Source organism: Kitasatospora sp. NPDC058170 (assembly GCF_042883905.1).
Classification (GTDB): Bacteria; Actinomycetota; Actinomycetes; order Streptomycetales; family Streptomycetaceae; genus Kitasatospora.
The window spans coordinates 1-49,430 of sequence record NZ_JBHVUV010000044.1 but is presented as its reverse complement, the minus strand read 5'-3'; the positions used below and the strand labels follow the sequence as shown (position 1 = coordinate 49,430).

Below are 49,430 nucleotides of genomic sequence, written 5' to 3'. Positions count from 1 at the left end.
CCCATGGAGACCGCCCCTGACGGGCACCAGCCCACTACACTCGCTGCGCAGCCCTCTGATCAGGCAAAACGTCGAAGTCCTGCTGGAGTACTAGGCGATCTGAAACAGGGCGGCTGCTCTGAACCCTTTGGCCATCCGACCGAATGAGGCCGGCCAACCCGACGGGCTGTCAAGGTTGACCGGCCTCATCGTTGAGTCAGCCGGTCACGCCAGTCGTGACTCGGCCACCGCGAGGCCGGCGATGGCCCCGAGCATCAGCACCGTGCCGATGACGGTGGCGGCGGTGAGCTGCTCGCCGAGGAACAGCACAGCGAGCGCCGCCGCGCTGACCGGTTCGATGAGCATCACCACCGATGCCGTGGCCGCCCGAACGGCGCCCGCTCCGGCGAAGTAGAGCGGGTAGGCGAGTGCCGTGGTGACGGTGGCAACGTAGAGCATCAGCAGCACGACGTGGCCCAGGTGGGCGGTGTGCGGCACGACGCCCTCGCCCCAGGCGAAGGGCAGCATGACGGCCGCGCCGACGGCGAACGACCCCACCGTGAGGGTGTAGGGGTCCTCGCCGGCGCCGTGCCGTCCGGTCCACCGGCCCAGGATGTTGGAGACGGCGTACCCGGCGGCGGACAGCAGCGCCATCCCCACGCCGACAGGGTGGACGACGCCCGCCTGGTTGCCCAGGACCAGGATCGCGAGGCCGGCCAGCGCGCCGGCGACTGCGAGAAGCCCGGCGCGTCCGATGCGCTCGCCCAGGAACAGGCGCCCGCCGGCGGCGGTGAAGACCGGGGCGGCCCCCAGCGTGACGATGGTGCCCACCGCCAGACCCGTGTCCTGCACGGCGGCGAAGTAGGCGGTCTGGAAGACCGCCAGGCCGACGCCGGTGCCCCCGAACAGCAGGGCCCGGCGGCCCAGCGGCTGCGGCGTCCGCGACGTCTTGCGGGCAGGACGGAACGCCCGGGCCGCCAGCAGCAGCGCCACGCCGGCCAGGAAGCGCCAGAACGAGACGGCCATGGGCCCGAAGTCGCTGGACCGGTAGATGATGTCCACGGCGGCCCCGGTGGTGCCCCAGGTGATGCCGGCGAATGCCAGGTAGGCAAGGCCCCGGCGCACGGATCGGGGCGCCGCCACAGAGGCAGGGATCATTGCAACAGCAGTTTTCGACACGAAGGAATCTCCAGACGGAGCAGGTGGTCGTGGTCTCGCGTCTGCGGGCACAACCAATCAGCGCGTCGCGGCCGTTGGCCTACTTACGCGCTGGTGTCGATGGCGACCCGCCTCAGAGGACGGGCGGCGACAGAACTGCTGCGAAAGACATGCCTTGCACTGTAAAGCACCGCAGGTTGAGGGCCCATCACCTCTGAGCGCACGAGAGCCACCAGTCGCCCTGACAGCAGTCGCTGACGTGAAGCCGCTTCCCGCTGACACCGCACCTGAACACCACAGCGGGCAAGGACAGGCCCGGGCCGGGCCCGGGCGACGGTGTGCCGGGCGAGGCGGTCGGCTGGTCCGGAACCCGGGTACCGGCGCGGCGATGAGTTTTCCGGCCCCGGCAGGTCTACATCTCGACTGGGACGACCAACTCATCGGGAGTACAGATATGGGCCTCATCCACATCGAAATGTTCACGACCCTCGACCTCGTCGGGCAGGCGCCCGGCGGACCCGACGAGGACCCGGTGGGGTTCCCGTTCGGCGGCTGGCAGGCACCCCTGCTGGACGAGGTCACCGGGGCACAGATCCTGGCCGCGTACGAGGGCACGGACGCCCTCCTGCTCGGCCGGCGCACGTACGACATCTTCGCCGCCTACTGGCCGCACCAGAAGGACGGCGAGATCGCCGAACTGTTCAACAGCGTCCCGAAGTACGTGGCCTCCCGCGGCACGCCCGACCTCCCGTGGGCCGGCTCCACCCGGCTCGGCCCGGATCTGGTCGGCGCGGTGCGCGAGATCCGTGACCGGCACGAGCACGTGAAGGTCGTCGGAAGCCTGAACCTGGTCCAGACCCTCCTGCGCGAGAAGCTCTTCGACCGTCTCGACCTCTGGGTGCACCCGATCGTGCTCGGCGTCGGGAAAAAGGTGTTCGACGATGGCGCGGTACCCACGAACGTCACACTCCTCGAACCGCCGACAACCGGCTCGAACGGCACCGTGTACCTGCGCTACGGACTCGCCGACGGCACACCCGCCACCGGGGACATGAGCGCCCCCGACCGCGGCCTCGGGCACGACGACGACCTCCGGTGATCCGGTGACCACAGTCCACGCCAATGGGATCGCCCTGGGCATCGAGTCGTTCGGTGACCGCGACGCACCACTCGTCCTGCTCGCGGGCGCCCCGACGATGCTCTCCTGGCCCGACTCGCTCTGCGAGCGCCTCGCCGCCGGCGGGCGCCGTGTGGTGCGCTACGACCTGCGTGACAGCGGGGAGTCCACGACGGCGGATCCGCAGGCACCCGCCTACACGCTGCGCGACCTCGCCGCCGACGCCGCGGCCCTCGCTGACGCGCTCGGCGGGGCGCCTGCGCACCTCGGGGGGATCGGCGTCGGTGGGATGGTCGCCCAGGTGGCCGTGCTCGACCATCCGGGCGCGTTCTCCGCACTCACCCTGGTCGGCACCCGCGCGGTCGCCCCCGGCCCGCCCGACGACGACCTCCCCGGCCATGACCAGGCGACGATGAGCCGGCTGTTCGCGCGTCCGGCGCCCGACTGGACCGACCGTGAGACTGTCGCGGAGTTCGCCGCCACCGGCGCGGAGATCCTCGGCGACGACCCCGCCGCCGCGCGCGCCACCGCCGCACGCATCTGGGACCGCACGCCCGGCACCGCACCCTGGGTCCAGATGGCCAACCAGATGGGCACGGTGTTCTCCAGGCTGGACTGCACACCCCGCTGGCGCGAGCGCCTGCCCGGGATCGAGGTCCCCACGCTCGTCGTCCACGGCCGCCGCAACCGGTTCTTCCCCGTCGGCAACGGCGAGGCGCTCGCGCGCGAGATCCCCGGGGCACGGCCGCTCGTCCTGGACGGGGCCGCCACCGCGATCCCCGACTCGGCGGCCGGCGAGGTCACCGAGGCGATGCTCATGCTCGGATAGCGGGCGGCGGGCGTCCGCGCGGGTCCGGCCTCCGCCTCCAGGCGGGCGGCAGGGTGGGCGACGGGGTGGGCGACGGGGGGTGGGGCGCCGCAGGGCTCAGCGCCACCACCACCCGGCGGTTCCCGAAGCGGGATTGTCCGCCAGCCAGAACCTGGGGATGTCTGTGAGGCAGGTGCCGGCGGTGGCGCCCCTCGGACCGCGAGGTGGCGCTCAGGAACTGCTCAGCGAGGAGGGAGCGTGCGAGGGGTCACCGGACTTGACGAAGCCGCGGGAGAGGCATCCGCCGCCCCACGCGCGATGCGGGCGCGGCCGACGGGCGGCAGGACGACGAGGTACTGCCGGTCGGCGTCCTCGACGCGGGCCAGCGTGATGGAGGCACCGGTTATCGCGAGCGCCTCGGCGGCCGGGCCGGTTTCCTCCGTCATCTCTTCGATTCGTGAGTGGAAGCGGGTGAGGTCCTTCGCCGGGCCGGTGATCCAGATCGCGATCCTCGCGCCGCGGCGCAGCGCGGCGAGCAGGTCCGTGCGCAGCGGCCCGTCGTCGGCCTCTTGGAGGAGCAGGTCGTGCAGGCGTTCCTGCCCGCACGGCTGGGACGGTGCCGCCTCGGCCAGTGCCCGGCACTTGCGGCACGAGGCAAGAGCCCGCGGTTGGAAGTCGTGCATGAAGAGCTTCAGGTACCGGGCGCGGATCCCGCACAGGGTACGGCCCTTGCCCCCGGCGTGCTCGACGCCGGGCACGCCTTCGACCGCGACTGCGGGGAACTCGGCCGGTTCGCGTGCGGTCGCGAACGACCACGTCCCGCCCGAGGCGTCGAAATCGGGAGTGTCGATCATGCCAGGCAGCATGCCACGCCGAGCGGCTCGGCTCCCGCGCGAGGGTGCGGGGCAGCCGCCCGCCCCACCCGCCGCGCGCTTCACCGGGCACAACCTCGCATGCAGCGCCCGCAGCCCTGCCACGAATCAGCCGGGGCGGACAGCAACGCGGCCACAAGCTCCCGCTGGTCGGCACGGGCGGCACGCCCGTCATCGTGGACGGCACCAAGCGCTGAGGCCCGCGTCCGTGCCGCGCGCCCGGGGCGGGCGGTGGACTCAGGCCTGCGGGGCCTGAGCCCGACCGCAGGTGGGCGGTGGTGGGCTGGGCGGTGGACTCAGGCCTGCGGGGCCTGAGCCGGGCCGTCAGCGGGCCCGGCACCCGGCCCGTCGGCCGGGTCGTCGTGGTCGGCGGCCGCGCGCACCAGCTCGGGCAGCAGGTCCGCCACCGCCGCGGTCAGCGCCCCCAGCGCCCGGCCGTCGGGGATCGGGTGCCACAGCAGGCACACCTCGGCGTCGAGGAAGGACACCGCCGGCGCCCCGACGGCCAGCAGCCGCTCCTCCAGCCCCCCGCGCAGCAGCGCCTCCTCCAGGCCCGCGGTGTCCTGGCCGCGCGGCCCGTAGACCAGGCCCTGCGGCCATCGGATCTGCTGCGCCGCGCTGCTCCAGTCGCGCTCCAGTGTGGCCCGCACCATCGGCTGGGCCAGCTTGGTGCAGACGGCCAGCCAGATGTCCACGTCGCGGTCCAGCTGCTTGATCAGGATCGAGACCGTCGTCTCCTTGCCCGTCAGCGGCCCGGTCGGCGTGAGCGGCCCGCTCGCCGTCTCGCTGGCGTGGGTCCGGGCGGTCAGCCAGGGGAAATGCGCCAGGTGGCCCTCCCAGCGCGGCGACTTCGGGGCGGCGTGCAGGCGCCAGCCCGGCTGCTGCGCCAGCCCCTTGATCCCCGTGCCCACCCGCGTGGCCCGGACGGCCTTGCGGGTGCCGCGCGCCGCCATGACGACCGACACGACGACGGTCAGCCCACAGCCCAGAAGGAACAGCATGCCACCGATCATCGGATCTCCTTCGCGGGTACCTCGGCTTCACCTCGCGGAGGAAGCGGGCTCCCTCCCGGCGAGGCGTGGTGTGTGATCGTCAGTCACATGACCACCGGTTGAGGAGACACCCGGAGCGCGCTCGCCGGTTCCGCTTCCCCCCGCCCGGCTGCGGCTGGTGAAGATCCGCAGGGGTGCGCGAGCGTCTCGTGCTCCACGGTGCACAGATCCGCTGGCTCGACACCGACGGCCCGCGCCAGCCGCGGCAGGATCTCCGGGCGCGGGGTACGGGTCCCCGCCGGATTTCGTTCAGGGCAGCGAGCACCGAACTTCGACAGAGCCGACGGTTCGCACTCCTGCGCGATCCCTGGCCCTCGGCCGTACCGCCCGCACCGGTCTCGGCCCCTCGGTTCGGGGACTCGGGCGCTTCGCCGGGTCAGGACGCGGCACGCAACGGCGCCGAGCGAGCCGGCCGGGTCCCGCGGACGCAAGGGGGGTAGTTCGCGGGGACTCGGCCGTAGGGCCAGCAGCGCGTGGGAAGGCGCGCCCGGCAAGCCCTGGGAGGGTGACGATCTGCCACCGCAGCCCATACAGCCACCGCGCCCGCGAGGCCACCCGCTCCGGCGGCGGCGGTGAGCGCCAGGCGCAGGTATGAGCGGCCGTCCCGGCCTCGGTGGGCCGGGACGGCGGGCGGTGGCGGTTCTTGGGCGGGTCAGCCGGTGACGGTCTGGGCGTGCCGGTGGAGCGCGTCCAGGAGCGCGGTCTGCTGCTGGGTCAACTTGCCGTCAGTGCGGCCGTCGCCTGCTTGCGCAGCCGGGTGCCGGGGCGGAACGTGAGGTCGTCGCCGAGGCCGGTGCGGTCGGCGGGGCCGTCGAGGGTGCCGCCGGCGGCGCGGGCGGGCGATCGGTCTTCCGTGGGGGCCGGGCGTGACGGGGCCGCCCGGCGACGTGCTGCCACGGGATGTGCGACGGCTGCGTGGTGGGGTTCCGCTCGCGCAGCCGCTCGAGGGTAGGCGAGGCCGGTGCCGACGGTCGCCGTGGTGGCCGGCCGTCCCCGGGACGGACGATGCGCTGCCTTCCGGGGGACAGGAAATCTTGCGGTCCGTGGACACAAAATGATCCCCGCGCGCCCCGGCCGCGCCGAAGAATGTTCTGTTCGGGGCGGCCAGCCGTCGGCCGGATGTCAGTGTGGTCCCGGTTTCGGGTCGAGTGCGTTGTTTACGGTGCAGCCGCCCTCTCCGGGCATCCGCTGTATCCCGGGCGGGGTCCAGACATCGGTGCGCCCCGGGCTGACGCGGGCGAGGAGGCAGTCCTGCGGGTCGAAGCCGTTGCTCTCCACCGCCAGGAGGACTCCGACCCGTGCGCCGTCCGCCTTCACCTCGGTTCGGACTGTCAGGGGCAGGTCCAGGGAGGCGAGCGCGCGGCGCACCTCGGCCTCCTCCACCCGGCCGCCCTCGGGCACCCGGGGAAGCTTCGCCTGCAGCTCCTCGTACGGCAGCCGGGGCGGTTCGGGAGGCGCAGCGAAGGCCAGCGCAGGCCCGTCCGGGCAGTCCACGTCGCGGGGCACCTCGCCCCACGCGGACTTCGGCGACACCCGGACCGTGAAACAGCGCCGCACGCTGACCTCCTCGTCCCCGGGCCACCCGCCGGCCGCCGCCCCGGACGTGCGCACGATCATGTCAATGCCGTCCCCGTCGTGGGTCGAGGTGCCCGTCAGGCGCAGTACTTCCACCCCGCGCATGCGGGCGGCGACACGGCCGACCTCCTCGGCCGTGCGCGGGCGCTGGCCGTAGAGCGCCAGGCCCACCTTCCCGGCCTCCTCCCGCGCGGTGTCCGTCGCCTTGTGCTCGGTGGACGGCACCACCCCGCAGGCGGAGGTGAGCAGGAACGGGGTGAGCAGGAGCGGGGTGAACAGGAGCGGTCGGCGCGTCATGCGCACAGCCTTCCGGCACCGCGCCCGACGGCCAACGGCTCACGTACTCAGGACGGCATGAGTATCCGGGTACTCGTACTCAGACCGTGTCCTATGTGGGCCAGTCGCCTGTAGCGGCACAGGGCGGCGGCGAGGCCGCGAAAGGCCAGGTAGTTACGAGGGCCGCGTTCCTAGCGGTGGTCGAGTCGGAGGTAGCCGGTCAGCCATGACTGGCCCGCGCCATGATCGAACGGTTCATGGATGCCGGACACCGCGTGGACCGGGTGACCGGGGAATTCGCGCCAGAGCCATCTCGGCGTGTCCGCTGACACCTGCCCGGGAGGGGCGTTACGTCAGCCACTCGCCGTCGACCATCAGATCCCTTCCTGCGATCTCGTTGGCCTCGCGCCAGGCCTGGATCAGTTCCGGCCGGATGCGGAAGTACGGGTAGTTGCGCTGCTTGCGGGGGTCGAACCCGGTCTTGGCCGCGAACGCGTCGGCGACCTCGTCGGTGATTCCGTCGGCGACGACCGCTGATCCTTCGATCAGGACCACGTCGCGGGTCGGCCCGATCGTGAGCCGGATCCGGCCGCCGGCACGGAGGTTGCGGGCCGTGGGGTTACCGGCCGCCGTCGAGATCAACAGCGTCTCGCCGTCCCAGAGGAACGACAGCGGTACCAGGTACGGCGTACCCGCCAGGTCAGCCGTGGCCACCCACGCGTCGACGTCCTCCTCGAGGCGGCACCGGGTGTCCTGCATGCGCTGCGCGAGCGATCGAGGCAAGGCGGTCATGGCGTCGGGTCTCCTGTTTTCGGGTACGGGTGGTGAGGAGGTTCGGTCGCTGCTACCCGGCAGTCACACCACCAGGTGATGGAGTTCGGCTCGCTGCCTGCTTGGCCAGCCTGGCGATCCGCTTCTCGCCGACGGGAGTCAGCGTTGTCGCGGCGAAGGCGGTCGGCCACGCGGTGCCGTCGTCGGGGTTGGCGGATTGTCACTTCGCCGGGTGTGGTGCTGCTGGCGACGGGGCGGGAGCCCGCAGAAGGTCTCGCCAGTCGGCGGGCCAGTTGGCCAGCGCGAGGACACCCATGATGACGAGGTGAGTCGGCGCGGCCCAACTCTCCACCGCCGGGTCGTGGTTGACCATGTGGGTGGTGACCGCGCCGGTGAGCACGAACATCAGGGTCGTGGCACCCAGGAAACGCGCTCGCTTGTCGGGGATCACCAGCAGGACGGCGGCCACGCCTTCCAGGGCACCGACCACGAAGCGCATCCAGGCCGGGTACCCCCAGTCGACGAACTTCGCGGAGTACGCCGAGCTGAGCACCGTGTCGCCCGGCCAGTACTTGGTCACGGCGCCCAGCGCGAACTCGAAGGCCAGGAACCAGTACAGACCGGCCATGAATCGCTTCGACATGCTTGTCCCTTCGGAGGAATCGGGCAGGGTCAGGCCTCCGCACGGCGATTGAGGTGCCGTCGGAGTCCGTGCCCTCGGGGGTCAGCCCCGCAGGGCGGCGATGGCCTTCTCGATACGCCGCCGGCGGGTCTCGGGCTTCTTCGCGCTCTCGACGGCGCGCACGTGCTCGCGCTTGTGGCCGTAGGCGAGTCGGTCGTAGGCGGCGCGGGCCGCCGGGTCGGCGTCCAAGGCCTGGGCGAAGTCCGGTGGCTCGACGACAACCCGCGGCTCGGTGTCGAGCTCCACCTCGACCTCGACCTCCTCGCCGATCGCGACGCCCGCGGCCCGCCGGTTGGCGTTGCTGAGGCCGAGCAGGTGACGGCCGCGCAGGATGGCCACCCGGCTCTGCCAGGAGTGCCCGTTGACCGTGATGGTCACCGCCGGCCGCGCGCCCCCGCCGAGCGCCGCCACCACCTCCAGCGGGACCTCCAGACCCCGCATGGGCTCGGGCGGCTCCACCTGGGCCCGAAACTTCATGATCCCTCCCTTTCGTCCTGCCGGCTCACCGCGGACCCCGCCCGCCCGGCTCCGATCGCCGCTCCCGCTTCCCATCCCCGGGTCCCGGCCGTCCGGGACGGCAGCGGCACGCGCCCCGCCGTCCCGGACGGCTGAGAGCCATCGCGGTTACTCCGCGTAGGGCTGGTCGGCCCCCTGGTCGCTGTAGCCCAGGCTCCAGACGTAGCCGTCCGGGTCGGCGAAGGTGCCGCCGTACCCGCCCCACGGCAGAGCACCGGCCGGCTTGAGGACCGTGGCACCGGCCTTCTGGGCCTCCGCCATGACCTCGTCGACCCGGGCCTCGCTGCGCACGACGTAGGTCAGCACCAGCCCGCTGAACCCGCTGCCCTCCGCCTCCGTGCCCACCAGGTCGGCCAGGCCCTCGCGGCCGTAGAAGCCGACCGGCGAAGCGCCGTCCGAATCGAAGAACACCGAGATCCCGAAGTCGTTCTTGATCTTCCAGCCGAGACCCTCGGTGTAGAACCGCTTGGCCCGCTCCATGTCGCGGACACCGAGGAGGATCGAGCTGACGTGCGCCTTCATGTCTTACCCCTTGTACATGAGCGGTTATGTGGTGCGTGGATGATCATGTGCCCAACCGGGCATCCGGGCAAGGCCCGGACACCGACCTGGCGCGTGTGTTCTGGATCTGCTGGAGGTTCTCGACCGTTCAGTAGCAGACCAGCCCCGCCCCACCTTGCCGATGTCCGCAGGTTTGGCGAGCCGCCGCACCCGCACATCCGGGAGCGGGGGCGGGAACGGGAGCCGGGAGTCAGGACGGGGTGGGGGCGGGCGACGCGGCGGCCTCCCAGGCGAACCCGTCCGGGTCGGTGAAGGCGTCGGCGGTGCCACCGAGGACGACGCGGTGCGAGCCGGTGCCGTCGACGGGGACACCGAGGTCCTTGGCGAGGGCCCGGCGCTTGTAGAGCGCCAGCGTGACGGGGCCGGCCTGGCCGGGGGCGGCCTGGCCGGGGGCGAACTCGGCGTACTTGCCGCCGAAGCTCTTGGCCACGGTCAGGCCCCGGTCGGTGTAGAGCTGCCTGGTGGCCTTCACGTCCTCGACGCCGATCAGCAGCACGACCCCGTCGATCTCGCGGGTGTCTGGACCGGTGTCCTTCTTCGCCGAGGTCGCGATCTTCCAGATCGTGCCGTCCGGGGCCTGGACCACGCCGCTGTAGCCCCACAGCGACTTCGCGGCGGGCTTGAGCACCGTGGCGCCGGCGTCCACGGCCGCGCCGAAGAAGCCGTCGACGGTGGCCGGCCCGGACACCGTGAGCGCCAGGGTGAACCCGCGGAACCCGGTGGACTGCGCCTCGGACGCCCGCAGACGGATGCGCGTGTCCACGCCGAAGGCGCGGTAGAAGCGGCGGGCGGCCTCAGGGTCGGACACCTCAAGGGTGACGGACGAGAGGGCCGTGCGGGCTGCGGTGGAAGCGGTGGTTGCCATGACCATCACGCTAGGGGCCGCACGGCGGCCGGGGCTTCTCGATTCCTGACCGGTCTTCAGGCCTGCTCCGGACCGCCTGACGCCCGGTCAACCGCGCGGGACGTTGTATACAGCGCAGAGGGTGGTGGGAGAAGAACGCCCGCCGCCACGGCCTGCGGTTCTCTCTCCCCCAGATCGACCGCTTCCACCACCGCACCTTCGAGTTCGCGGTGCGGGACCTGATGCGCCGGGACGGTGTGCCAGAAGACCAGCAACGGCCACCGAGACGGTCATCGTGGTCGGGACGTCACCAACCTCCCGGACGGATAGAACGTCCCCCTTGTCGCAGTCGGCCCGCCTCATTACGTAGTAGTCGTTTACACCGCGGCCAGCAGCACACAGGAAAGTTGCCCACGGCACCGCTGGGCCCGGCCGCACGCAAGCTGCTCTCCCAAGCACTTTCGCTGCTCACAGATGTGGCCACCGCCTCGGACCACTAGGCGGTGGCCGAGCTGCAGGCGCTGGCCTCAGTCGAGCAGGCCCCGTGCCGGAGCTGGAGCCGCTTGCCTAGGGCCTGAGCGGCGGCGCCCGCAAGGCCGCGGTGGGCGGCATCGCCGGTCTGGCGGGCCTGGTGGGCGGCCTCACCGGCACATTCGGCGACCAGACACAGCTTCCGAATCGTCCGTCCAGCCGAGGCCGCGTCGATACGCTGAGCAATCGATGTTTCTCTCTAAGTGAGGAGTGGGCATGCCGTACTCACCGATGCTGGTCAAGCCGATGCGCGAGGAGCTGACCGAGATCGGCTTCACCGACCTGCTGACCAGCGACGCCGTGGACAGCGCCATGGAGAAGGCCAAGTCCGGGGTCACCCTGGTGGCCATCAACTCCGTGAAGGGAATCGCGGCGGGCATGGCCCGGCCCGGCGTCCGCATCGCCCTGGAGAACACCTCCCACCGCCCCGATCGCGGTCTTCGCCGAGCAGGACCTGGACGCAACGGACCGGATGCGCTCCTACTTCGCGGACATCCCGCCCTCCGACCCCTCCTTCGCCCTCTTCAAGGACGGCGAACTCGTCTACTTCATCCCGCGCCACCGCATCGAGGGCCGCGACGCCAACGCCGTCGCCGCCGACCTCCAGAGCGCCTTCGACGAATTCGGCCAGTAGGACCCCCGGCCCAGGGAACCCGAAGAGGGCACCCTGGGCCGGAAGGGGAATCGGCCCAACCAACATGAGAGGTCACGCCCTCCGACCCGACCTGGTCACACCCCGCGGTCCTTCACCGGGCAGAGCCTCGCGTGCAGTACCCGAACCTCCCACCACGGATCGTCCGGGGCACAGACCAGGGCGGCCACCTGCTCGCGCCCGGAGCGGGCGGGCGTGCGGCTGGGCGGAACTGTAGGCCGCGACGAGGGCTACCGGGTGGCCCGGGCCCGGTGTCGTCCGGCCTGTCGGCCTTCTGCGGGGCTACGAGGGGCAACGGGCGGCGCTGCGGCCCTTGCTCTGGGCGGGGCGATGCCCGTCAATGCTGTGCCCCGCGGGCCGCGGCATGACCTTCAGGAGTCCGTACAACCCCCCTGATGAGCACGAGGTGACCGGTGCCGTTCCCGCGCGGCCCCGGGGATGCCCGTACAGCAGCCCGCTTGTATGCCGATCGGCGGGCTGCTGTACGGGTAGTGGAGCCCTGGGGTGTCAGCCCAGCGGCAGCTCCAGTCGGGCCTCGTTCCCGCTCACGGAGCTGACCGTGGTGGTGGTGAGGGCGGGGAGGTCGGAGCCCGCGTAGGAGTACAGCGGGTCACGGCTGTTGACCACCAGGGCGATGCGGTGGCCGGTCGGCAGGTCGTAGGAGGCGGCCTGGAGGGTCCAGCTGGCGGTGGTGCTGACGTTCGGGGTCAGGTCGGTGACCGTCAACGGCTCGTGGGTGATGATCCGGGCGGTGCCGTCCGGGGCGACGTCGTACAGGTAGGCGATCACGGTGGCGGCGTCGACGCTGCTGCGCACGGTGAGCCGCACGGTGGCGGCTCCCCGGATCCGGCGGGCCACCTTGTCGGAGCCGGTCAGCGGGTCGGTCGACCAGACCAGCAGCTGGCCGTGCTCGAACTTCGCCGGCTCGTAGGACTTGGGGTTGCCGAACCACTCCTGCTGCCCGGTCTTGAGCAGCTCGCCCGCGACGGAGGAGGTCAGGGCGCCGGCTTCGAAGTCCCGCGACCACCCGGCGGTCGGCTTGTCGGTGAGCGTGCCGTCACCGGTGTCGCCGGCACCGGTGAGGTACCAGGCCTCGCTGCCGGTGGTGACCTCGTCCCAGGACGCGTACGTCTCGCGGCGCGCCGGGACGGTGATCAGCTTGGTGCCGCCCGGGATGGTGACCGTCTGGTAGGTGAACATGCTCTGGCTGTTCACGGCCGGCCAGTTCGGCACGTCGTTGTCCGCGCCGAGCAGGTGGTGGTCCAGCCACTCGTAGGCCTCCCGCGTCGGCACCGCCAGCCCGGGGAACGGCAGGCCGGCGAGCACCAGCCCGGCCAGGCCGGGGCCCTCGGGGGCGCCGTGGTCGCCGATCCACAGGTTCAGCCGCTTCGGGACGGTGAGCCGCTCGAAGAGGTCGATCACCGGGTTGACCGGGAACAGCGTCTCGTGCCAGGTGTTCGAGACGAACGTCGGGATGCCCCGCGCGTTCGTCTGGTCGACGTAGGTCTGCGGGGAGCGTTCGGTGCCCCACTCGACCACCTCGTCGAGGTCTCGGCCGTTGAGGAAGTTCTTGAGGATCCCCTGGGTCGTTTCGTCGAACTTCTCCTCCAGCGGGCCGCCGGTGAAGTCGATGAGCGCCTGCACGGCCTCCAGGTGCCGGGTGCCGTTGTTGTACAGGCTGGTGGCGAGGTTCCCCCAGGTGCTCAGTGCGACCACCGCGGAGACGCGATTGGCCGGGTCGTTCGCGGCGACCAGCTGGCTGATCCCAGAGCCGTAGGACTCGCCGAGGAAGCCGATCCGGCTGGGGTCGAGGGCCTCCTGCGCGTAGTCGATCACGGACGAGCCGTCGGCCCAGTCGTCGGGCCCGGCCACGTTGACGAAGCCCTCGGAGGTCGACAACCAGCCCTTGATGCCGATGCCGCGCGGGGAGTAGGCCAGCACGTGGTAGCCGCGCTGCGCCAGCTTGAGGTAGGCGTAGAGGAACGGCAGCCAGCCGTACGGGTTCCACCCGGCGGGCACGATCACCACGGGGCGGGGGGTGCTGTCGTTCAGCTTGATGCTGAACGCCGACAGCCGGACACCGTCGTGCGCGGTGATGCGGGGCAGTGAGATCGTGGCGATCCGCTGGACATCGGCCACCAGCTCCGAAAGCTCCGGCGGGAGTTCGACGCCCTCCTCACCCTGAAGAGAGGCGAGCAGCGCCCGGGACACATCAATGACAGCCTGGCTGACGCTGTGGCCGGGGCCCCAGACGCCGTTGGTGGCGATGTCGGTGAGCGTCGCTTCGGTGACCGACGGAGTCGGGTCACTGGTCATTCGGAACCACCTTCTCTGTAATCGGATGCCGATCGGCATCATGATCAGAGCAGCGAGAAGCAAACTGATGCCTCGTCAACATTCACCAGAAATGGTGATGTTGATGCGATTCTCGCGCTTGCCCTCCTCGCATGAGCTAGGCGCTCCGGAAGGGTGGCCCTACTGCTCCGCCCGCGCGTTCCGGAGCGCATGCCCCATGAATGGCGTCCGCGCAGTCCGCTGTACCTCCTGCGTCGCCGCGCACAGCATGGTCGCCCGCCGGAGCGACGTGCCCGAAGAGAAGATCGGCCGGAAGACGCGCCACCGTCCGCGTCATCGGCGACCGGATGCCCGGTCCGATCGTGTCTCGGTCATGCTGATCTCCATCCTTGTCTCTCGGGTTGTCCGGGGTGGGTGCCTGATCGGGTACTCCGACCGGTGGGGCCGGCGTCAGCCGATCACCGGGTCGTGGAGGACCTCGGCGAGCACCCGGGTCTGGAAGCCCTCGGGGTCGGGGCCGGACAGGCCGCCCATGGTGGCGAGAGCCTTCCACAGCGCCCATCCGCGGGCCCGACGCCAGACTTCGTCCGACAGGCCGGCCGCCTTCCGGAAGACCTGCCGCTCCTCGCCCTCGAAGTACGTCCACGCCATGACGAGGTCGCAGGCCGGGTCCCCGACACCGCAGGTGCCGAAGTCGATGACGGCGCTGAGCCGGCCGCCGGTGACGAGCAGGTTGCCCGGGGCGACGTCGCCGTGGAACCAGACGGGTGCGTTGGGCCAGGCGGAGGTCAGCGCGTTCGCCCACACCGCCTCGCAGGCGACGGCGTCGACCGTGTCCCCGAGGGTGGCCAGCGCGGTCTCGACCTGGTCGCCGTAGACGCTAGGGTGGCAGCCCCGGAAATAGGAGTGCCGCCCCCCGGCGGGGCCGTGCTCGGTCGGCACTTCCCGCAGGGCGGTCAGAACGTCTCCGAGGTCGCGTGCCAGTACGGTCCGGTCGAGTTCAGTCGCGCCCGCCACGGTGTCGCCGGCCAGCCAGCGCCGCACGGACCACGGGAAGGGGTAGCGGCCGTTCGGACGTCCGGTCGCCACCACCTCGGGCACCGGTAGCGGAAGGAACCGGGCCAGCGCCGGCAGGGAGCGATCCTCCTTCTCGACGGCGGCCACATAGCCCTCCGCGCTGGGCAGGCGGACGGCGAGCTCCGCTCCCAGCCGGAAGGTGCGGTTGTCCCAGCCCTGCGGTTCGACGGGGCTGACGGGCAGGTCGCTCCATTGCGGGAACTGCTCCGCCACGAGCTCTCGTACGAGGTCGGCGGTGATGTCGGTCATCTGGCTCTCTGTCTTCTCGTGTCGCGGTCTGTTCACTGCGGGGCCGTTCCGCGCCCCCGGCCGGTCCGAGCGGACGGCGGAGGCGGGAATGCGGTGAAGCGGACCGGAAGGTGCGCCGGCCCACCCACCACGATGGACCGCACCGGACGGGTGTTCTCGGTGGGCTCGAACCAGCCTCCCAGGTCCAGGAGTTCGGCGAGCAGCACGGTACTCTGCACCCTGGCCAGCGCGGCCCCGACGCAGGCGTGCGGGCCGGCCCCGAGCTCGACCGCGTTCGTGGCGGTCCGCATGCTGTGGGTTGCACTGGATGTCCAGCGCAGTACTTCGTTGACGGCGTTCGGGAGCTGGTCCCGCTGCTCGACCAGCAGGACCCACTGCTCGGCGTGCCGGGCTGTGAAGTGCGGACGGGAAGTCACCGTCCGATGCGGTCGCACGTCAGTGGAAGCACGGGCCAACGTCAGCGTTCAATCCCAGCTACATCGCCCTACCTGCGGCTCCTCCTGACAGCAGTCGCTGACGTGAAGCCGCTTCCCGCTGCCCCGTCTCAAGTTGGTTTGACGCGTCTCACCGAAGTTTGACCGCATGGCTCCATCAGACAGTGAGCTGATGGACCTGTCCGGGGTCGAGGTGCAACTCGTACGGAGTCGAGCAATCGCTGATCTCCGTGCCCACCAGGGCACCACACGGGCACCGGCGGTTCATCCCGCCCTGGCCCGACAGACCGCAGCAGCCGACATCGTTGAAGCTCGGGGCGCGGGCCGGTTCAAGGCCCGGCGCGTCGCCAGGATGAAGAACCACCGTCCCTCGCGGCCCTGCGGACACCAGGAAGTCGTCCCCGTCCGGATCCCAGACACACGGGCCTCCCGGGAAGATCGCCACCGGCTCCTCGCACGGCACGAACGGTGCGCCCCAAGGCTCCGGTTCCACCGCGAAGCACCCCCGTGGCACGGTGGCGGACGCCGTCCGCGTCCCACCGTCTTTCGGATAGCTCTGGTCCATGGGACGGGCGGGGATCTCGGCCAACTCAGTCAACGGCCCCGTGATCGCAGAACCACAGGCCGCACACACAAACACTGTCACCCGCAGTTCCTAACACCCCCCGAGAAACCCGCCAACCCAATTAGCCTCCCACCAGGGCACTTAGGCCCAGCAGACCGGGCCCGAGCATCATCTCCGGACCTGGTGGTCAAACTTCGATGAGACAAACCCGCCCCGGTCAAACATCGGTGAGACGGGTCAAACTTCGATGAGACGGGTCACCCGCTGACACCGCACCTGAACACCACACCGTCCCAGGCCCGAGCTAGTGCCGCGTCAGGCAACTTTTGCCCGTCAAGGAGCGGCGTCCGGTGCGTGCTATCGGCGTGCCGGCCGGAAGCCCTCGTACTGGACGTACTTGGGCTTTCGGCCGGTGCGGCGAGAGTGCGTGCCGGGCGTCGCGACGGGGCGAAGGTTGCCTGACGCGGCACTAGAAACGCTCTCACCCAGGGATATGGCCTGAGACCGTCCTAGCGAAACGGACATAGCCAGCGTGCTGAGACACCGGTGGGACAGAGCTGGGACACCCCTGTCCCAGCCCGGGAAGGAGCCGGCCGCCGACTACACCGGCGCGCCGGACGTACTCGCTCAGCGGCCGTCCTCGGATTCCTCGACGCGGCGGACTTCACACTGGTCGAGGAGGCGGGCCAGGTAGCTGTACGCGGCCAGCCGCAGCACGGCGGGCGGAGCGGGGGCGGCCGTGCACCGCTGAGCACCAGCGTCAGAGCAGCCAACGGACCATCGTGACGACGCCAAGGACCGCGAAGCCCAGAACCGCGAGGACGACGACGGCGAACACGGTGAGGAACAGCCACTCGGAGTCGCCCAAGGACGCCTCCTGGTCGCCGGGTGGGGCCAGTTTCTCGATTGTGTGCCAGCAGACCGGGCGACCCGCGTGGGCCGAGGCCGCCTCCCGCAGCCCGGCCAGCCGGGCCCGGGCGGTCTCCGGCTCCACCAGCCGCTCGGAGCCGTACCAGCGCACCGCCCCCATCCGCACACGCGGATCGGGGTAGCGGGCCTCGAAGGCCGCTGTCTCCTCCGGGTCCCGGTCCTCCTCCAGGTAGGCCCAGCGGCCGGCCTCGACGGGCTCGCCGTAGAGGCGGTAGACCTCGGCCAGCCGCCGCCTGACCGTGAGGTCGGCCGGATACGAGGACGCCAGGCCCCGCAGACGCTGGCGGGCGACGGGTATCCGGCCGGCGCGAAGGTCCGCGTCGACCTTCAGGAGAGTGCTCTCGACTGACATCGGTGCATCGTGGCGGACTGAGAACCCCAGGTCAAAGCAGTTAATCCACCCCGGGCAAAGAACCCCGGCCACCACACCGGCCCGAGCGGGCCGTGCTCGGCCAGCAGCTCCAAGGTGGTGGTGATGACCGGAACCGCATCCTCGTACTCGCGCCAACCGTCCCCGCCCGCCTTGTCGGAGCGGATCGTCCACCAGCCGCCGCCCCGGCACCGCCATCGCCCGCACCGCCCTTGGGGAACTCACCCCCCACCGGCCTCCGCCTGATCGACAACGCCCATGGCTTCGGCCATCACGAACAGCGGCCCGCCTGACCCGATCCGGGCCTTTTCCCGCCACCCTGTCCCGGTGCTCCGTAGACTTGGTCTTGATCGCCCATATCCGGTGCGGTCAAGGGGAGTTGGGGATCATGGAACTCGATGCGTTCATGGCACTGGCCGGTCCGGCCATCACCTCCGCAGCGGCCGCCTACGGCGGTGCGGTCCTGACCCGGGCCGAGGAGGCCGCGGCCGACGCGACCGCGGGTCTGGGGCAGCGCATCATCAACTCGGTCTGGCGCCGCAGGGACACCCAGCAGCGAGCCGAGCTGGAGGCCTGCCTGGACGATGCCACCCGGCCGGGCGACGAGGACGCCATGGGCGCCCTGCGCCACCAGATCCGGCGTGCCCTGCGCTCCGATCCGGAACTGCTGGCCGAGTTGGCCGCCCTGCTGCCCGCCGGGGAACCCCGAGGCGCCACCAGGGTGGAGGCCAGTGGCACCGGCTCGGTCGCGGTCGGCGGCAGCATCCACGGTTCGGTGACCACCAACGTCACCACCACGCCCGCCTCACCCATCGCCGCCTCACCCATCGCCGCACCGGCCGGCGCCGAATGACGAACCCTCACCCGCCCGGCTCCGTCTCGGTCCACGCCGAGGGCATCGCGTCGGTAGCCGCCGGCGGCAGCATCCACGGCTCGGTGACCATCCGGACCACGGTGCTGCCCGCCAGTGCGGTGCGCGACGCCGCCGACACCGAGGCCCGTGGCGTGGTGTCCCTGCGCGCCCGGAAACACACCTTCACCGGCCGGACGGCCGAGCTGGCCGAGGTGCGGGCCGAGTTGACCCGGAGCACCGGCACGCCGGCCGTGGTCCTGCACGGTCTGGGCGGGGTCGGCAAGACCGAGCTGGCCCTGCAGTACGCCCACCTGCACAGTGAGTCGTACGACCTGATCTGGTGGATCGACTCCGCCGTCCCCGGGGCTACCGACGCGGCCCTCGCCGCGATCGCCGAGCAGCTGAGCCCGCACTGGACGGGCACAGAGCCGTCGCTCTCCGCCCGGGCCGCCTGGGCCAGGGCCTGGCTGCAACAGCACGACAGGTGGCTCCTGGTCCACAACAACGTGGAGGAACCAGCCCTGCTGGGGGACCTCCTGGGCAGGCTCCCGCGCGGACACCATCTGATCACCAGCCGGTACGCCACCGGCTGGCAGGCCCAGGTACGGCTCGTCGGCCTCGGTGTCCTCCCCCGCACCGACTCAGTGGCGCTGATCGGCTCCTGGGTACCGTTCGCCTCCCCGAAGGAGGAGTGGCACGCCGGCCAGCTCGCCGGGGAACTCGGCGACCTGCCACTCGCCCTGGAACAGGCCGGCGCCTACATGAACCAGACGATGACCGGCGTCGAGGAGTACCGAAGCAGCCTCCACGAGTTCCTGGACGAGGCCGCCCTTGACCACGCCGGCGACGAGCAGACCGTCGCCGGCGTCTGGGCCCTGACCCTGACCGCGCTGGCCGAGAGCAACCCGCTCTCCGTCGAGCTGCTCCACACCCTGGCCTGGCTCGACCCCGACGGCCTCCCTCGGGAGCTGCTGGCCGAACTCACCGCCGGTCCGGTCCGAATGAAGACGGCGCTCGGTCTGCTGCGCGCCTACAGCATGGTCACCCTCTCCCTGGAGGAGGTGACCGTCCACCGGCTGGTGCAGAAGGTGCTGCGCGACCGGGCCACCCGCGAAGCGGCCGCGCGGGCCACCGCAGACGGGCCGTCTCCCGCACCGCGCGGACGGGAGGCCGCCGAGCGCATCCTGCTCGCAGCCGTGTACCCCAACGGGCCGGAGGAGGATCCCGACACCGTCCAACTCGCCCGGCTCGCAGCACATGCGACCGCACTCTCCACCACCGACCCCGGCACCTACCACCTCGGGCCGTCCCGGCTCTTCGCCGACACCGCGCTGCACCTCCACGAGCGCGGCCAGACCGTCCAGGCCCTCCCGCTCTTCGAGGCCTACGCCCGGCAGACCGACGACCGCTTCGGCACCGACCATCCGTTCACCCTGAACGCCCGCGGCTCGGTCGTCACCTCGCTCATGGCGGCGGGCCGGCTCGAGCCCGCGGCCGAACTCCTGGAGGAGCTCGTGGAACGGGCCACCCGGGTGCTCGGCGGCGGAGACCTCATCACCCTGCACATCCGGGCGAGCCTCGCGGAGATCCAGCTGGTGCGCGGCCAACTGCAGCGCGCGGAAGACGAGTTCGCCGCGGCGGTGGCCGACAGCACCGCGCATCTCGGCCCCGATCACCCCCGGACGCTCACGCTGCGGAACAGATTGGCCACCACCTACGAGAACCGCCACCAGTTCGACCGGGCGATCGAGATCTACCAGGACCTGCTCCGCCACGAGCACGGCGGCCTGACCCACTGGGAGCAGCAGTACTCGACACCCCTGCGGCTCAACGCCGCCACCATCCGGAACAACTTGGCCGGGGCCTACGAGGGCGCGGGGCGGTCCGCAGAGGCCATCGCCACCTACCGCGAGGCGCTGGCCGACTTGGTCCACCGGGTGGGGGCGGACCACCCGAAGACGCTTGAGTGCCTCGGCAACCTCGGCTACGCCCTGGACGCCGCCGAACAACGGGAGGAGGCCTCCCGGATCTACCGGGAGGTCGCGGAGAAGCGCGTGCGGATCCTCGGCGAGAACCACCCCGACACCTTGCTGAGCCAGGGCAACCTCGCCTACATGCTCCTCAAGACGGGAGAGCCGGAGGCGGGCCTGGAGCTCTGCCGCAAGACCCTGGTCCAGCGCGAGCAGATCCTGGGCGTGCTGCACGCCGCCACCCTGGCGAACCGGAAGCTGCTGGCCTCCGCCTACGACTGGACCGGCGACCTCACGACCGCCGCCGATCTGTTCGAGACCACCCTCCAACAGCACCGGGAGGTCCTGGGCAGCCGGCACCCCGACACCCTGTCCACCCTCTCCGGCTACGCGACCTGCCTCATGCGGGCCGGTGACGCACCCGGCGCCGTGCCGCTGCTGGAGGAGGCCCTCGCCGCCCAGGAGGAACTCTCCGGGCCGGAGGGCACCGCGGCCATGACCTACCGTCACAACCTGGCCACGGCCCTGCGGGACACAGGCGCGTTCGACCGCTCCGAGGAACTGTTCACCACCGTCCTGGAGCAGCGCACCCGCCGACTGGGTGCCGGCCACCCCGACACTCTGATCAGCAGCGGAAGTCTGGCCCGGCTGTACCAGCTGGCCGGCGACCTCGACCGGGCCGTCCCGCTCTACGAGTCGGCGCTCACCGGCCTCACCGCCACCTTCGGCACCGACCACTGGAGCACCCGCGCCCTGGCCGGCTACCTCGCCGAGGCCCGCACGGCCTGAGACCCGCCCGCACCGGCACGACGCCAAGAAGCCGTTGTCGTACCGATCGTGGGACGTGTCGATCGAACGGGAGTCTCATTCGGGTGATCGCCGGTCGGCGGAGGCTCGGGCTGTCGAGCGGCGGCAGGTCCGGGCGTTCAGGCGTTGATGCAGGAGTTGCCGATGGCGGGATTCAGAATGGAGATGATGGCGATCGTGTTGCCGCAGACACCGGCCTCGATGTTGATGGGGATCTGAAGCTGCTGGCCGAAGGGCGTCGGGGAGTGGGAGAAGGTGACGGCGCCGTGGGTGGTGCCCGCTCTGCGTGAGGCGTCGGCCGTGGCGTGGGGCGCGGGAAGGTTCTCCGCGGTGTGGTGGTCCTCGTCGACGTTCAGATGGCCGGTGGCCTGGTCGTAGACGACGGTCTCTCCGTCGGACTCGTTGCTGACCGACTGGATGGCGACCCCGGAGCCCGCGGTGAATCCGATCCACGGGGCGATGCTGGTGCCCCGGATGAGGAGGTATCCGTCACCGGTCTGGTCCGGTCCGGTGAACATCGCCGTGGGGTTCTTGTCGGCGAACCTGGCTTCGGCCTGGTTGACGGTCACGGCCTGGCCCCAGGCGAGGATCAGGCCCTTGGCCGTGCGGACCTCCAGCCCCATGGCCCTCAGGTCGTCGGCGACGCCGCTCTCCTGGGCGCCGGTGAGCGCGCTGACGGTCGAGGCCTCCGGGTCCTGATCGGCCGCGCTGGCCGGGGCGAGGGCCGCGAGCGGCAACGCCGCCACGACGAACCCGGCGACACCCACACGGACACGGCGCCGCAGGGCCCTCCCGGCCGAGTTCCGGACCCGCACGTGCTCGGTCATCTTGATCTCCGTCCACCGGAAAGGGCGAGGTCTCGGGCGACGCGCCCGACACGACATGTAACCAGTCAGTGACTAAATGCACTCGCACCGCGAATGTAGCGCCCCTCGGCCCGACCCGCGCACGCGAACGCCGTCCTCCGGTCGAGTCGTGATCATTTCCACCGGTCAGCACACTGCGGCCGGCGCGCGTGGGCCGACGCGCGGCCGCGTCGGTCGGCCCGGTCCACCAGCGGGTGAGGTGCTCGCCCGGGGCCCGGCGCAGCAGGGCGAGGGCGCCTTCGGCGTCGGGGCAGCGCAGGGGCTCGCCGCTGGCGGCGTCGGAGACGAGGCTGCTGTCGATCAGGGCGGTCCAGGTGCCGCGCTGGACGTCACACTCCTCGATCCAGCCGACCGGGCTGCCACCTTGCGGAGCTCCTGGACGCCCGGGTGGTCGGGCCAGGTGAGGTGGACCAGGCCGTCGTCGAGCGCGGAGCGCGGTCGGGGTCGCCGAACCGCACCGTCGGAATCGTGCACGCGGCGCGGCGCAGCGCCTCGAAGGCCTCCGCCCGCTGCTCGGCCGTGGCGGCCGGGGCGGGCACGGCGGCGCCGGGGAGGATTTCGGCCCGGGCCGTAGTCGGGGGCACGCCGGGGCCGGGCGCGGGGGCGGCATTTGCGGCTCGGGCCGTTTCTCCGGGTTTCGGCGCGGCCACGGTCGCGGGCGCATTTACGGCCCGGGCCGCAGAGGCCAGAGTTTGCGGGGAGACGCGGGCCAGGACGTCCGGGCGCACCAGGTCCTCCTTGGCCCGGCGCAGCTCCAGATCGTCCCCGGTCAGGCCGGGCCAGCGGGACGACGAGGGCTGCCGGGACGGAAGGCGAAACACCTTCCGGGAAGCACCACCAAATTCCACCGCATCCGGGGCGAGGCGTTGTCCAGCATGGTCAGTCAACTCGGATCCAGCCGCGCGGGGACATGCTGATCCCGGCGATTCCGCGGTAGGCCTTCCGCTTCCAGAGAGTGCTGCCCGGTCCGTATTCAGGGAGCGCCTCACGAGCCTCCTGTTCGGTGTCGAAGGCGTATTCCTTGCCCTTCTCCGTACGGATCTTCCATTCATCCACAGGCATTCCGGCGAGTCCCGGTCCAATCGACATTCCATATCCTTCGTGGCGGACTATTCCATATTGAATTAGAAATCGGGCGGGCCCGGGAAAGCAAGGCGGAACGGGGTGCCTGGGCGATGCCCCCGGCCTTTGACGCTCCGCAGTTGACCTGTTACGATGAATTCGATTTTGGTTGACGGTTCGACCGAATCTCCACAGCCCGCCGACAGAATCCGGCGGGCGTCCCAGACACATCGACATGGCAACGCACCCCCTGGTCGCGCTCAGAGTCTCGACCGGCCTCTCGCAGGCCGCGTACGCCCGGCTGATCGCCCGAACGCACGCGGAACTCGGGCACGGACAGATGGCCGCGCGGCGGGAGAAGGTGTCCCGCTGGGAATCCGGGCGGATCGCCCCGGAGTTCACCGCCCAGCTCGCCATCGCCCGCATCCACCAGGTGGACGAGAGTGTCGTGCTGCACCTGGGCTGGCCGCAATGGCTCATGGCCGCCACCGGCGACCACGACCTCCTCCACCAGCCGTGGTCCCCACAGGGCGCCGTCGCCGTCTCCCGGCTCACCGCGGCCGCGGCGGGAAACCCCGGCTCCGCGCTGATCGCCACCGGGCCCTCCCTCACCGCCCAGATCCGCGGCGCCGTCGCGGCCCTCGACGGCAAAGCCCGCCCGCCCGAACGCGACGGCCCCCGCATCACACCCGAAACGCTCGCCTGGGCCGAGCACCGCATCCTCGCCCTCGAACGACTCGAAACCGGCAGCCCCGTCCCCCAGCACGCCCTCTACCTCGCCGCCCGCACCGAGCACCGGCTGATCAACGATCTGCTGACCGGCTTCGGATACGACCGCGCCACCGGCACCCGGCTGCTCCTGCTCTCCGCCCGCACCTCCGCCCTGTGCACCTGGACCAGTCACGTGGCGGGAGACGAAGCGTGGACCGAGCGCTACAACCTTTCGGCGATCCGGGCCGCCTCCGCCGCCGGGGCACCACGCCACACCGTCGCCTACCTCACCCAGCTCTGCTACCGGCACCTGCGCCGCGGCGACCCCCGCGACGCGCTCTCCCTGCTCCAGGCCGCCCGCGCCATCGTCCCCCGCCCCACGCCCCGCCTGGCCGTCAAGCTGCACGCCCGCCAGTCCGTCGTCTCCGCCCGGCTCGCCGAACCCACCGCCGGCCTGCGCGCCCTGGACCAGGCCGAACACGCCCTCGCCGCAGCCTCGCCGCGGTGGGACCCGGAAGCCGATCCCACCAACGGCAACATCAACGAGGAATACCTCGACTTCTCCCGCGGCCACACCTGGCTGCGCCTGGGGCAGCCCGCCCGCGCACTCTCCTGCTTCAGCGGGCTGCTCGGCGACGAGGCGTCCCCGGATCGGCCCCCGAGCCCCTATGACCCCGTCCAGCTGTGCCCGGCCATCGAGGCCCAGCTGGACGCCGGACGGATCGACGAAGCCGCGGCCACTATCCGCCGCGCCATCGACCGCACCGGTGGCTTCCTCCCCGGACTCGCCAACCGGTTCCGGCGCTACCTGACCCCCCACGCCGGCCACCCGGACGTGCGGGAACTCCTGGACCGACTCGCCGAACGGCCCACGCCGCACGGCGCCCCCGGCCGCGGGTGACAGCACCCGTGACGTGCCCGTCCGAGCACGTCAAAGCCGGCACAGCCACGTCGCGCCGCGCACCAGCGGCGAGTCGTGCGTCGAGCGACCCAAGTCCCGGTCCGCGGGCGCGGGCCGGCTGCTGCATGAGGCCGGCTGATGAGGCTCTGCAATCCTCAGCGAGCCTCATCACGGCTCCAGCACGTCGGGCGTGGCGGCGGGGTCGGGGCGAGTGGTGTCGGTCATCGCGCCGTTTCTCCGGAAGCCGGGAACGAGTACGGGCGGTCCGTCCCGGCCCGGGGTGGGCCGGGACGGCGTGGTCTTGCGGGGCGGGTCAGCCGGTGACGGTCTCGGTGTGCCGGGTGAGCGCGTCCAGGAGCGCGCTCTGGTGGTCGGTCAGCTTCCCTTCGGTGCGGGCCCTGCCCTGCTTGCGCAGCCAGGTGCCGGGGCGGAACACCGGGTCGTCGCCGAGGCCGGTGCGGTTTGCGGGGCCGGTCAGGGTGCCGCCGGCGGCGAGGTAGGCGAGCAGGCGGCGGTAGGAGCGGTTCCAGTCCGGTTCCAGGTGCCACAGCTCGTCCAGCGCGTCGAGCTTGGCCACCTGGTCGGGGGTGAGGTTGTCGGCCTTGCGCTGGCGGCGCATCCACGCGCCGACCGCGTAGTCGTCGAGCTTGGCGGTGGCGGGGACCGCGAGGTGGCCGTGCTGGTGGTGGAACGCGGCGGCGTAGGCGGCCCCGCGTTCCCAGGCGTTGGCGCTCTTCGACCAGATCATGCCGAGCGCGTCCAACTCGCTGACGCGGGCGGGGTCGAGCAGGCCCTGGCCGTAAAGGTGGCGCTGCCGAGCGAGCCAGGAGGCCAGCTCGGCGTGCTTGGTCTTGTCGGTGGGGTCGAGGTGGCCGTGCTCGATGTGGAACCTGGCCGCGACGGCGTGCATGCGCTGCCACTCGACCGCGCGCGGGTTGAACGCGCGCAGCTTGACGGTCTGGAGGATCTGCGCGGCGTGCTGCCGAGCGTTGATCTTCAGCCACTCGATCGGCGACTCGACCGGGGCCGGCCGCTGCTCGGCCTCCCCGGCCTCGGGGGCCGCGTTCTCGGCGGGCTTGGCCGTGGTGGTGTGCGCGGTGCCCTGGGAGCGGCTGGCACGCAGTTCGGTGATCCGGCCGACCACCCGGGCGTCGTGCGCGGCGAGGGCGCGCAGGACCCGCCAGATGGTGCGGAAGCTGGAGGCCTCGATCTCGGCGTCGGCCTCGGCCTTCACGGCCTCGCCGGCGTCGTGGACCTCGGCCGGGTCGGCGGCCGCGGTGTCGTCGCCGGTCTCCGGCGTCGGCAGGTAGACCGGGATGATGACCCAGCTGACCTTGCCCTCGCGGTAGGTCTGGCGCAGCGCGCGGCCGACGGCTTGGACGATGTCGATGACTGAGCTCTTGGGGTCGGCGAAGCAGATGGCGTCCACGGCGGCGACGTCGATTCCTTCTGTCAGGAGGCGGCTGTTGCAGAGGATTCCGCATTCCTCGCCGTCGTCGCCGGTGTGGGCCTTGAAGTCGGTGAACGCGGCGCGGCGGTCCTTGAGGCGGTCGGTGCCGGCCACCGCCTTCCCCCAGATCCGTTCCGGGCGCTCCGCGTCGGGCAGCAGCTGGGAGGCGTCCAGCAGGGTGTTCGCGAACTCCCGTGCCGCGCTGACCCGGGAGTGGAAGGTGATGACGCGGCGCAGGCCGAGGTCGGCGATCGCGCGCAGCACGGCGATCTGGAGGGCCAGGCGCAGCAGTTCCTCGTTGGAGCGCTGGGAGCGCAGGTCGGCGACGGCGGGGAGGTTGAGCAGTTCGCGCAGGTCCTCGTCGGTGACGACGGGGACCAGGACGCGGTAGTCGGCGAGGTAGCCGTGCTCGATGCCCTGTCCGAGGGTCCAGGTGAAACAGGTCTTGCCGTAGATCCGGGTGTCCGTCATGGAGCAGAGCGCGGGCAGCTTCTCCGCCTCGCTGTCGGCGTCGGTGAGGTCGGCCAGGCCGTCCTTCGCGCGCCGGTCGTCCGCGATCCTCGGGGTGGCGGTGAAGTACAGGCGGCGCTTGGTGGGGACCTGGGCGTCGTCGTGGACCGCGGCCCACGCCTTTCCCTCGGCACCGGCGGTGCGGTGCGCCTCGTCGATCACGACCAGGTCCCAGGCCGGGAGGCCGAAGTCGCGGTGGGCCTGGACGATGCGCTCCAGGGAGGCGTAGGTGGCGTACACGGTGACCGGCTCGCCCGGCTTCTCGGCGGCGACCAGGTCGGTGATCCGGGCGGCCTGTGTGGTCACCTGGGCGTGGACGCGGCCGCCGGCCTCCGCGCTCTCCAGCGCCTCCTCCCGCGAACACGCCGCCACCGCCAGGCCGCGACGGCCGCCCCGCAGCGACCAGGCTTCGGCGGTCTGCTCCAGCAGCTCGATCGTCGGCACCAGCACCAGCACCCGGCCCTTCGCGGCCAGGCGTCGCGCGCAGCCGGCCGCGATGAGGGTCTTGCCCGAGCCCGTGGCCGCGACCACCGTGGCGCGGCCGCCGTCCTTCACCTCGCGCACCGCGGTCGCGACCGCGTCCTTCTGGAACCAGTGCAACGGCAGCGGATTCACGACCACGGCGGGCGGCTCGGCCTGGCCGGGCAGCGCGGCCGGGATGTCCTCGATGACGGTGGTGGTCGTGGTCTCCACGGCGCGGGTGTCTCCTTCGTCGTCCGGATGGTGCGCAGGGCGGTGCGGGCGGAGGTGGGGTTTGCTGGCGGGACGGGCCCGGCCGGGCGGGGACGCTTAGCCGTTGATGAGGACTTCGGAGGTCTGGTGGCCGGTGGGGGTCCAGGTGCGGATCTCGAGGTAGACGATCTCGGCGTCCTCGGTGGCGCGGCCGGTCTCCAGCAGCCAGGTCCTCACGGCGTGGACGACGTCGCCGTGCGAGGCGGCGACCCTGCGGGACCACTCGGCGGCGGGGAAGCCGCCGGTGGCGGCGGAGCCGTAGGTGCGTTCCTCGGTGCCGTCCGCACGGGGCACGACGCCGCGCCGGATGCCGGGCGAGTCCTGCCGGGAGCCGGCCGCCAGGGTGAAGTAGCGCGAGAGCATGCGCACGGTCAGGGCGATGCGGCCGTCCGCCTGCGCGGCGGCGTGGATGACGCCGGCCAGGTGCGCGGCGCCGGTCCTGATGGCCTGCTTGCCGGCGCGGCCGGCCATGCTGCCGCCCGGGGTGCCGATCACGTCCTTGCCCCGCACCCTCGCCTTCTGCCCGGTCCTGGTGGTGCGCCGCTTGGTATTCGCCTCCGCGATCCCGGACAGCGCCTCCTCGTCGCGCTCGCCGCCGCGCACCGCCCGCACCATCTGGCGCAGTGCGTCCACCATGCTGGCGCCCTTGCCCTTGGTGAAGAACTGGGAGACCAGGCTCGCGTCGCGGCCGAGCATCCGGGCGACCTGGCGCTTGGTGTAGCCCTGGTCGATGAGTTCCTGGGTCAATCGGGCGGCTTCGTTCGGCTGGTTCGGGTCGACGGGGCTCACTGCGGCTCGGTTCCCTTCGCGGCGAGTTCGGCACGGCCCAGGCCGCGCAGCTGGAGGTACTGCTCCTGGCTGGTCGGGTGCTCGACGGGGCCGGTCAGGTGTCCCTTGAGGAGGTAGTCACCGGGCTCACCGCGGTAGGGCCAGGGCTGGCGCTCGGTCAGGGCGATGCCGTCCGTGCCGAAGTACACGACGCTGCCGGGCTTGGCGTGCAGGGCACCGGCGTAGCCGATGACCTCCTTGCCCTGGCGGTACTTCATGTCCAGCAGCGCCGCCCTCGCCCCCGACCACACGTAGGCCGCCCACTCGGGGTGCGCGTACGGGTCGCGGGAGAACCCGGCCTGGCGCTGCCAGGTGACCACCTGGTCATCCTGGCCGAGGATCTCCACCCCCGCAGGCAGCGTCTCGCCGACCGGGGTGGTACCGGACACCAGGCGCGGGCGCTGCGCGAACCCGCCCAGGCCGAACAGCAGCACCGAGCGCACCGCCCGGGAGGCGAGGTAGGCCGCCTGCCGCTGGCGCTCGTCCCCGTGGATGCGGGAGAGGTTGGTCAGGTCCGCCCAGGCGGCCTTGAGGCGCTTGCCCCACTCGTCGAGCGGCTTGCCGTCCTCGAAGAGCAGGCCGCCGAGGACCTCGATCCGCCATGGGCCGAGGTGGTTGGCGAGGGCGAGGTGGACCTCCGCGCCGCCCGCCCAGGTGGTGAACGTGGAGCCCGGCTCGGACGGGTAGACCCAGGCGCGGTCCCCGGTCACCGGGGCGGGCAGCAGGCCGACGTGGTTCCAGCCGGCCGGGACGGTCACGCGCACGTTCCAGTGCGAGCAGGACATCAGCGCCTTGACCTGCTCCTGCTCGGTCATCTCCGCGAACGCGGCCGCGGTGATCCGAGTCGGGGTGCCGACCGGCGACTTCCACAAGTGCTTCGCGTAGGCGAAGGTGCGGTCGTACTCCACCAGCGCGGGCAGCTGCTCCGGGACGCGCGGGGGCAGGATCAGCTCGGTGCGGCCCTGGCCACCGGTCGCGTGCAGCAGGCCCCGCAGCTCCTCGCTGAGGACGGGGTAGCCGCCGGCCCACTTGCCGGTGGTGGGGATCGTGCGCGACCACAGATCCCGGCCGGTCTGACTGGGCGAGCCCATCAGGACCGCGTCGTCCCAGTGACGGCGCAGCGCCTGCCACAGCAGCGTGAACGCCTGGCGGCAGGTCACGACGTCGGCGCCGTCCGGGTCGAACCACTCCCCCATGCTGCGGATCTCGACCATGTCGGTGTCCGGCGCGGCGGCGGGGGCGTAGCGGCCGACGGGCTGGCGCTGGTGGACGAAGTGCCCGGCCAGCTTGTCCCGGCCCTGACCGACGGCGGTGGTCCATCGCTCGGACGGAGTGTTCAGCCAGGCAGCGACCGCGTCCTTGAGCGTGGAGTAGCGCTCGGCGCCGTCGTGCCAGGGGGCTCCGGCCGTGATGTAGATGCGCTCGGTACCGGGCGCGGTCGCCAGGACGGCGTCGAGGATCTCGCCCGGGGTGCGGGCGCCGAGGTCGAGCCGCACGCTCTGGTCGCGCACGGCCAGCACGCCGGCCGCCGCGTCCAGAAACACCGTGGAGCGGGCCTGCTGGACGAAGTTCGGGCGCTTGGAGACCAGGTCGCTGGTGGCGGCCTCGAACCGGGTACCGGCCGGGCCCTCGGGGAGGGTGGGCAGCTCACGCGAACCGGCCTCCAGCACTGGACGCACCAGGGCAGCGACCGGAGCGACCGAGGCGGCAGGGACGACCGGCACATCATCAGAAACCTGGACAGGGGCGGTGGTGCGGTCTGAGGCGGCCTGTACGCCTGGTTCTGTCTCCCCGGTGGTCGGCGTGGCCAGCCCTGCCTGCAGTACGGCGGGCTGCTCGGCGACCACCTGGTCCTCGACCGGGGCCGGGGCCTCCGGGGCGGGCTGCTCGACGACGGCGGCCGGGCGGGTCAGCGCCGGGGCCACCGCCACGACGGGCTCGGCGACCGGCTCGGCCACGGGCTCCGGGGCGGGCGCAGCGGCGGCGGCCTGGTCGTCGGTCTTGGCGACGCGGACGGCGGCCGGGGTCGGGTCCAGCAGCGGGGCGAGACGCACCACGTCGCCGACCGACAGCCCGGAGGCCTTCGCGATCGGCGCGGCCTGGGCGCCCTCGTACCCCGCGAGCCCGGCCACGCGGCGCGAGCGCTGGGCGGTGAGCTTGTCTAGCTCCTTCTGCGCGGCCGCGACCTGCTTCTCGGCGGCCGTGATCTCGGCGCGCAGCTCGCGCAGGCCGGCGAGCTCGGCGGTGTACGTCTTGCGGTCCATCAGCGGGTCACTCCCCCTCGGTGGCGGCGGGCCGGTCGGCGGTGGTCGGGTTGGTGGTGACGTAGGCGATCGGGCCGCCGGACACCGACGGAAGGCGGGTGCCGAGCAGCACACCGGCCAGGCGGGCGTCCTCGGGGTCGGTGGGGTCGGCGGCGTTCGCGGGGGCGGTGAGGTCGCTCAGGTAGCCGGCCAGGCGGGCCTTCGGGAAGCGGAAGCGCCCCGCGGTGCCGACGGTGCCGTCGGCCTCCCACCCGGTGAGGCCGGTCAGCACCGCGACGACGAACCCGGCGACCGTCACCGGCAGCACCCCGCCGGCGGCGACCCTGGCCGGGTCGCACCGCCACCAGCCGGACAGCGCGGCCAGCAGCTGCGCCTCGGTCAGCGCCGTGCCGAAGCCGATCCACTCCCGGTCCGGCTCCTCCACCTTCACGGGAGCGTCCGAGCGCAGCACCGCCACCTCGGCCGTACCGAGCACGGCCAGGTCGGCGGCCGGGCGGGCCTGCAACTGCTGGAGAGCGGCCAGCGGGAACACCTGCCGACCCGTGTCACGCACGCCGGGGACCACGCCGGTGGCCAGCAGCTTCTTCACCGTCGGGATCGAACACCCCAGCGCCGTCCCGGCTTGACCGGTCGTCACGAACACACCCACAGCCTCCATGCCTATTTATCTAACTTGAAACGCTAGAAAAGCCTACGCCTCCCCATCGACACTTTTCCACGCCTTTCCAGTAAGTCGTACAAGCATGCCCCGAATAGAAGGAGGTGAATGAAGATGACTCCCCGACAGCAGAAGGCCGTGGTGATCCTCGGCGCGGCCCTGGCCGGCACCTACGCGCTCGGCAACATCGCCAGGAGCCAGGCCCGCGTGCTCGGCCTCAACGCGGCTCAGCTCGCCGCGCTGAGCGCGGGCGTCGCGTTCGCCCTGCGCAACGCCTGAGCACGGCCCGCACGGTCCGGTCCGGTCACCACCACGGTGGCCCGGCCACACCTTCTCCCGGGTCCTACTTCCGCGTCAGCCTCCGGATGGAACAGGCATGGGCCGCAGCAGTACCGGGCCACCCGCTTCTCCACCGCCTCGCGGGCGCGCTGCTTGCAGACGGCACCGACCCCGTTCGCGACACCTGAGACGACGCGGCCGATGTCGCAGACCGCGCGGCAAGGTGGTCGGCCTGCGGACCGGACATCGACGACGGCCTCGACGATGAACTACAGGACAGATTGCCCAAACCGACGCTCCGGCGACGCCGCCGAGACCGCCCTCCCCGACCACCTCACAGCCATGCCCAAAGGCCCGGACTCCCCCGAGCGGCGAACCTGGATGGGCGGCTGGCGCGCCTTCGTGGACAAGGAAATCCGTCGCCGCGGCGGCACCCCCTGACCGAACGACCGTGTGCTCCACAAGCAATCGGGCCCCCGCATCACCGTGATGGTGACCGGGGGCCCGATCCGTTCCGTGAACCGCCTCAAGGCATCAGGCGCAGCAGGGCGGCGGTGGCCGCGATGAGAACCTCTACCTCGACTCGGGTGTACTGGTAGTCCTTCGTGCCAGGGTCGACGTGCATCGCGCCGCTGGCCTGCTCCTCGAGTGCGGCCCGGACCAGGGCCCAGCGCTCGTCCGGGGTGACCTGGCCCTTGTCCTTCTTCCCCGGCCAGTTCCAGGTGCTGATGTTCCTGATGGTCTCCAACGCCTTGCGTACCATGAGCATCGCGGGGTCGATCTCGCCCGCGCCGAGCAGCCGCTGGGCTTCCCGAAGGAAGTCGGCCGCGGCGCGGCCCGGCCCGTCGTCGGCGGGGAACGGGATCGCCATCTCCACGCCGAGGCTGCGGCCGAGGCCAGCCAACTGCTGGCGCCAGCGGCTCTCGGCGATGCTGATGTGCTCGGTAGCCTGGCCGCCCCCGGGATACCCGTCCATCTGCGGCAGAACGGCGCGCACGTCCAGTTCCAGGTGCAGGTCACCGGTCCGGCTCTCTTCCAGCGCCAGGAGCTGGGCCCCGGTCAGCAGGTAGCGCAGGACGGGCCGCTCGATCCGGCCGGGAAGGAACGCAACGGACTGGGCGGCCGAGCCGAGCCAGGCCCGCGGCCCGGCATCACGGGGAGCGAACAGGTCGGTCTCCAAAACGAGCAGGCGACCCGCCCCCTCGGACTGCGGGACGTGGACCTCCAGCTGGAGCTGGAAGCTGTGCGTACCCATCGCCTTGTGGATCCACAGGCTGTTCTCGCGGACGTTCACCGCGAACGTCCCGGCCTGCGCGTCGAACCGCAGCTCGTTCATGCCGCGCCCTTCTGTCGTTTCGCGTCGTGCGCCGATTCTGACGGCCTACGGGTGCACGCGGGACCGAATTTCACCCCGGGACGGAGCGGTCCGGAAGCCGCGCCAGAGCACGGACGGGGACGGGGACGGGTGGCCGACCGCGCAGGCCCGGAGCAAATGCCCGATCGGGGCGCGTTCTTGCGGCCCATGCCCGGCTCACACCACGATGAGGCCTCGCTGCGTGAGAGGGGATCGACAATGGGTGACGAGAACAAGGGTGGGGCGCAGGACGGCAGTGGTGGCGCGCACGCCAAACCGGGCGGTCCGGTGATCGGGCCGAAGCCCCGTCCGGACGGCCAGGGTCCCACGCCGGACCCCAAGCACCAGAAGTGAGCGGCGACCGGGCGGCGGGCGACCGACGTGCGCCGGCCGATCAGCTTGCGGGTGCCGGCGTGCTGGAGGCCGAGTGGCGGACGGCGTCGAGGCCGTTCCCCGGCACCTGTTCCTGCCGTCCGTGTACTGGGAGTTCGCCAGTGGCGACGTGGTGGCGCGCGATCGCGGTGCCGATCCGGACGGGTGGCTGGCGGGTGCCTACCGCGACACCCCGGCCATCACGCAGTGGGACGACGGCGACCAGGACGGCGGGCGCCAGGACTTCACGTCGATCCTGAGCATGCCGACGATGGTGGCCCTGATGCCACCGGCACAGTGATCACCTTCGAGACCGTCGCCCGCGAAGCCAAGGTCTCCCGGTCCTGGCTCCACAACCAGCCGGACCTGAGATCCGAGATCGAGCGACGTCGCGCCCGCCACCGAACGGTTCCCGCAGCCCGGCCGGTCCCCGAGCGTCAACGCGCCTCCGACGGCTCGCTTCTCCGCCGCCTGGACGCCGCCATCAAACGCAACCACCAACTGGAAGCGGAGAACCGCGAACTGAGAGAGGCACTGGCCCTGGCGCTTGGCGAGCGTCGCGCCGCCGACATCCGAGGCACCACCGGCAATACGACCGCCAGGCGAAGACGCCCCTCAGCGGTCCATGCTGATAGTCACAGCAAGAGAGCTGCACGATGATCGACTCCATGGATGTCGTTGTTCAACGCGTGCGCACCTCGTGGACCAAGGCCTCGCGCGGCGGAGCCGGGGCCACCTTGCGAAACGCAGCCCCCACCGCGTTTCCACTCCCACCGAACATGAAGGCTGGTCTGCACGAGGTCTCCATACTGGAGTCCGACGCCTTCCACCCGCACATGCGTGAGCTGGATCTCTCGGATCCCGGATTGGTGCTTCGCGAAGCCGATGGGCTTCTACGGATCCATCCGCCAGAAACGTCGCTGTTCAGCATGCCACGGCGCAACCGCCGCCCGCCGGCGGTCCGGCTCGCCCCCGGGCAGTGGCTGCAGTGGCAGATCAACTACCGCTTCGTCGGAACCAGGGGCGGCCAGTGGTCATACCGACTCGACACGTTCAACATCTCCTACGGACCCGCCTCGCCCGCCGTCTTCCTCAAAGCACCAACGCACAGAGTCGACGAGCGAGGCTTCCTGCGCTGAGTCGTATTCAGATCCGGGCCCATCGCCCGCAACTCTTTGCGGTCAGAGCCGTGCAACGGCCGCGCCGACGCTCCAGCGACACGCCGAGAGAAGCAATTTGGGCTCCCCTGAAGACGACGCCGACCCGTGCGTCGAGGTCAGTGTCCTCAACGCATCACCACATGTCAGAGTGCTGATCGTCAAGCTGGCAGCTGGCTCAAGATAACGGCCGCAAGCGGCACATCGTGGTCGACACCCTCGGTCTGCTGCTGGCGGTGATGGTGTCACCGCGGCCTCGGTCACCGACCGCGAGGTCGGCCAGAGGCTGCTGGCCCGGCTGCGCGACCGGCGCAACCCGTCTCCGCACCGGCCCCTGGCCAGAAACATCACCGTCTACAGCCGGACTGCCATGCGACCGGGGCCTTGTTGCTGTCCCTGCGATGTGACCGCCGTCATACTCGCGGGGTGTCACATCTGACGCCGATGCACTGTCCTTACTACGGAAACGAAAGAAGGGACCGTGAAGATGAAGACCGTCATCGTGTGCGCCTCCGTGTCGCACGGCAACACGCGTCGCGTCGCCGACAGCATGGCCCAGGTGCTGGATGCGAACGTCGTCTCCCCCGAGCAGGCCGACCTGACCAAGCTGGCCGACGCCGACCTCGTGGGATTCGGCTCGGGCGTCTTCTACGGCAGGCTCCACCCCCACCTGACCGACTTCGTCAGGGCACTTCCCGCCGGGCGGGGCCGGGCGTTCGTGTTCGCCACCTGCGGGCTCCCCGAGATCCCGCTGATGCCTTTCGCCCGCCCTCTGGTCCAGCTCCTCGAAGGCAAGGGCTTCCAGGTAGACGAGAGCTTCTCGTGCCGGGCGTTCGACACCTGGACGCCATTCAAGCTCATTGGCGGTATCAACAAGCAGCGGCCGAACGCCGAGGACCTGGCTGCCGCGCGGGCATTCGCCGGGCGACTGCGGGACAGGCCACGGCCCGCGTTCTGACAAGTACCGGGAGCAGCCGCAGCGGCCCGGGGAGCAGACGGGAACGAGGTTCCCGTCACCAGCCGCTGGTGACGGGAACCTCGCGGCGAAGCGTCTCGTAGGCTGACCGGGTTGCCCGCCCCCACACCATTGCCCGGGGGCGGGCACCCACCCGTAGTTCCCCACCCCTCGGTCTGGTGCACGGTGCCCGAGCCGGGGTCGGGGCCGGGGCCGGGGTCGGTGCCGGCGGCCTGCCCCAGCCCCGTGCGGGCACACCTCGTGTGTCGTATGTGCCCTGATGGCGATCACGGGTTCGACCTGCGAGCGAGCCGCCGTGACCGGAGAGGACGTGGTGACCCGTCGCGCGGAAACGCTAGCCGGGTCCGGTGTCACCGGGCGCGGACCGATCCGGGTTCACCACACTGACAGGGTCGCCGACCTGCACCTGGTCGAAGAACCAGCGGGCGTCCTCGGTGTTCAGCCCGACCGCTCCGGAGGTGCGGTTCTCGCGACCCAGGATGCTCGGTCCGTACCAGTTCATGCCGCAGACGTCCGTCGAGCGGCCGTCCCCGGCGATCAGCCGCACGCACCAGGGCAGCGTCAGCTCGTACTCGCCCCCGTCGGACGGCCTCGGCGTCGGCCCGGTGCTGGTGCTCAGGCGGAGCGAGGCCTGCTTATCCACCACCTTCATGGTGCCCGTCGGGGTGGGAGTGTCGGGACGCCCCGCGGTCGCGGGCAGGGTCCGAAGGGTGGTGGTGCCGGACTGGACCCGGACCGTGTGCGCGGCCAGGTCCACATAGACGGCCACCTCCCTCGACGGCGGCGAGGCGATCGTGCCGGTAGGCGGCGCAGACGTGGGCCCGGCGGCCGCCGGTGCGGCGGCCCCCTGCTGGCGCCCCGGCCAAACGGCGCCCGAGCTCAGCAGGCCCACCGCACACACCGCCGCGGCCACCGCTCCCACCGCCGCCCGCCGCCAGTTCCGCCGGCCCATACCCCGGCGGCGCACGGTGTCGTACGGCAGCGGCAGCGCCACCGGCGCCTCCGAGTACAGCCCGCGCAGCGCCGAGGAGATCCTGTCCTCGTGCTCGGAGCGCGGTTGGTCCTCCAGATCAGGCACAGTGGTTCATCCTTTCCGAGTGCCGGAGGGCGCTCCCCGCCTCCGGTTCATCGCGCAGGTACTCCGCGAGCGCGGCGCGCCCCCGAGAGAGGCGGGCCTTGATCGTGCCGACCGCAGCCCCGGTCTCCTCGGATATCTGGTGAAGGCTCAGATCGCACAGGTGGAAGAGCACGATTGCCTGCCGTTGCGCCGCCGGAAGCCTGCGCAGCGCCGCCACCAGGGCGGTGTGCTCCGGACCCGGACCAGCCTCCTCCTGCGGCAGCGCCTGTACGCGCTCTCGCTCCAACGCCCGGCCTCGACGGGCCCGACGCCACCGGCTGACCGCCAGCCGCCAGGCGACCGTACGGATCCAGGCCTCGGGCGGGCCGTCGTCGGACGAGAACCGGGCGCGCCTGCCCCAGCCCCGTACGAAAGCCTCCTGGACCGCGTCCTGTGCCTCGCTGAAATCCCCCGTCATGGCGTACAACTGCCGTACCAGTAGAGAGAACGAGGACAGGTAGAACGCGCTGTACTCCTCGTCGGTCATCCCGTGTGCCGCTCCGTCTTCTCGATCGGACGCCCCTGCATCCACCAACTCCACGCACAGCACGCGCACCAGGTTGCACCGGATCCGGCAGCGGGGCGGCTGTAGTGACCTCCGGGTTCCGTCACCGTGGGATGGTGGCGGATCATCACGGACAGACGACCGCCCGCCCTGTGTGCCGGGCCACGGTGCGGACAGCGGCCACCAGGCCCGGCCCGCACCGGCCGCCCCAGCCTGTGACTTGCGGGCAGGCCCGCCGTCAGTAGCTGTAGCCGGGCCAGTGTGGATCGTGCCAGCGGGCGGGCCCCATGAGGCCGATCAGCCGCAGGCGTTGGAGCAGGTCGTCCGGGGCGTTGTGCGCTCTCAGCCGAGCGGGGGCACGGCGGGTGAGCCACGCGGTGAGAACCGCCGGCTTCTCGTCCTTGTCGTAGCAGGTGCTCCAGGGGAGTTCGTCGGCGAGCAGGTCGTAGTCCCACGTGTCGACTGCCTCCGCGAGGTTCCGGTCGGCCACCGGGTGCTCCAGCGCCTCCCAGACGTCGAGCCACGGGCCCAGTTCGCCGGACGCCTCGACGCACAGGGTAAACGTCAGACCCTCACACCACGGGCGGCATCGCCGCCACCGTGCCGCCGCACGGCGGCCGGCCCGCAGACGGGACCCGGCCTACGCCCGGCAGGTGGCAGGAGCCGGTTCACGGCCGGCTGCGGCGCACCGTCGGCCGGGCGTGCGGGGCCTGCTCGCCGCCCGGTGCAAGGGCCGCGGCGCGGGTGCGCTCCAGCCAGGCGGCGGTGCGCGTCGTCGGCGACCTGCCGGGCCTGGGGCGGCCTCGCGGGCGTGGTCGGCGACGTCGCGGCGATGACGCTCGCAGCGCAGCGCGCGCTGGAGGGCGGTGTCGTGGTCGGGGTCGTAGCGCTCGGCGCGGGTGGCGGCGGTGTGGTCGCGTACCCGCTGCCACTCGGCAAGGGCGTCCGCCGCGGTAGCGGAGGCGGTCTTGTCCCCGGCGTCGGCGTACCGGTCGGCGCAGCGCCTCGTCCCGGGCTCGGTGCAGGGTCTGCTGGATGGTCTCCGGGGTCATCCCGGCCGCCCGGCGGCGGGGCCGCCGGGCGGCGATCGTTCTCTTCGACTCGGGCTCGCGCGCTGCCCGCGGGGGCGCGGGGCGGGGGCGTCAGCGGTCGGCCTGGAAGCCGTTGATCTTGCTCAGCGGACCGTAGCTGCCGTCCTCGTAGACCGGCTGCGTCTGGACGTCGCCGACGATCTGGAACAGCTTCTTCGCCGGGTCCGCCGCAGTCGGGTTGCAGTTCGGGTAGCCGACGTACCAGTAGATGCTCGCCACGCCGTCGCCCTGAACGGCCGGCGAGACGGTCGTGTAGAAGGTCACCACGCCGTTCTTCGCCGGGTTCGGGCCGTTCGGGTCGTGCAGTTCCCAGGCGCCGGAGACGGTGGCGGGGGTGTTCTCCGGGGTGACGGTCAGCGTCATGTCGTCGTTGAACTGGACCGCCGAGACGCCGAGCCACTTCGCGATGACGTCGTCGAATTGGAACGCGCGCGCCGGATAGGTGTAGTCGGCGACGTTGCCGCCGCACTGGTCGGCGGCCCGCGGCTGGCCTGCCACCTGCGTCTGGGCGTGCGCCGGGGCGGCCAGCGCAAGCGCCCCGACGGTGGCCGTAACGACGGCCAGGGCGGACAGGCGGCCGCGCTTCCCGATCTGCTCCATGATGTCAAAATCCTCTGTTCGTCGACGAAATACCGTCGGCCCCAACCTGTTCGAACTCGGGCGCTGCCGCAATCCCCGCACGCCGATCGGATGGCGCGCCTACGCACGAACGGCCCTGCCGCCTCTGGTGTCCACCGGCTCCGGAGCCGGTGCCAGGCGGCCCGGACCGCCGCGGCCGGAAGGATCACACCCTGCGGTACCTCGCCGGGTGGAGGGCTTCAGCGGGCGAGGAGGTTGTCCAGGATCAGCTTGGTGCTCTTGGCCACGTCCTGGGTGAACAGCGAAGCGACGTCGCCGATCAGGCCTCGGCAGCGTGGGTGAACGGCGTCGCTCAGCCGTCCGCCGTGGGCGAGGGCGTCGGTGGCGAGGTCGAGGACCTCCGGGCTGGTGAGCATGCCCAGGTGGCCGCTGACCGCGCCCGGGCAGAAGTCCTGGATCGCGTGGTTGGCGACCCGGTCCGCGGGGCCGGCCAGGAACTGCGACTCCCACGGCGTGACGAGTTCGTCCTGGTGGGTGGCGATCACGGTGTACCGAATGCCGGGCAGGGTCTCGATGCCGTCCTGGTTCTCGACGGCCTTGTACGGGGAGTCCGGGTACTCGTCGACGCAGGCCGCGCAGTAGGGGGCGATCTCGGGAATGAGGTGCCACAGCGGTGAGGTCGAGCCGTGGGTCATGGGCGAGATGCCGATCAGCCCGGCAGTGCGGGCGGCGCCGCCGAGATAGCGCATCCAGTAGCGGGGCATGTCGCCACCCTGGCTGAAGCCCACGATCTGCACCTTGGGTTCGGTGCCGTCCGGCCCCGCCGACAGTGCGCGCACCTTGTCGACAAAGGCACCGAACTGCTGGGCCGAGGTGATGACGTGGTCGGTGGCGTCGTAGGGGTAGTGCCCGGTGTCGCCGTAGTCCAGGGCCCACACGCACCAGCCGGCCTTCTTGAATTCCGGGCCGAGGTAGGCCCAGTCGTCGTGGGCGTTGCCGGTGGTGCCGTGGGCCAGGATCACGGGATTGGGGTGCTGGGCGTCGGGCTTGCAGTCCAGGACGTTGACCCCGGGCGGGGGGTTGCGGGTGCCCAGCGGGTCGACTCCGTCCGCGGGGGCGGCGACTGCCCTGGTGAGGCCGTCGGCGGGGGCGGCCGTCGCGAAGGGGGCCGTGACCAGCAGAAGCGCGGCCGCGAGCGCCCCGGCCATGGCCGCCGCGATGGTACGGAAGCCGATCACGTGGAGATCGGGAGAGGGGTGCACAACCCGGCCAGCGATCAGGTGTCTTTCCATACGACGGGATATTCCGGTACCGACCGTCGGCACGAGCTCATGTTCTTTCCCACACACGGTGCACGCCTTCCTCGAGGGCCCTTCGGAACACCCGGCACCAGCCCGGCGATCCGGTCCTGCGCCCAGTCTCACCAGCGCCTACAGCCCCCACCCGTCCACTACTCCGACTGGCCAGCACCCGCTCCCCGACCACACCACCACCGTGGACCGGCTGGTCATCACGGCGCCACCTTGGCCGGGGTTGGCTGTGGACAGCGGAGCTGACGACGGAGCAGCGCGCCCCAGCCGGAGGTCACCGGCTGGGGCGCGCGCAACGGAAGGGGCAGCGGGCCCCGGGGGCCTGGGCGGTCGGTCAGAACTGGCTGCGCCGTACGACGGGCCGGACGGCCGGGCCCGGCCCGACGCGGTGCAGCGTCGGGCCGGGTGGCGGGGTGGTTCCGGTCAGGCCGGGCAGTTGCCCAGGACGACCTTGCCGCCCGACTGCGAGGCGGTCGCCGGATCCACCATCAGGCACAGGTTCGTCCACTTGTTGATGAACCGGAGGGCCGACTGGTTGGCGAGATTGGTGGGCATGATGTTCCACATCTGGTTGTCGGAGATCCAGCGGGTCTCACAGGGCCACCAGAACAGTTCCATCCCGGCCGACGGCGGAGTCCCGTTGTTCCACGGGACGGTCAGGCACTGGCCGTTGGCGGCCTTGATCCAGTAGTGGCCCAGGCTGTCGAAGGTGGACGGATAGGCGGCCTGCCACTGCTGGCTGCTGGGCGGGTTGCTCTGGCAGGCCCGCTGCTGCACCACACCGCCCTGCCCGGAGCTGTCGAACTGGGGACCGCGGGTCATGCACCGGCCGTACTTGCTGTCCACGTAGGTCTTGTCGGGCTTGACCAGCCAGATCGCCGGGCTGGTGCCCCGGGCGTCGTAGTAGGCGTTGCGGGCGATGATGTTGTGCACCAGCGCCCAGCCGGGGTAGTCCATCATGACGATGCCCAGCCGGCGGTTGGCGGTGTCGTTGTTGAGGTGGTTCATCAGCCGCACGTTGACGCCGTCGACCCAGACCAGGTCCTTGCCGCGCAGGACGCTGTAGCCCCCCGCGTACTCGGAGGGGACGAGGTTGAGCGGTGCCCGGGACGCGGAGGTGTAGGTCACGAAGGTCTGGTTGGCGGGGGCCGAGCCGGCCGCGGCGAGGTTCTTGCTGACCAGGCTCCACTTGGCCGGGGCGTCGGTGGCGTTCCAGGTGTCCTCGGTGTGGTCCGAGAAGCCGTTGAGGCCGTAGGAGCCTCCGTTGTCGGCGTTGAAGACGGACAGCACGATCTTGCCGCGGGCCTGGCCCAGCGTCGGCGGGTCGCTGCGCTTGCCGTTGTTGTAGAACAGCCCCGCGTACTGCTTCGCGTAGGCGTCGAAGAGGGCCGTGTGGCTCGCCGTCGGGTGGTCGTCCGTGCAGCTGAAGGTGGAGCCGTCGCACTCGGCCCGCAGGCGCATCAGGAGGGTCTCGCCCTTGTGGGCCGAGAGGAAGGCCTTCGCCTTGGTCAGGACGTCGTCGAAGTTGGCGTTCTGGTAGAAGGGGCCGTGGTGGATCACGAACTTGTCGTTGATGGTGCGGACCCGGATATCGACCGCGCGGATCCCGCGGTCCAGCTGCGCGGACAGCGTCGCCGCGCTGTCGCCGAAGTCCTGCTGCGTCTGGGCGCTGGAACCCCCGTGCACGGCCAGCGTCTCGTGGGTGCCGGGAATGGACATCGCCGTCAGCGGCGTGGTCGCCCCCACCTTGCCCATCCAGTCCTGCTGGTCGGCCGAACCGAGGTTCTGGAAGGCGTCGCGGTTGTCCCTCCCCTCGGCAGCCACAGCGGCGTGCGGTACGGCCAACGGGGCCACGGCCAGGGCGAGGGTGGCGACGGCGGTCACCATCGCCGTCCGGGTCAGACGGCGCAGGCGGGGCAGGCGCCGCAGGGCGGCGCAGGCCGGGCGGGCGGACGTGGCGGAGGTGTGGGGCATGGCCACCTTTCGGGGGGAGGGTAAGGCCGCAGGCACGGCCGAGGCCGGGCGCGTAGCTCTGTTCACGACAACGGGCAGCACTTCGACGTCGGTTCAGCCGGCCGGTGTCCTCTGCCGGACGACCTCGACCGTTTGGCAGGCGATCTTGACCGATATCCGGCGGGAGCGGTCCTGGCATCCTGTACCGGTGTCGAAGAAGCGAAAGCGCACCGTGACCCTCGCCGAGGTGGTGGCAGCGATGCCGTCGCCACCGGCGGAGGAGTCAGGTGGCTCGTACGTCCTCCCGCCCGTGACGGCCCGTGGCTTCACTGACGCCGACGGCTGCCACTGGCGGCTCGCCCGCGGGCCGCTGGACCCCCGCCGGGCCAAGCGGCTCGCGGTCACCGCCGACGTGATGTCGATGGGCACGTACTACGACGACCAGGCCGAGTGGTGGCTTCCCCGCTTCCTCGCGGATGCCGAGCGCCCGGCCGCCTGGCTTGAAGCGCGCGCCCGGTTCAGCGCCGCCGACCTGCCGATCCATGAGGCTTACGAATTCACCGCGGACGACGGCCGAGTTCTCCTTTTCATCGAGACATACTGCTGAGCCCGTCGGCCCCGCTCGCAGTTCTCGGCCCGGGACTTCTCGACCGGGCTGGGCCGCTCCGAGGGCAAGCGCTCGGAATCAGGCAGTCAGGATCACCTGGCAGAGGACACCGGCGGCGGGTGACCCGTCTCACCGAACTCTGACCAGTATCAACGGAGTTCGACCGGTTCGCGGGGCCGCTGAGGTCATCCACCCATCTGGCCCGGGACCCTGATTCGTCACCGGTCCTGGGCAGGCCAAGTCGCTGGCAGTTCTCGGAGGCGGGAGCGGGGGACCGTCTCCTGCACCGGCTCACCGTTCAGCCAGCAGATCTGCAGGGTGTCCTTCTCGGTGTCGAGCACACAGCACACCCCGCCGCTGGCGGCAGTGAGGTCGGTGAACACCTCTCTGATACTCGCGGATCGCTCGAACGCCAGGCTCATGTCCGTTACGGCCGCGGTGAAGTCCAGTGACGCGTAGTCGGGGTGCAACCAGGACGCGAACCTGACCGTGAGGTAGATGTACCCGATCGCCACCCTCCCGCGCTCGTCGCGTTCCCACTCATGGATCCCGGAGAGCTCGCGCATCGTGTCATCGTCGACGCCGAACATGATCGTGGTGTCGAGGTCCAGCGTGCTGCTCGTCGAGCAGTCGACCGGCCCGCTCTTGAATTTCGAGGTGAATGGAAGGACGACCTGGTCACCACCCGGCAGGGTGACCGTGGTCTGCGAGCGTCGACCGGTCCTCGGCGCCAGCTCGGCGAGCTCGCTCAGTGCGCGAGCGACGTTCTGAGCAGGAACGAAGATCTCGTAGCTGTAGTCGATCCCCATGTACTCCGCCTCTCCGTAACGTCGAGCCGGATCCTCCCACGGCGTGCCCGCGCGGGGTCCAGGCATTTATTCGCCGTGAGGACGGCCCCGGCCGGACGCCCCACCTTCAGGAATCCCCTACGACAACCCCATGCCGTTGAATACGACGCGCTCCGAACCCCCGGCCGGCCGAACCTCGCTGAGACAACTGGTACGGCCTGCAAGACGATCTGACACCGTTCGCCGAAGCCGAGGACTTCGATCTCGGTCTCTTCGCGGCGAACGTGGTCCGGGATCAGGAACGGGCGGCGCGGATCTACCGCTGATCCGCGTGGCGAACTCAGGGCCGGTGGCCAGCCTGACCACCGACCCGCCGCAGGGCCTACCCGGGCAGGATCCCAAAGGTGCCGACCACGTAGGTCTCGCCCGGCCCCGGCAGGCGGGTCCATGAACGGGTGGTGAAGGTGTGCAGCCGGCCCTCGGTGATCGCGAACCGGGGCAGGCTCACACCGAACTCGGCCTCGATCGCCATCAGCGCCCGGCGCTCGCCCGTACGGTCCGACGTGCCCTCGCCGGGGGCGGCCGAGGCGGCGAACAGGGTGCCCGGGTCGAGCCCGGGCGGTATCGGGCCGCCGCTGCGACGGACCTCGACGCCGTCGACGGTGAAGGCGTACTGCTCGATGCCCCGTTCGGCGACGGAGAGGTGGAACAGTCCGCGCTCCGGTTCGCACCACACCACCACAGCCCGGGCGCCGGACGGCACGGCGCCGTCCTGCCCATCCGCGCCCCGAGAGGCGGCGACGGCGGGAGACACGAAGCGGGAGGCGATGTGGCCCGCCGCGAACGGGTCCAGGGCAAAGCTCCAACCCGAGCCGCCGGCGTGGCCGACGGTGACGACGGCGCAGTCCTCGTAGGTCGAACTCACCCCTCCCCGAAACCTGCGCCGGTTGAGCTCCCAGTACGTCGCCGGCGCGTCGAGCGCCGCGTCCTGACTGCCCAGCCGCGCGGGCAGCTCGGCCGGTCCGGCCCCCTCCACCAGGACGAAGCGGTACGACTCGGGACGGCGACCATTCGGCAGCGGATCGGCCAACCAGGCGAGGCCGTCCGCCAATTCGGCCGCCCAGCCCTCACCGGCCCCCTCGCTGGGCTTCGCCGCCTCCGGGCCCCGAGGGGTGGCCAGCAGCTCCCGGCCCCGGTCCGGTGTGATCAGCGGACCGAGGAGCGGGTCAGCCAGCAGGCCAACCGGTCCAAGGTGATCGGGCCCAAGCGGTGTCCATCGGGGGGTCGCCGCGAGCAACGTCCGCCAGGCCGCCTCCGTCTGCCCCCAGCGAGCCTGTTCGCGGGCCCACTCAACGGCCTCGCCGAACGGACCCAGCGCGGTGCAGCGGAACGTCCGCTCCGTCACCTCGCGCAGGATCTCCTCAGCCGCCTCCCGGTGCTCGTCGGACGCGGAACTCATCTGACGGGTCCAGGAGGTCGCGTCCCAGTTCCGTTCCACGTGCTCGACCGCCAGGAGGGGAACGAACTCGTCGAAGTAGAGCGGGTCCTGGGCCAACCCGCCGTAGTGCACGGTATACGTCTGCCCATGGAAGCGGCGTAGCTGGTCAACCATGCCGAGTGCCCGGGGCCGGCCGAATCCGGCAGCCTCGGTGAGCGCGGCGGCCGCCCGCTCGTGCTCGCCGCGCAGCGCGTCCAACCGGGCCGCCTCCACCTGAGCGTCCAACCGGCGGGTGGTGTCGTTGACGAACGCCGTGCCATGGCGATGAGCGGTGAGGCTGTGGAACTCCTGGTACATGTCGAGCATGAACTCCCGGAAGGAGCCGTACCTGGTGGGTGCACCGTGTGCCCAGGACTTGTGGCAGTAGACCGCCCACTCACCGTCCTCGCCCACGGCAAGCGGGTCCAAAAGGACGGTCGTCATGTCCGACTCGATGTCCAGTTGGAGAGCACGCGCCCACATGCCATCGAGTTCGCCCTCACCGTAGTACTCGCTGAGCCCGAACGCGTCCTTGTGCCAGCGGGCCTCGCCACTGCCGGCCAGCCGATAGACGAAGCCGCCCGCGTGCTGCCAGCCGTCGGTGACCTCCAGGAACGCCCGGTAGGACGGCGGAAGCCGGTACCCCAACCACTCCTCGACCGCCGTGATCCGTTCCCCGGACGCGGGCTCGGAGCCGAGCCACCGCGCGTGCCACGCCGTCTCGTCGCCAGCGACCGGAAGCTCGTCCAGGCTCCCGTATGTACCGGCCCACTCCTCGCTCCACCGTGTCAGGAACGAACGCCAGTCGAAGGTCTCCTCGGTCATGTCGACGAGCCTTGCACACACCACTGACACTGCCGGTCGTCGGCGGCGCACGGCCCCCAGGCCGTGCGAAGGACGCACCGCGCGCCGGATCAGGGATGCGCGGCGGCCCGGGAGCGGGCGGTGACGTGGCGGCGGAAGAGCCCGCTCTCGCCCGGCCGCTCGGTCTCCTGCTCCTGCTCCTGCTCCTGGACGAAGCGGAGTACCGGCTCGGCGGGCAGTGCGCCCAGGTCGAGTCCGGGCTCCTACAGCAGCCCGGCGCAGCGCCGTCGGCAGGTCCTCGCCGTCCTCGACCAGGCCGCCGGGCAGGGAGAGCTGTACCCCGGCGGGGCGCTCGCGCCGGATCAGGGCCAGGCGGCCGTCGTGGACCAGCGCCGCGCACACCCGCACCCGCCCGGTCCCACGCTGGTGCCCGTCACGGCCGGTACGCAGTCGCCGAGGGGACCGCCTTGTCGGCGCCGGGCGGCAGCGTCGGCAGCGGCCAGGACGGATCCGGTGCCCAGGTCGGCCAGCCGCCGGCGAACGGCCCGGCGCAGTCCCGGTCAGCGGGCGCCGGGCGGCTGCTGCACAGGTCCAGCTCCAGGTGTTGCGTCCGGCCGGCCTGCTCAGCGCGGCGAAAGGGCATGACGGCTGGGCCCGTCACCCCAACGGAGCACAGCGCGGCACCAGCAGGGTCGGCCGCGGCGGTACGACAGCCGGGCGGGAGCGGTGGCGGTGCGGTTGGGGCCGGGACATGATTCTCCGTATACGCTGGATATTTGTCGGCCTTCACCGCCGCACAGGTGCACCAAGATCCCCGCGTGACGGGACCGGTCGCAAGAACGGGACCGGTCGGCAGGAGACGTCTCCCCCGCGGCCGGCACCGGCAGTCCGGCACCCCCGTGAAGCCCGCTCTTGGACGGTGGTGGGCAGATGAGCGACCCCATTCTCGACGCGGCCGGATGCGTGCAGCTCCAGGCCCGCCTCACCCGTAACTGGAACGCAACCGCCGGCCCCGCACAGGGCCCGCCCGAGAGCACGTGCCCGCTGCTCGCGCACGTCGCGCTCAACCACTGGCACAACCACCGCATCTGGGCGCTGGAGGACCAGGCACGCAGGGTGGACTGCGACGACTCGACGATCGCCGACGTGAAGCGGTGCATCGACCGGGAGAACCAGCTGCGCAACGACGAGATCGAACGGATCGACGACGAGATCCAGCGCCGGATCCTGGCCCTGCCCGTTTCCGCCCGCCCCGGCGCCGAGTCCTTCAGCGAGACGCCCGGATCCATCCTCGACCGCTTGTCCATCCTGTCGCTGCGCCTGCACCACATGGGCGCCCAGGCCACCCGGCACACCGCCGGCGGTGAGCACCGCGAGCGCTGCCGCCAGAAGACCGAGGCCCTGCACGCCCAGTCGGACCACCTCGTGCAGTGCCTGACCACGCTGGTCCTGCGGCTGGGCTCGGGTCAGGCCCGCCTGTACGCGATGCCGCACTTCAAGATGTACAACGATCCCGCCCTGAACCCGGCGCTGCGCGCCGCGACGACGGGGGCCGAGCCGGCGTGACCGCCCCGCGCGCCGCTCCGTGACCGACGCCCCTCGCGGCGACACCGAGCCGGACCAGCAACAGACAGGATCCGTCATGTCCCACCCCGCCCCCTTCCAGGACGCCCAGCTCCCGCTCGCCGCCGAACTGGCCGCGGGCGACCTGCGCACCGCCCTGTTCTGTCACCTGCAGAGCCGCTGGTACCTCGGCGAACTCCTCTGCCACGCCTCCTGGGTCGCCGCCCTGGCCGACGCCGGGATCCAGGTCTCCGTCTGCACCAACCGCCACTACCTCGAACTGTTCCGCAACCACCCCGCCGTCAACGCCCTGCACCCACCCGAGGAGTTCACCCCCCAACTGGCCGCCCGGCACGACCTGGTCGTCCTGACCACCACGCACCCGCCCACCGACTACCGGGACGAGATACCGCTGGCCATCCACGCATGGAACACCGGCATCGCCCTCACCCGCCACGGACACATCGAGTACAAGCAGGCCATCCACGACACCAACCACTTCAACGCCACCACCCACCGCCACGGCTACACCGCCCTGCCCGACGGCCGCTACCTCACCCTCCACCTCACCGACCGCGAACAGCAGACCGGACAACGGGCCCTGCAGCGGCTCCTCGGCGACACCCGCGACCCCGTCACCATCCTCAACCCCAGCTCCTCCAACTCGCACACCCGCGAATCCGAGCGCCCCAAGGCCGTGGACAACCTCCTCGACACCGGCGACTACGAGACCCTCGTCCACCGCCTGCTGCGCGAACTGCCCGACCACCGCATCCTCATCGGCGCGCCCCTCAAGCCCGGCGACCAGGCCAACCACGACGCTGCCGGCGCCCTGGCCCACCGGTTCGCCGACAACCCGCGCGTCGCCTGCCTGAACGACCTCACCACCCTGGGTGAGGGCCTGACCATGCGGGCCTTCGCCGCCGTCCTCGCCCAACCCTCCGTACGCCACATGGTCGGCAACTCCACCGGCTCCAACACCCACCTCGCCGCCACCCTGAACCTGCCCGCCGTCTCCATCGAGCGCTCCGCCGACGAAGACATCCGTGACAACTGGCGCGACCCCGCCCGCTGCCAGATGGGCTCCTTCCAGTGGCGCAACAATCACCCGAGCGCCGCCTCCTACCGGCTGCCCTGGAACCACCGCACCCCCCGCGGCGACGACGACCCCGCCCGCCACCACCACGAACAGCGCGACCACTGTCAGGCCATAGCCCAACTCACCCGCTGGCACACCGAACTACGTGAACACGGCCCGCAGACACCCTGGCTCCCGACCGGCCTCCACGTCACCAAGGCCGCCACCGCCATCGCCGACCCCCACCAGAGCCACGGCGGCTTCCTCACCTGGCAGCACCACGTGAAGACCGTCGCCACCTCCCTCACTCCCGAACAGCGCGCCCTCTACCTCGACTTCCACGACGAGGCGGACTACCTCCACACCACCGGTGCCCCCCGCCCGGCCAGTCTCATGGACTACCTCACCACCCTCACCCACCCCACCACCCACACCGCACCCAGCCACATCGCCCTCACCGACCCCGAGCGCCACACCATTCACACCCTCACCTCCACCTCCAACTTCGCCAAACTCACCGCAACCCTCGCCAGACGTGTCCAGCAACCGGTGTATCCCGAGTGACGGCAGCCGTCGGCGACCGACGAAGAGCCCGTCACCGAAACACTGCGGCCGCCGCCCGCCGCCCGGCGCGAGCACGCCGAAGCCCGCGCACACCAGGCCCGTGACCTGTACGTCGATCCCCGCCTCGGCCGCTCGGCCGCCATCTGCCACGCCTCGATGAGACTGTCCCGCGTCGGCCCGGCGGCAGGCGATGCACAAACCGCCGTCGCCCCAGGTATCGGCCCGCTCGTGCTCGGACCGCCGTTCGTCGGAGACTTCGCCCGGCAGCGGGTGCAGGCCGGACGGCGCCGCTCGTGGTCGGCCCGGACGGCAGGGCTTTGCGCGACGGCCCCCTCGAGAATCAGGTGCCGGAGTTGTCGACGAACCCCACGATATCGAGGTATTCGATTTCGGGCCGGACGCCGTAAATCCCCGTCACCTTTTCGACGAGCTCCTCCGTGAAGAAGGCGCGGGCCTTGTCCTCGTCATCCCACACGTAGAAATTCCTTGCCCGAACGCCGTCTTCGTCGAGCATGAAGCTCTTGAAGCGAAGGCCGGCCATGCCTTCGAACGGTCCTCGGAGTTCGCCGGCAATCCTTGAGAGAGTTGAACGATCGAACTTTTCGGTCTGCGCGAAAGTGACAAGCACGCCGATCATCGGGCCTCCTATTGATTGGGTGAGCAACGGTCGATCGAGTGATGTTAGAGGCGGATCCTAGTACACGCGGCCGGAAATTCTGGTCGTCAGGCCGCGAGTCGGACGCGCGGCTCGCGGTCGGTGATGCGGACCAGGAGCGCGGCGGTCTTTGCAGCGGCGATTCCAGCGACGCGACCAGGTCCACGATGGTGGCAACCCGGGCCCACCAGGCCGGAGAGCTGGGCGCGCCCCGCCCCCCGCGCCGGGGCGGCGGCGGGGCGCGCGCGGGGGCGCGCGCGCACCCCGCGGGGCGG

General features: G+C 71.4%; 43 protein-coding genes and 2 pseudogenes. 15 read left to right on the top strand and 30 right to left on the bottom strand.

Translation table 11 applies throughout. From position 1 onward, the window contains the following. Positions 1-204 precede the first annotated feature (204 nt). Positions 205-1,137 (bottom strand): DMT family transporter, encoded by a 933-nt coding sequence (locus ACFVVX_RS34710; protein WP_387951679.1) that lies wholly within the window; start codon positions 1,135-1,137, stop codon positions 205-207. Positions 1,138-1,591: 454 nt separating this feature from the next. Between ACFVVX_RS34710 and ACFVVX_RS34705 the strand changes: the two genes are divergently transcribed. Further along, complete coding sequence (locus tag ACFVVX_RS34705; protein WP_387951677.1) at positions 1,592-2,236, top strand: dihydrofolate reductase family protein; 645 nt, start codon at positions 1,592-1,594, stop codon at positions 2,234-2,236. Positions 2,237-2,240: 4 nt separating this feature from the next. Further along, on the top strand, positions 2,241-3,083 hold the full coding sequence (locus ACFVVX_RS34700) for an alpha/beta fold hydrolase (RefSeq protein WP_387951675.1): 843 nt from the start codon (positions 2,241-2,243) through the stop codon (positions 3,081-3,083). Positions 3,084-3,304: 221 nt separating this feature from the next. On the opposite strand, the gene ACFVVX_RS34695 is transcribed toward ACFVVX_RS34700, so the two are convergent. From ACFVVX_RS34695 to ACFVVX_RS34660, 8 genes are all read right to left on the bottom strand, one after another. Then, complete coding sequence (locus ACFVVX_RS34695) at positions 3,305-3,916, bottom strand: hypothetical protein (protein WP_387951673.1); 612 nt, start codon at positions 3,914-3,916, stop codon at positions 3,305-3,307. A 314-nt stretch (positions 3,917-4,230) separates the two neighbouring features. Next, positions 4,231-4,935 carry a hypothetical protein gene (locus ACFVVX_RS34690; protein ID WP_387951671.1) on the bottom strand — a complete coding sequence of 235 codons (705 nt, stop codon included), beginning with the start codon at positions 4,933-4,935 and terminating at the stop codon, positions 4,231-4,233. A 1,173-nt stretch (positions 4,936-6,108) separates the two neighbouring features. Then, positions 6,109-6,858, bottom strand: coding sequence for a translation initiation factor IF-2 (locus tag ACFVVX_RS34685; protein WP_387951670.1), 750 nt, complete (start codon positions 6,856-6,858; stop codon positions 6,109-6,111). 327 nt (positions 6,859-7,185) lie between these two features. Beyond that, a complete protein-coding gene (locus ACFVVX_RS34680) occupies positions 7,186-7,629 on the bottom strand; it encodes a pyridoxamine 5'-phosphate oxidase family protein (RefSeq protein WP_387951668.1) in 444 nt (147 codons plus the stop codon). Between the two features lie 199 nt (positions 7,630-7,828). Further along, on the bottom strand, positions 7,829-8,251 hold the full coding sequence (locus ACFVVX_RS34675) for a DoxX family protein (protein WP_387951666.1): 423 nt from the start codon (positions 8,249-8,251) through the stop codon (positions 7,829-7,831). 81 nt (positions 8,252-8,332) lie between these two features. Beyond that, on the bottom strand, positions 8,333-8,767 hold the full coding sequence (locus ACFVVX_RS34670; protein WP_387951665.1) for a YdeI/OmpD-associated family protein: 435 nt from the start codon (positions 8,765-8,767) through the stop codon (positions 8,333-8,335). A gap of 147 nt (positions 8,768-8,914) precedes the next feature. Continuing rightward, complete coding sequence (locus tag ACFVVX_RS34665) at positions 8,915-9,328, bottom strand: VOC family protein (RefSeq protein WP_387951664.1); 414 nt, start codon at positions 9,326-9,328, stop codon at positions 8,915-8,917. 229 nt (positions 9,329-9,557) lie between these two features. After that, positions 9,558-10,238: a glyoxalase gene (locus ACFVVX_RS34660; RefSeq protein ID WP_387951662.1), complete on the bottom strand. Its 681-nt coding sequence runs from the start codon at positions 10,236-10,238 to the stop codon at positions 9,558-9,560. Between the two features lie 720 nt (positions 10,239-10,958). On the opposite strand from ACFVVX_RS34660, the pseudogene ACFVVX_RS34655 reads away from it, so the two are divergent. After that, positions 10,959-11,376 (top strand): annotated as a pseudogene (locus tag ACFVVX_RS34655) (BrxA/BrxB family bacilliredoxin). A 525-nt stretch (positions 11,377-11,901) separates the two neighbouring features. On the opposite strand, the gene ACFVVX_RS34650 reads toward ACFVVX_RS34655, so the two are convergent. The 4 genes from ACFVVX_RS34650 to ACFVVX_RS34635 form a co-directional block, all read right to left on the bottom strand. Then, complete coding sequence (locus ACFVVX_RS34650; RefSeq protein ID WP_387951660.1) at positions 11,902-13,710, bottom strand: alpha/beta fold hydrolase; 1,809 nt, start codon at positions 13,708-13,710, stop codon at positions 11,902-11,904. Positions 13,711-14,139: 429 nt separating this feature from the next. Then, a complete protein-coding gene (locus ACFVVX_RS34645) occupies positions 14,140-15,015 on the bottom strand; it encodes an aminoglycoside phosphotransferase family protein (protein ID WP_387951658.1) in 876 nt (291 codons plus the stop codon). A gap of 32 nt (positions 15,016-15,047) precedes the next feature. After that, positions 15,048-15,431 carry a hypothetical protein gene (locus ACFVVX_RS34640; protein ID WP_387951656.1) on the bottom strand — a complete coding sequence of 128 codons (384 nt, stop codon included), beginning with the start codon at positions 15,429-15,431 and terminating at the stop codon, positions 15,048-15,050. A 1,343-nt stretch (positions 15,432-16,774) separates the two neighbouring features. Beyond that, the gene (locus ACFVVX_RS34635) at positions 16,775-17,296 is read right to left on the bottom strand and encodes a DUF6584 family protein (protein WP_387951654.1); all 522 of its coding nucleotides are present in this window, start codon (positions 17,294-17,296) and stop codon (positions 16,775-16,777) included. Positions 17,297-17,702: 406 nt separating this feature from the next. On the opposite strand from ACFVVX_RS34635, the gene ACFVVX_RS34630 reads away from it, so the two are divergent. Together ACFVVX_RS34630 and ACFVVX_RS34625 are read left to right on the top strand one after the other, a co-directional pair. Next, positions 17,703-18,167, top strand: coding sequence for a hypothetical protein (locus tag ACFVVX_RS34630; RefSeq protein ID WP_387951653.1), 465 nt, complete (start codon positions 17,703-17,705; stop codon positions 18,165-18,167). Next, positions 18,164-20,926 (top strand): tetratricopeptide repeat protein, encoded by a 2,763-nt coding sequence (locus ACFVVX_RS34625; RefSeq protein ID WP_387951651.1) that lies wholly within the window; start codon positions 18,164-18,166, stop codon positions 20,924-20,926. The genes ACFVVX_RS34630 and ACFVVX_RS34625 overlap by 4 nt, the downstream gene beginning before the upstream one ends. 137 nt (positions 20,927-21,063) lie before the next feature. Here ACFVVX_RS34625 and ACFVVX_RS34620 read toward each other — a convergent pair whose 3' ends face one another. Both ACFVVX_RS34620 and ACFVVX_RS34615 read right to left on the bottom strand, forming a co-directional pair. After that, the gene (locus ACFVVX_RS34620) at positions 21,064-21,771 is read right to left on the bottom strand and encodes a chaplin (RefSeq protein WP_387951650.1); all 708 of its coding nucleotides are present in this window, start codon (positions 21,769-21,771) and stop codon (positions 21,064-21,066) included. Between the two features lie 918 nt (positions 21,772-22,689). After that, complete coding sequence (locus tag ACFVVX_RS34615) at positions 22,690-22,899, bottom strand: hypothetical protein (RefSeq protein ID WP_387951648.1); 210 nt, start codon at positions 22,897-22,899, stop codon at positions 22,690-22,692. Positions 22,900-23,107: 208 nt separating this feature from the next. Here ACFVVX_RS34615 and ACFVVX_RS34610 point away from each other — a divergent pair, with 208 nt between their 5' ends. Continuing rightward, the gene (locus ACFVVX_RS34610; RefSeq protein WP_387951646.1) at positions 23,108-24,484 is read left to right on the top strand and encodes a hypothetical protein; all 1,377 of its coding nucleotides are present in this window, start codon (positions 23,108-23,110) and stop codon (positions 24,482-24,484) included. Between the two features lie 313 nt (positions 24,485-24,797). Here ACFVVX_RS34610 and ACFVVX_RS34605 read toward each other — a convergent pair whose 3' ends face one another. From ACFVVX_RS34605 to ACFVVX_RS34590, 4 genes are all read right to left on the bottom strand, one after another. Continuing rightward, positions 24,798-27,137: a Helicase associated domain protein gene (locus ACFVVX_RS34605; RefSeq protein WP_387951644.1), complete on the bottom strand. Its 2,340-nt coding sequence runs from the start codon at positions 27,135-27,137 to the stop codon at positions 24,798-24,800. 96 nt (positions 27,138-27,233) lie between these two features. Continuing rightward, a complete protein-coding gene (locus tag ACFVVX_RS34600; RefSeq protein WP_387951642.1) occupies positions 27,234-27,923 on the bottom strand; it encodes a helix-turn-helix domain containing protein in 690 nt (229 codons plus the stop codon). A gap of 38 nt (positions 27,924-27,961) precedes the next feature. Beyond that, the gene (locus tag ACFVVX_RS34595; RefSeq protein WP_387951640.1) at positions 27,962-30,268 is read right to left on the bottom strand and encodes a hypothetical protein; all 2,307 of its coding nucleotides are present in this window, start codon (positions 30,266-30,268) and stop codon (positions 27,962-27,964) included. Between the two features lie 7 nt (positions 30,269-30,275). Further along, the gene (locus ACFVVX_RS34590; RefSeq protein WP_387951638.1) at positions 30,276-30,926 is read right to left on the bottom strand and encodes a DNA-binding protein; all 651 of its coding nucleotides are present in this window, start codon (positions 30,924-30,926) and stop codon (positions 30,276-30,278) included. 114 nt (positions 30,927-31,040) lie between these two features. Between ACFVVX_RS34590 and ACFVVX_RS34585 the strand changes: the two genes are divergently transcribed. Further along, complete coding sequence (locus ACFVVX_RS34585; RefSeq protein ID WP_387951636.1) at positions 31,041-31,205, top strand: hypothetical protein; 165 nt, start codon at positions 31,041-31,043, stop codon at positions 31,203-31,205. A gap of 526 nt (positions 31,206-31,731) precedes the next feature. Here the strand turns inward: ACFVVX_RS34585 and ACFVVX_RS34580 are convergent. Continuing rightward, entirely contained in the window at positions 31,732-32,541 is an 810-nt protein-coding gene (locus ACFVVX_RS34580) for a hypothetical protein (protein ID WP_387951634.1), read from the bottom strand. A 237-nt stretch (positions 32,542-32,778) separates the two neighbouring features. On the opposite strand from ACFVVX_RS34580, the gene ACFVVX_RS34575 reads away from it, so the two are divergent. From ACFVVX_RS34575 to ACFVVX_RS34555, 5 genes are all read left to right on the top strand, one after another. Then, on the top strand, positions 32,779-32,913 hold the full coding sequence (locus tag ACFVVX_RS34575; RefSeq protein ID WP_387951632.1) for a hypothetical protein: 135 nt from the start codon (positions 32,779-32,781) through the stop codon (positions 32,911-32,913). A gap of 73 nt (positions 32,914-32,986) precedes the next feature. Continuing rightward, entirely contained in the window at positions 32,987-33,232 is a 246-nt protein-coding gene (locus tag ACFVVX_RS34570; RefSeq protein WP_387951630.1) for a hypothetical protein, read from the top strand. Continuing rightward, positions 33,229-33,591 (top strand): hypothetical protein, encoded by a 363-nt coding sequence (locus ACFVVX_RS34565; RefSeq protein WP_387951628.1) that lies wholly within the window; start codon positions 33,229-33,231, stop codon positions 33,589-33,591. Before ACFVVX_RS34570 ends, ACFVVX_RS34565 begins: the two co-directional genes overlap by 4 nt. Further along, entirely contained in the window at positions 33,588-34,070 is a 483-nt protein-coding gene (locus ACFVVX_RS34560) for a hypothetical protein (RefSeq protein ID WP_387951626.1), read from the top strand. Before ACFVVX_RS34565 ends, ACFVVX_RS34560 begins: the two co-directional genes overlap by 4 nt. A gap of 505 nt (positions 34,071-34,575) precedes the next feature. Beyond that, on the top strand, positions 34,576-35,046 hold the full coding sequence (locus tag ACFVVX_RS34555; protein ID WP_387951682.1) for a flavodoxin family protein: 471 nt from the start codon (positions 34,576-34,578) through the stop codon (positions 35,044-35,046). Positions 35,047-35,398: 352 nt separating this feature from the next. Here ACFVVX_RS34555 and ACFVVX_RS34550 read toward each other — a convergent pair whose 3' ends face one another. From ACFVVX_RS34550 to ACFVVX_RS34525, 6 genes are all read right to left on the bottom strand, one after another. Next, complete coding sequence (locus ACFVVX_RS34550) at positions 35,399-36,142, bottom strand: L,D-transpeptidase (protein WP_387951624.1); 744 nt, start codon at positions 36,140-36,142, stop codon at positions 35,399-35,401. Then, positions 36,135-36,668 (bottom strand): SigE family RNA polymerase sigma factor, encoded by a 534-nt coding sequence (locus ACFVVX_RS34545; RefSeq protein WP_387951622.1) that lies wholly within the window; start codon positions 36,666-36,668, stop codon positions 36,135-36,137. The genes ACFVVX_RS34550 and ACFVVX_RS34545 overlap by 8 nt, the downstream gene beginning before the upstream one ends. Positions 36,669-36,924: 256 nt before the next feature. Continuing rightward, complete coding sequence (locus ACFVVX_RS34540) at positions 36,925-37,176, bottom strand: hypothetical protein (RefSeq protein WP_387951620.1); 252 nt, start codon at positions 37,174-37,176, stop codon at positions 36,925-36,927. Between the two features lie 652 nt (positions 37,177-37,828). Continuing rightward, positions 37,829-38,377 (bottom strand): hypothetical protein, encoded by a 549-nt coding sequence (locus tag ACFVVX_RS34535; protein WP_387951618.1) that lies wholly within the window; start codon positions 38,375-38,377, stop codon positions 37,829-37,831. Positions 38,378-38,595: 218 nt separating this feature from the next. Continuing rightward, the gene (locus ACFVVX_RS34530; protein ID WP_387951616.1) at positions 38,596-39,594 is read right to left on the bottom strand and encodes an esterase/lipase family protein; all 999 of its coding nucleotides are present in this window, start codon (positions 39,592-39,594) and stop codon (positions 38,596-38,598) included. A gap of 495 nt (positions 39,595-40,089) precedes the next feature. After that, the gene (locus ACFVVX_RS34525; RefSeq protein WP_387951614.1) at positions 40,090-41,640 is read right to left on the bottom strand and encodes a phosphatidylinositol-specific phospholipase C domain-containing protein; all 1,551 of its coding nucleotides are present in this window, start codon (positions 41,638-41,640) and stop codon (positions 40,090-40,092) included. A gap of 187 nt (positions 41,641-41,827) precedes the next feature. On the opposite strand from ACFVVX_RS34525, the gene ACFVVX_RS34520 reads away from it, so the two are divergent. Next, positions 41,828-42,226: a hypothetical protein gene (locus ACFVVX_RS34520; protein ID WP_387951612.1), complete on the top strand. Its 399-nt coding sequence runs from the start codon at positions 41,828-41,830 to the stop codon at positions 42,224-42,226. 218 nt (positions 42,227-42,444) lie between these two features. Here ACFVVX_RS34520 and ACFVVX_RS34515 read toward each other — a convergent pair whose 3' ends face one another. From ACFVVX_RS34515 to ACFVVX_RS34505, 3 genes and pseudogenes are all read right to left on the bottom strand, one after another. Continuing rightward, positions 42,445-43,035: a hypothetical protein gene (locus tag ACFVVX_RS34515; RefSeq protein WP_387951610.1), complete on the bottom strand. Its 591-nt coding sequence runs from the start codon at positions 43,033-43,035 to the stop codon at positions 42,445-42,447. Positions 43,036-43,396: 361 nt separating this feature from the next. Continuing rightward, positions 43,397-45,316, bottom strand: a complete 1,920-nt coding sequence (locus tag ACFVVX_RS34510) for an SMI1/KNR4 family protein (RefSeq protein WP_387951681.1) — start codon at positions 45,314-45,316, stop codon at positions 43,397-43,399. A 264-nt stretch (positions 45,317-45,580) separates the two neighbouring features. Next, positions 45,581-45,697 (bottom strand): annotated as a pseudogene (locus ACFVVX_RS34505) (hypothetical protein); the annotation flags it as partial. Positions 45,698-46,225: 528 nt separating this feature from the next. On the opposite strand from ACFVVX_RS34505, the gene ACFVVX_RS34500 reads away from it, so the two are divergent. Continuing rightward, positions 46,226-46,861: a DUF4254 domain-containing protein gene (locus ACFVVX_RS34500; RefSeq protein WP_387951609.1), complete on the top strand. Its 636-nt coding sequence runs from the start codon at positions 46,226-46,228 to the stop codon at positions 46,859-46,861. Between the two features lie 76 nt (positions 46,862-46,937). Further along, on the top strand, positions 46,938-48,500 hold the full coding sequence (locus tag ACFVVX_RS34495; RefSeq protein WP_387951607.1) for a hypothetical protein: 1,563 nt from the start codon (positions 46,938-46,940) through the stop codon (positions 48,498-48,500). Positions 48,501-48,840: 340 nt separating this feature from the next. On the opposite strand, the gene ACFVVX_RS34490 is transcribed toward ACFVVX_RS34495, so the two are convergent. Then, positions 48,841-49,137 carry a hypothetical protein gene (locus ACFVVX_RS34490; protein WP_387951605.1) on the bottom strand — a complete coding sequence of 99 codons (297 nt, stop codon included), beginning with the start codon at positions 49,135-49,137 and terminating at the stop codon, positions 48,841-48,843. Between the last annotated feature and the right edge of the window lie 293 nt (positions 49,138-49,430).

What these genes read in the sequence shown, in the direction of transcription:
- ACFVVX_RS34710 (WP_387951679.1), bottom strand. Translation starts at nt 1,137, where the DNA reads ATGATCCCTGCCTCTGTGGCGGCGCCCCGATCCGTGCGCCGGGGCCTT.
- ACFVVX_RS34705 (WP_387951677.1), top strand. Translation starts at nt 1,592, where the DNA reads ATGGGCCTCATCCACATCGAAATGTTCACGACCCTCGACCTCGTCGGG.
- ACFVVX_RS34695 (WP_387951673.1), bottom strand. Translation starts at nt 3,916, where the DNA reads ATGATCGACACTCCCGATTTCGACGCCTCGGGCGGGACGTGGTCGTTC.
- ACFVVX_RS34690 (WP_387951671.1), bottom strand. Translation starts at nt 4,935, where the DNA reads ATGCTGTTCCTTCTGGGCTGTGGGCTGACCGTCGTCGTGTCGGTCGTC.
- ACFVVX_RS34685 (WP_387951670.1), bottom strand. Translation starts at nt 6,858, where the DNA reads ATGACGCGCCGACCGCTCCTGTTCACCCCGCTCCTGCTCACCCCGTTC.
- ACFVVX_RS34680 (WP_387951668.1), bottom strand. Translation starts at nt 7,629, where the DNA reads ATGACCGCCTTGCCTCGATCGCTCGCGCAGCGCATGCAGGACACCCGG.
- ACFVVX_RS34675 (WP_387951666.1), bottom strand. Translation starts at nt 8,251, where the DNA reads ATGTCGAAGCGATTCATGGCCGGTCTGTACTGGTTCCTGGCCTTCGAG.
- ACFVVX_RS34670 (WP_387951665.1), bottom strand. Translation starts at nt 8,767, where the DNA reads ATGAAGTTTCGGGCCCAGGTGGAGCCGCCCGAGCCCATGCGGGGTCTG.
- ACFVVX_RS34665 (WP_387951664.1), bottom strand. Translation starts at nt 9,328, where the DNA reads ATGAAGGCGCACGTCAGCTCGATCCTCCTCGGTGTCCGCGACATGGAG.
- ACFVVX_RS34660 (WP_387951662.1), bottom strand. Translation starts at nt 10,238, where the DNA reads ATGGTCATGGCAACCACCGCTTCCACCGCAGCCCGCACGGCCCTCTCG.
- ACFVVX_RS34650 (WP_387951660.1), bottom strand. Translation starts at nt 13,710, where the DNA reads ATGACCAGTGACCCGACTCCGTCGGTCACCGAAGCGACGCTCACCGAC.
- ACFVVX_RS34645 (WP_387951658.1), bottom strand. Translation starts at nt 15,015, where the DNA reads ATGACCGACATCACCGCCGACCTCGTACGAGAGCTCGTGGCGGAGCAG.
- ACFVVX_RS34635 (WP_387951654.1), bottom strand. Translation starts at nt 17,296, where the DNA reads ATGTCAGTCGAGAGCACTCTCCTGAAGGTCGACGCGGACCTTCGCGCC.
- ACFVVX_RS34630 (WP_387951653.1), top strand. Translation starts at nt 17,703, where the DNA reads ATGGAACTCGATGCGTTCATGGCACTGGCCGGTCCGGCCATCACCTCC.
- ACFVVX_RS34625 (WP_387951651.1), top strand. Translation starts at nt 18,164, where the DNA reads ATGACGAACCCTCACCCGCCCGGCTCCGTCTCGGTCCACGCCGAGGGC.
- ACFVVX_RS34620 (WP_387951650.1), bottom strand. Translation starts at nt 21,771, where the DNA reads ATGACCGAGCACGTGCGGGTCCGGAACTCGGCCGGGAGGGCCCTGCGG.
- ACFVVX_RS34615 (WP_387951648.1), bottom strand. Translation starts at nt 22,899, where the DNA reads ATGTCGATTGGACCGGGACTCGCCGGAATGCCTGTGGATGAATGGAAG.
- ACFVVX_RS34610 (WP_387951646.1), top strand. Translation starts at nt 23,108, where the DNA reads ATGGCAACGCACCCCCTGGTCGCGCTCAGAGTCTCGACCGGCCTCTCG.
- ACFVVX_RS34595 (WP_387951640.1), bottom strand. Translation starts at nt 30,268, where the DNA reads ATGGACCGCAAGACGTACACCGCCGAGCTCGCCGGCCTGCGCGAGCTG.
- ACFVVX_RS34590 (WP_387951638.1), bottom strand. Translation starts at nt 30,926, where the DNA reads ATGGAGGCTGTGGGTGTGTTCGTGACGACCGGTCAAGCCGGGACGGCG.
- ACFVVX_RS34585 (WP_387951636.1), top strand. Translation starts at nt 31,041, where the DNA reads ATGACTCCCCGACAGCAGAAGGCCGTGGTGATCCTCGGCGCGGCCCTG.
- ACFVVX_RS34580 (WP_387951634.1), bottom strand. Translation starts at nt 32,541, where the DNA reads ATGAACGAGCTGCGGTTCGACGCGCAGGCCGGGACGTTCGCGGTGAAC.
- ACFVVX_RS34575 (WP_387951632.1), top strand. Translation starts at nt 32,779, where the DNA reads ATGGGTGACGAGAACAAGGGTGGGGCGCAGGACGGCAGTGGTGGCGCG.
- ACFVVX_RS34560 (WP_387951626.1), top strand. Translation starts at nt 33,588, where the DNA reads ATGATCGACTCCATGGATGTCGTTGTTCAACGCGTGCGCACCTCGTGG.
- ACFVVX_RS34555 (WP_387951682.1), top strand. Translation starts at nt 34,576, where the DNA reads ATGAAGACCGTCATCGTGTGCGCCTCCGTGTCGCACGGCAACACGCGT.
- ACFVVX_RS34545 (WP_387951622.1), bottom strand. Translation starts at nt 36,668, where the DNA reads ATGACCGACGAGGAGTACAGCGCGTTCTACCTGTCCTCGTTCTCTCTA.
- ACFVVX_RS34535 (WP_387951618.1), bottom strand. Translation starts at nt 38,377, where the DNA reads ATGGAGCAGATCGGGAAGCGCGGCCGCCTGTCCGCCCTGGCCGTCGTT.
- ACFVVX_RS34525 (WP_387951614.1), bottom strand. Translation starts at nt 41,640, where the DNA reads ATGCCCCACACCTCCGCCACGTCCGCCCGCCCGGCCTGCGCCGCCCTG.
- ACFVVX_RS34515 (WP_387951610.1), bottom strand. Translation starts at nt 43,035, where the DNA reads ATGGGGATCGACTACAGCTACGAGATCTTCGTTCCTGCTCAGAACGTC.
- ACFVVX_RS34510 (WP_387951681.1), bottom strand. Translation starts at nt 45,316, where the DNA reads ATGACCGAGGAGACCTTCGACTGGCGTTCGTTCCTGACACGGTGGAGC.
- ACFVVX_RS34500 (WP_387951609.1), top strand. Translation starts at nt 46,226, where the DNA reads ATGAGCGACCCCATTCTCGACGCGGCCGGATGCGTGCAGCTCCAGGCC.
- ACFVVX_RS34495 (WP_387951607.1), top strand. Translation starts at nt 46,938, where the DNA reads ATGTCCCACCCCGCCCCCTTCCAGGACGCCCAGCTCCCGCTCGCCGCC.
- ACFVVX_RS34490 (WP_387951605.1), bottom strand. Translation starts at nt 49,137, where the DNA reads ATGATCGGCGTGCTTGTCACTTTCGCGCAGACCGAAAAGTTCGATCGT.